Source organism: Arenicella xantha (assembly GCF_003315245.1).
Classification (GTDB): domain Bacteria; phylum Pseudomonadota; class Gammaproteobacteria; order Arenicellales; family Arenicellaceae; genus Arenicella; species Arenicella xantha.
On the sequence record NZ_QNRT01000003.1, the window covers coordinates 113,375 to 171,045 of the forward strand.

The 57,671-nt window shown below is 47.4% G+C and carries 49 protein-coding genes (1 of these 49 cut by a window edge); 31 read left to right on the forward strand and 18 right to left on the reverse strand.

The annotated features are described in order from the left end of the window. Positions 1 to 108: 108 nt before the first annotated feature. The 7 genes from argB (at position 109) to DFR28_RS12475 (ending at position 5,735) form a co-directional block, all read left to right on the forward strand. Positions 109 to 969 carry an acetylglutamate kinase gene (argB, locus tag DFR28_RS12445; protein WP_113954699.1) on the forward strand — a complete coding sequence of 287 codons (861 nt, stop codon included), beginning with the start codon at positions 109 to 111 and terminating at the stop codon, positions 967 to 969. 125 nt (positions 970 to 1,094) lie between these two features. Further along, positions 1,095 to 1,847, forward strand: coding sequence for a molybdate ABC transporter substrate-binding protein (modA, locus tag DFR28_RS12450; RefSeq protein WP_170132085.1), 753 nt, complete (start codon positions 1,095 to 1,097; stop codon positions 1,845 to 1,847). Continuing rightward, positions 1,847 to 2,524, forward strand: coding sequence for a molybdate ABC transporter permease subunit (modB, locus tag DFR28_RS12455; RefSeq protein WP_113954701.1), 678 nt, complete (start codon positions 1,847 to 1,849; stop codon positions 2,522 to 2,524). The genes modA and modB overlap by 1 nt, the downstream gene beginning before the upstream one ends. Further along, positions 2,521 to 3,600 carry a molybdenum ABC transporter ATP-binding protein gene (gene modC / locus DFR28_RS12460; protein ID WP_113954702.1) on the forward strand — a complete coding sequence of 360 codons (1,080 nt, stop codon included), beginning with the start codon at positions 2,521 to 2,523 and terminating at the stop codon, positions 3,598 to 3,600. The genes modB and modC overlap by 4 nt, the downstream gene beginning before the upstream one ends. Positions 3,601 to 3,610: 10 nt before the next feature. Beyond that, positions 3,611 to 4,519, forward strand: a complete 909-nt coding sequence (locus tag DFR28_RS12465; protein WP_113954703.1) for a DMT family transporter — start codon at positions 3,611 to 3,613, stop codon at positions 4,517 to 4,519. Further along, complete coding sequence (locus DFR28_RS12470; RefSeq protein ID WP_211316988.1) at positions 4,516 to 5,364, forward strand: DMT family transporter; 849 nt, start codon at positions 4,516 to 4,518, stop codon at positions 5,362 to 5,364. The genes DFR28_RS12465 and DFR28_RS12470 overlap by 4 nt, the downstream gene beginning before the upstream one ends. A gap of 2 nt (positions 5,365 to 5,366) precedes the next feature. After that, positions 5,367 to 5,735 (forward strand): cupin domain-containing protein, encoded by a 369-nt coding sequence (locus DFR28_RS12475; RefSeq protein WP_113954704.1) that lies wholly within the window; start codon positions 5,367 to 5,369, stop codon positions 5,733 to 5,735. A gap of 23 nt (positions 5,736 to 5,758) precedes the next feature. On the opposite strand, the gene DFR28_RS12480 is transcribed toward DFR28_RS12475, so the two are convergent. Further along, positions 5,759 to 6,910, reverse strand: coding sequence for a serine hydrolase domain-containing protein (locus tag DFR28_RS12480; protein ID WP_113954705.1), 1,152 nt, complete (start codon positions 6,908 to 6,910; stop codon positions 5,759 to 5,761). A gap of 50 nt (positions 6,911 to 6,960) precedes the next feature. Next, complete coding sequence (locus DFR28_RS12485) at positions 6,961 to 7,425, reverse strand: Lrp/AsnC family transcriptional regulator (RefSeq protein ID WP_113954706.1); 465 nt, start codon at positions 7,423 to 7,425, stop codon at positions 6,961 to 6,963. A gap of 137 nt (positions 7,426 to 7,562) precedes the next feature. Here DFR28_RS12485 and leuA point away from each other — a divergent pair, with 137 nt between their 5' ends. Then, positions 7,563 to 9,242 (forward strand): 2-isopropylmalate synthase, encoded by a 1,680-nt coding sequence (gene leuA / locus DFR28_RS12490; RefSeq protein WP_113954707.1) that lies wholly within the window; start codon positions 7,563 to 7,565, stop codon positions 9,240 to 9,242. Between the two features lie 119 nt (positions 9,243 to 9,361). Beyond that, positions 9,362 to 9,829, forward strand: coding sequence for an RT0821/Lpp0805 family surface protein (locus DFR28_RS12495; protein ID WP_113954708.1), 468 nt, complete (start codon positions 9,362 to 9,364; stop codon positions 9,827 to 9,829). A 70-nt stretch (positions 9,830 to 9,899) separates the two neighbouring features. Here the strand turns inward: DFR28_RS12495 and DFR28_RS12500 are convergent, their stop codons facing one another. The 5 genes from DFR28_RS12500 to DFR28_RS12520 all read right to left on the reverse strand — a co-directional run bounded on the left by DFR28_RS12500 (position 9,900) and on the right by DFR28_RS12520 (position 15,034). After that, positions 9,900 to 10,424: a gamma carbonic anhydrase family protein gene (locus tag DFR28_RS12500; RefSeq protein ID WP_113954709.1), complete on the reverse strand. Its 525-nt coding sequence runs from the start codon at positions 10,422 to 10,424 to the stop codon at positions 9,900 to 9,902. 2 nt (positions 10,425 to 10,426) lie between these two features. Then, on the reverse strand, positions 10,427 to 11,599 hold the full coding sequence (locus DFR28_RS12505) for a sodium ion-translocating decarboxylase subunit beta (RefSeq protein WP_113954710.1): 1,173 nt from the start codon (positions 11,597 to 11,599) through the stop codon (positions 10,427 to 10,429). Positions 11,600 to 11,610: 11 nt separating this feature from the next. Then, positions 11,611 to 13,395, reverse strand: coding sequence for a sodium-extruding oxaloacetate decarboxylase subunit alpha (gene oadA / locus DFR28_RS12510; protein ID WP_113954711.1), 1,785 nt, complete (start codon positions 13,393 to 13,395; stop codon positions 11,611 to 11,613). Between the two features lie 29 nt (positions 13,396 to 13,424). Next, positions 13,425 to 13,679, reverse strand: a complete 255-nt coding sequence (locus DFR28_RS12515) for an OadG family protein (RefSeq protein WP_113954712.1) — start codon at positions 13,677 to 13,679, stop codon at positions 13,425 to 13,427. Positions 13,680 to 13,783: 104 nt separating this feature from the next. After that, positions 13,784 to 15,034, reverse strand: coding sequence for a M18 family aminopeptidase (locus DFR28_RS12520; RefSeq protein ID WP_113954713.1), 1,251 nt, complete (start codon positions 15,032 to 15,034; stop codon positions 13,784 to 13,786). Positions 15,035 to 15,103: 69 nt separating this feature from the next. Between DFR28_RS12520 and DFR28_RS12525 the strand changes: the two genes are divergently transcribed. From DFR28_RS12525 to DFR28_RS12535, 3 genes are all read left to right on the forward strand, one after another. Next, on the forward strand, positions 15,104 to 15,589 hold the full coding sequence (locus DFR28_RS12525) for a J domain-containing protein (RefSeq protein WP_113954714.1): 486 nt from the start codon (positions 15,104 to 15,106) through the stop codon (positions 15,587 to 15,589). A gap of 89 nt (positions 15,590 to 15,678) precedes the next feature. Beyond that, positions 15,679 to 16,140 (forward strand): hypothetical protein, encoded by a 462-nt coding sequence (locus DFR28_RS12530; protein ID WP_113954715.1) that lies wholly within the window; start codon positions 15,679 to 15,681, stop codon positions 16,138 to 16,140. A 329-nt stretch (positions 16,141 to 16,469) separates the two neighbouring features. Further along, positions 16,470 to 17,816 (forward strand): MATE family efflux transporter, encoded by a 1,347-nt coding sequence (locus DFR28_RS12535; protein WP_281268384.1) that lies wholly within the window; start codon positions 16,470 to 16,472, stop codon positions 17,814 to 17,816. A 4-nt stretch (positions 17,817 to 17,820) separates the two neighbouring features. On the opposite strand, the gene DFR28_RS12540 is transcribed toward DFR28_RS12535, so the two are convergent. Then, the gene (locus DFR28_RS12540; protein WP_113954716.1) at positions 17,821 to 18,828 is read right to left on the reverse strand and encodes a LacI family DNA-binding transcriptional regulator; all 1,008 of its coding nucleotides are present in this window, start codon (positions 18,826 to 18,828) and stop codon (positions 17,821 to 17,823) included. Between the two features lie 117 nt (positions 18,829 to 18,945). Between DFR28_RS12540 and manD the strand changes: the two genes are divergently transcribed. From manD to DFR28_RS12565, 5 genes are all read left to right on the forward strand, one after another. Continuing rightward, positions 18,946 to 20,163, forward strand: a complete 1,218-nt coding sequence (manD, locus tag DFR28_RS12545; protein ID WP_113954717.1) for a D-mannonate dehydratase ManD — start codon at positions 18,946 to 18,948, stop codon at positions 20,161 to 20,163. Positions 20,164 to 20,238: 75 nt separating this feature from the next. Continuing rightward, the gene (locus tag DFR28_RS12550; protein ID WP_113954718.1) at positions 20,239 to 21,396 is read left to right on the forward strand and encodes a Gfo/Idh/MocA family protein; all 1,158 of its coding nucleotides are present in this window, start codon (positions 20,239 to 20,241) and stop codon (positions 21,394 to 21,396) included. A 21-nt stretch (positions 21,397 to 21,417) separates the two neighbouring features. Further along, positions 21,418 to 23,172: a sodium:solute symporter family transporter gene (locus tag DFR28_RS12555; protein ID WP_113954719.1), complete on the forward strand. Its 1,755-nt coding sequence runs from the start codon at positions 21,418 to 21,420 to the stop codon at positions 23,170 to 23,172. Positions 23,173 to 23,249: 77 nt separating this feature from the next. After that, complete coding sequence (locus tag DFR28_RS12560; RefSeq protein ID WP_342773302.1) at positions 23,250 to 24,053, forward strand: hypothetical protein; 804 nt, start codon at positions 23,250 to 23,252, stop codon at positions 24,051 to 24,053. Positions 24,054 to 24,496: 443 nt separating this feature from the next. Then, on the forward strand, positions 24,497 to 27,484 hold the full coding sequence (locus DFR28_RS12565; protein WP_113954932.1) for a TonB-dependent receptor: 2,988 nt from the start codon (positions 24,497 to 24,499) through the stop codon (positions 27,482 to 27,484). 278 nt (positions 27,485 to 27,762) lie between these two features. On the opposite strand, the gene DFR28_RS12570 is transcribed toward DFR28_RS12565, so the two are convergent. Continuing rightward, the gene (locus tag DFR28_RS12570) at positions 27,763 to 28,524 is read right to left on the reverse strand and encodes a FadR/GntR family transcriptional regulator (RefSeq protein WP_113954721.1); all 762 of its coding nucleotides are present in this window, start codon (positions 28,522 to 28,524) and stop codon (positions 27,763 to 27,765) included. Between the two features lie 406 nt (positions 28,525 to 28,930). Here DFR28_RS12570 and DFR28_RS12575 point away from each other — a divergent pair, with 406 nt between their 5' ends. The 10 genes from DFR28_RS12575 to DFR28_RS12625 all read left to right on the forward strand — a co-directional run bounded on the left by DFR28_RS12575 (position 28,931) and on the right by DFR28_RS12625 (position 39,584). Further along, on the forward strand, positions 28,931 to 31,249 hold the full coding sequence (locus DFR28_RS12575; RefSeq protein ID WP_113954722.1) for a polysaccharide lyase 6 family protein: 2,319 nt from the start codon (positions 28,931 to 28,933) through the stop codon (positions 31,247 to 31,249). Positions 31,250 to 31,252: 3 nt separating this feature from the next. Then, a complete protein-coding gene (locus tag DFR28_RS12580; RefSeq protein WP_113954723.1) occupies positions 31,253 to 33,499 on the forward strand; it encodes an alginate lyase family protein in 2,247 nt (748 codons plus the stop codon). Positions 33,500 to 33,514: 15 nt separating this feature from the next. Then, entirely contained in the window at positions 33,515 to 33,862 is a 348-nt protein-coding gene (locus DFR28_RS12585; protein WP_113954724.1) for a cupin domain-containing protein, read from the forward strand. A 52-nt stretch (positions 33,863 to 33,914) separates the two neighbouring features. Continuing rightward, positions 33,915 to 35,207, forward strand: coding sequence for an MFS transporter (locus DFR28_RS12590; RefSeq protein ID WP_113954933.1), 1,293 nt, complete (start codon positions 33,915 to 33,917; stop codon positions 35,205 to 35,207). Between the two features lie 164 nt (positions 35,208 to 35,371). Then, complete coding sequence (locus DFR28_RS12595) at positions 35,372 to 36,121, forward strand: SDR family NAD(P)-dependent oxidoreductase (protein ID WP_113954725.1); 750 nt, start codon at positions 35,372 to 35,374, stop codon at positions 36,119 to 36,121. A gap of 86 nt (positions 36,122 to 36,207) precedes the next feature. Next, complete coding sequence (locus tag DFR28_RS12600; RefSeq protein ID WP_113954726.1) at positions 36,208 to 37,125, forward strand: sugar kinase; 918 nt, start codon at positions 36,208 to 36,210, stop codon at positions 37,123 to 37,125. A gap of 188 nt (positions 37,126 to 37,313) precedes the next feature. Further along, on the forward strand, positions 37,314 to 37,892 hold the full coding sequence (locus DFR28_RS12605) for a TetR/AcrR family transcriptional regulator (RefSeq protein ID WP_113954727.1): 579 nt from the start codon (positions 37,314 to 37,316) through the stop codon (positions 37,890 to 37,892). 6 nt (positions 37,893 to 37,898) lie between these two features. After that, positions 37,899 to 38,180 (forward strand): polyhydroxyalkanoic acid system family protein, encoded by a 282-nt coding sequence (locus tag DFR28_RS12610; RefSeq protein WP_113954728.1) that lies wholly within the window; start codon positions 37,899 to 37,901, stop codon positions 38,178 to 38,180. Positions 38,181 to 38,281: 101 nt separating this feature from the next. Continuing rightward, positions 38,282 to 39,031, forward strand: a complete 750-nt coding sequence (locus DFR28_RS12620; RefSeq protein WP_170132087.1) for a hypothetical protein — start codon at positions 38,282 to 38,284, stop codon at positions 39,029 to 39,031. Positions 39,032 to 39,161: 130 nt separating this feature from the next. Further along, the gene (locus tag DFR28_RS12625; RefSeq protein WP_113954730.1) at positions 39,162 to 39,584 is read left to right on the forward strand and encodes a MarR family winged helix-turn-helix transcriptional regulator; all 423 of its coding nucleotides are present in this window, start codon (positions 39,162 to 39,164) and stop codon (positions 39,582 to 39,584) included. A 75-nt stretch (positions 39,585 to 39,659) separates the two neighbouring features. Here DFR28_RS12625 and DFR28_RS12630 read toward each other — a convergent pair whose 3' ends face one another. The 5 genes from DFR28_RS12630 to DFR28_RS12650 all read right to left on the reverse strand — a co-directional run bounded on the left by DFR28_RS12630 (position 39,660) and on the right by DFR28_RS12650 (position 45,621). Further along, complete coding sequence (locus DFR28_RS12630) at positions 39,660 to 41,174, reverse strand: DUF3336 domain-containing protein (RefSeq protein WP_113954731.1); 1,515 nt, start codon at positions 41,172 to 41,174, stop codon at positions 39,660 to 39,662. 169 nt (positions 41,175 to 41,343) lie between these two features. Further along, positions 41,344 to 42,129: a ParA family protein gene (locus DFR28_RS12635; RefSeq protein WP_113954732.1), complete on the reverse strand. Its 786-nt coding sequence runs from the start codon at positions 42,127 to 42,129 to the stop codon at positions 41,344 to 41,346. Between the two features lie 122 nt (positions 42,130 to 42,251). After that, complete coding sequence (locus tag DFR28_RS12640; protein ID WP_113954733.1) at positions 42,252 to 43,349, reverse strand: NADH:flavin oxidoreductase; 1,098 nt, start codon at positions 43,347 to 43,349, stop codon at positions 42,252 to 42,254. 121 nt (positions 43,350 to 43,470) lie between these two features. Further along, positions 43,471 to 44,481 (reverse strand): phosphotransferase, encoded by a 1,011-nt coding sequence (locus tag DFR28_RS12645; protein ID WP_113954734.1) that lies wholly within the window; start codon positions 44,479 to 44,481, stop codon positions 43,471 to 43,473. A 108-nt stretch (positions 44,482 to 44,589) separates the two neighbouring features. Further along, positions 44,590 to 45,621, reverse strand: a complete 1,032-nt coding sequence (locus tag DFR28_RS12650) for an AraC family transcriptional regulator (RefSeq protein WP_113954735.1) — start codon at positions 45,619 to 45,621, stop codon at positions 44,590 to 44,592. Between the two features lie 119 nt (positions 45,622 to 45,740). Here DFR28_RS12650 and DFR28_RS12655 point away from each other — a divergent pair, with 119 nt between their 5' ends. After that, positions 45,741 to 46,934, forward strand: a complete 1,194-nt coding sequence (locus DFR28_RS12655) for an alkane 1-monooxygenase (protein ID WP_113954736.1) — start codon at positions 45,741 to 45,743, stop codon at positions 46,932 to 46,934. A gap of 95 nt (positions 46,935 to 47,029) precedes the next feature. On the opposite strand, the gene DFR28_RS12660 is transcribed toward DFR28_RS12655, so the two are convergent. After that, positions 47,030 to 47,737 carry a CsgG/HfaB family protein gene (locus DFR28_RS12660; RefSeq protein WP_113954737.1) on the reverse strand — a complete coding sequence of 236 codons (708 nt, stop codon included), beginning with the start codon at positions 47,735 to 47,737 and terminating at the stop codon, positions 47,030 to 47,032. Between the two features lie 216 nt (positions 47,738 to 47,953). Next, positions 47,954 to 48,670, reverse strand: coding sequence for an RNA methyltransferase (locus DFR28_RS12665; RefSeq protein WP_113954738.1), 717 nt, complete (start codon positions 48,668 to 48,670; stop codon positions 47,954 to 47,956). A gap of 386 nt (positions 48,671 to 49,056) precedes the next feature. Between DFR28_RS12665 and DFR28_RS12670 the strand changes: the two genes are divergently transcribed. Together DFR28_RS12670 and DFR28_RS12675 are read left to right on the forward strand one after the other, a co-directional pair. Beyond that, positions 49,057 to 51,849, forward strand: a complete 2,793-nt coding sequence (locus tag DFR28_RS12670) for a TonB-dependent receptor (protein ID WP_113954739.1) — start codon at positions 49,057 to 49,059, stop codon at positions 51,847 to 51,849. A 156-nt stretch (positions 51,850 to 52,005) separates the two neighbouring features. Continuing rightward, positions 52,006 to 53,508: a tryptophan halogenase family protein gene (locus tag DFR28_RS12675; protein ID WP_113954740.1), complete on the forward strand. Its 1,503-nt coding sequence runs from the start codon at positions 52,006 to 52,008 to the stop codon at positions 53,506 to 53,508. Positions 53,509 to 53,528: 20 nt separating this feature from the next. Here the strand turns inward: DFR28_RS12675 and hexR are convergent, their stop codons facing one another. Next, positions 53,529 to 54,383, reverse strand: a complete 855-nt coding sequence (hexR, locus tag DFR28_RS12680) for a transcriptional regulator HexR (protein ID WP_113954741.1) — start codon at positions 54,381 to 54,383, stop codon at positions 53,529 to 53,531. Between the two features lie 391 nt (positions 54,384 to 54,774). On the opposite strand from hexR, the gene gap reads away from it, so the two are divergent. Continuing rightward, a complete protein-coding gene (gap, locus tag DFR28_RS12685) occupies positions 54,775 to 55,806 on the forward strand; it encodes a type I glyceraldehyde-3-phosphate dehydrogenase (RefSeq protein ID WP_113954742.1) in 1,032 nt (343 codons plus the stop codon). 364 nt (positions 55,807 to 56,170) lie between these two features. On the opposite strand, the gene DFR28_RS12690 is transcribed toward gap, so the two are convergent. Continuing rightward, positions 56,171 to 57,671, reverse strand: the 3' portion of a protein-coding gene (locus tag DFR28_RS12690) for an alpha-amylase family glycosyl hydrolase (RefSeq protein ID WP_425455480.1). The gene runs 131 nt beyond the window's last position; only the last 1,501 of its 1,632 coding nucleotides appear in the window; its start codon lies off the right edge, out of view; the stop codon is at positions 56,171 to 56,173.

The following is a 57,671-nucleotide window of genomic DNA, read 5'->3' on the forward strand; positions in this document are numbered from 1 at the left end:
TAGTGACGATTAGTTAAGTCACTAACGGACTCAGATTAACGGCAATGTTATACTTGATTTGCAATACAATGCGCGACAATAACCCGCACTTTACACAATAGCAATACGATGCCAGACAGTACCCAGCATGCCGCAAAAATTTTAATTGAAGCACTGCCTTATATCCAGCGCTTTCATGGCAAGACTATCGTCATAAAATATGGCGGGAACGCGATGATTGACGACGCCCTAAAAGAAAGTTTCGCGCGCGACGTAGTTATGATGAAAGCCGTTGGTATGAATCCTGTGGTGGTTCATGGTGGCGGCCCGCAAATTAGTGGAACCTTAGCTCGCGTGGGCAAGACCACTGAATTTATCGATGGTTTACGTGTGACTGACGCAGAGACCATGGAAGTGGTGGAGATGGTGTTAGGTGGATTAGTCAATAAGGAAATTGTTAGCTTGATTAATTCGCACGGTGGTAAAGCGGTTGGCTTAAGCGGCAAAGATGGTGACATGATACGCGCACGCAAACTCAGTTCGGGAAAACCTGACGTTGATTATGGGCATGTTGGTGAGGTGGAGTCGATAAACAGTAGCTTGGTGGAGACGCTTGAAGCTGAGCGCTTTATTCCGGTGATCGCCCCGATCGGCAGTGGTAGTGATGGGGTAACCTACAATATTAATGCGGATTCCGTGGCGGGAGCTTTAGCGAGTAAGTTAACGGCTGAAAAATTGGTGTTAATGACCAATACTTCGGGTGTGCTCGATAAGCAAGGGCGACTGCTAACAGGTCTAACCGCTGAACAAATTGATCATTATAAACAGGACGGAACCATTCAAGGCGGCATGTTACCTAAGGTCGATTGCGCATTGCAGGCGGTGCAGGCTGGGGTAAAGACATCACATATTATTGATGGTCGGGTCAATCACGCGCTGTTATTGGAAGTGTTGACGGATAAAGGTGTGGGAACATTGATTCGAAGTTAAGCGATCGCTTGACTAAATAATCGACTACGTATTTTGCCTACAAGCTTATTATTTTCACTGATGGCACCTAGTCATATGAGCTGCCGCTACCGGCTCGATAGTCGGGTGAAAGTATGACTGCTTTTATGGCAAACACGACCTCCAGATGGTGGGTCAGCTTTGTGATCGGTGTCTCGTCACTTGCTATGTCACCGTCGATTAGTGCTGAGACACTACGCGTTGCGGTAGCGAGTAACTTTAGTGCGGTGGCGCATCAGTTGGCCGAACAGTTTGAGTTGGAGACTGGGCATGCTGTGGTGTTGTTATTAGGCTCCAGCGGTAAACATGTTGCGCAAATCCGGCATGGGCTGAAGGTTGATCTATTTCTGGCGGCAGACGCCATTAGACCGCAAGCGCTGGAGGAGGACGGCCTTATTGTCGCTGATAGTCGATTCACCTACGCGGTCGGTCGATTAGTTCTATGGCAACCATCGGGGCCAACTCCGACCGCCAGCAGTGTCAATGCGCTAAACCTTGGAGCAAGTAAAGTAGCAGTTGCCAACCCTAAATTAGCTCCCTATGGTGCCGCGGCGCTACACGTACTCAATGCGCTTGGCTATTTTGATGCAATTCAAGGTTCATTGGTGTATGGCGAAAATGTGACGCAAGCGTACCAGTTTGCTTACTCTGGTCATGCTAGCGTTGCGTTTGTGGCGTACTCTCAAGTGCTGGCGCGCGCAGACGAGCATTATTGGTTGGTTCCGCAGCAACTTCATCAGCCGATTACACAACAAGCAGTATTGCTTCGTGACACGCCAGTTGCGCGACAATTTCACACCTATCTGCAAAGCACAAAAGCGATGGAGCTGATTCGAAATCACGGTTACGATACGCCGTAATGTTATCGCCTGCCGACTATGCTGCTCTCTTTTTAACCCTCAAGCTTGCCGCCTTGAGTACTACTATATTGTTGTTGCTTGGAACCCCTTTGGCGTGGTGGCTGTCGGTTACACGCTGGCGCGGTAAATTTTTGATTGAAGCCTTGGTGGCGATTCCATTAGTGTTGCCTCCAACCGTGTTGGGGTTTTATCTGTTGGTAGCGTTTAGTCCAAATCAATGGCTCGGTCAGCTGTATCAATCCTTAACCGGCGCACCACTCGCATTTTCCTTTACAGGTCTGGTGCTGGGTTCTGTGTTGTACTCGTTACCGTTTGTCGTGCAGCCATTGCAGAACGCATTTAGTGCCATTAATGCCAATGTTCTTGATGCGGCAGCGACCTTGCGCGCGAGTCCGCTAGATCGGTTTTATAGTGTGGCGGTGCCGTTAGCCCGCCCTGGGTTTATTAGTGCGGCGGTATTGGGCTTTGCGCACACATTAGGCGAATTTGGTGTGGTGCTGATGATCGGTGGCAATATTCCTGGCGAGACCCAAGTCGCCTCCATCGCAATATACGAACATGTTGAAACATTGGCTTTTGCCGAGGCGCACCGCTTATCAATGGTATTGTTAGGACTATCATTGATTTTATTGATGACGGTATACGCCGGAAACAAAAGAAGAGTATTGCGGTTATGAGCATCGTTATAAACGTTGATATTCGTCGAGATGATTTTTATTTGCCGGTAGCACTAACATTGCCAGCCAGTGGTGTAACCGCTTTATTTGGTCCGTCAGGCTGCGGGAAAACCTGTTTGTTGCGTGCGTTGGCCGGCCTTGATCGTTACCCAGAAGCACATATTTCATTTCAGCAGACGGTTTGGCAGGATGGTCGGTTGTGCGTTCCAGCCCATCTACGTGACACCGCCATGGTATTCCAGCAGGCCGACCTGTTTACCCATTTGGATGTTGCTGGAAACTTGCAATATGCCGAGCGCCGAGTGCCTTCGCATCGACAAAAAGTTCCCTTGCAACAGATTATTGATAAGCTCGGTTTGGAGCCTTTATTAAAACGCTCTGTCGAGCAATTGTCAGGCGGCGAGCGGCAGCGTGTGTCAATTGCTCGCGCGCTGTGCGCGAGTCCGCGGCTGCTATTAATGGATGAGCCATTGAGTGGCTTGGACCGTGATTCGAAGCAGCGCTTGTTGCCGTATATCGAAACCGTGTGTCGAGAGTTTTCAGTGCCGATTATTTATGTTTCGCACGCACTCGATGAAGTGGCGCGCTTAGCGGATCATTTAGTCTTGTTGGAACGTGGTCAAGTGATTGCTGACGGACCAGCCTCCGGCATGCTAACTCGATTAGATTTAGCGCTTGCACACGACCACGATGCAGAGTCGATTATCGATGCCACTGTTGAGTCGCACGATGCCCAGTTTGGTTTGTCGTACTTGGCATCTTGTATCGGTAGGCTTACCGTAACGCAGGCGGCCTTGCCGGTAGGAACCAAGGTTCGTGTGGGAATTGCGGCGCGTGACGTGAGCATTACACTTACTCATCAACAGCAAACCAGTATCTTGAATATTTTTCCGGGTGTCGTTGAACAAATTGTCGAGTTCAATGAGTCGCAGGTGATTGTTCGGGTCGCGGCTGGGCCGCAATCTGAGTATGCCGTGCCGTTGCTGGCGCGCCTCACGCGACGGTCATCTGAAACGTTGCAGTTGCAGCCCGGCAAATCGGTTTTCGTGCAAGCCAAAAGTGTGGCTCTACTGTGAGTTGTGATTGATGGGCTTGGGGGAATGGTACTCGCTGATTTGTGCTCTTATGTGGGCCAGCGCTGTGATTTTGTACAAATATGTCGGCGACAGTATGAGCGCCAACACACTCAACCTAGTTAAGAATATTATCGGCTTGAGTTTGCTGTTGCCAACTGCGGTGCTGCTTGAAGGCTTGGTGCTCCCGAGTTTGACGGTTGGTGCATGGGCAATCTTAGTTATCAGCGGCTACGCAGGTATTGCCATTGCCGATACCTTGTACCTGCAAGCGTTACGCTTGTTAGGTGCCGGACGAACCGCGATAGTCGCCAGCTTATATAGCCCGTTCGTGGTGATATTGTCGATGCTATTTCTTGGCGAGCGTTTACAGCTTTGGCAATGGTGCGGATTTGCTTTGGTGTTGATGGGGATCTTGGTCGCGGTATATCAACGCCACTACAAATCGCTAGATGGATCGACGCTATTTAAAGGCATGATATTCGCTGCTGGGTCGGTCTTACTGACAGCGGCCGGGGTTGTCGCCATGAAGCCTTTATTACAGAGTAGTGGTTTTTTCTGGATGGTTAGCCTGCGCTTATTAGCCGGTGTTATCGGCATGTTGATTTATTTGAGTTTGCGTGGCCAAGTGCTCAGCACCTACCGGGTGATTGTGGGCGGGCAACATCGCTGGAAAAGTATTTTCGTGGCGTCTGTGGTAGGTACCTATTTCGCGATGGTGTTTTGGTTAGCCGGCTTTAAATATGCTGACGCATCTGTTGCGTCGGTGCTGAATGAGACCGCCAATATCTTTATTATTTTAATGGCATGGTTGTTTTTGCATGAGTCATTGACTCGTCGAAAACTTCTGGGTGTGTGTTTAACCTTTACCGGAGTGGTGGTGTTTTTGGGTTTACTTGATATTAGTAAGTGGCTAGCGTGAAGACTGGATTTTTGTCGCTTATTGCGTTGCTGGCGTTTGCTGGGAATTCGGTGTTATGTCGATTAGCTTTGTTGCAGGGAGCCATTGACCCCACCGGATTTACGGTTATTCGGTTGCTGTCAGGGATGGTCGTCTTGATGTTGATACTGGCAATTAACAGGGGGCAGGCAGCGGAGTCATCGGCATCTACTGGCAGTTGGTTGGCGGCTCTCTCGCTATTTGTTTATGCTGCCGGTTTTTCATTTGCGTATCAGTCTCTCGACACTGCAACGGGCGCACTAATTTTGTTTGGGGTTGTGCAAATAGCCATGGTCGGAAGCTCAGTCCTTAGCGGGCATCGACCGTCGTCGATCCAATGGCTGGGGCTGACCATAGCGATCGTTGGATTGCTTTACTTGTTGCTGCCTGATTCGAATCGGCCATCGTTGTTCGGGGCGAGTCTGATGGCTGTTGCCGGTGTGGCTTGGGCCGTGTACAGCTTGCTTGGTCAGGGTTCGGTCAACCCAGTGCGCACTACTGCGTATAATTTTTTGAAAGCATTGCCATTCGCGTTGCTGTTACTACTGCTGACATGGGATACGCTGCAGTTAAGTTCGAATGGCGTATGGCTTGCGATTGCGTCGGGGGCCTTAACGTCTGGGCTTGGCTACGCCGTTTGGTATGCCGCTTTACGTTCACTAAGCACATTAAATGCGGCGGTGGTGCAATTGTCTGTGCCGATCATTGCCGCCCTTGGCGGGCTTATGTTCAGTCATGAATCTATCAGCTTACGCTTGGCAGTGGCGACTTGCTTGGTGTTAATGGGGATTTTATTAGTCATGTTTCCACGCATGCGGAGAGTATAAAAATGCGCTATCAAGCTATTAACCTAGCCGATAAGTTTAGGCAATTTAGCGATGCCTGGTCGCCGCGCGTAGTGGCGGAGATGAATGATTACCAGTTCAAATTAGTCAAACTGGAAGGTGAGTTTGTGTTTCATTCACATGCGGATACCGATGAGACATTTTTGGTGCTGCAAGGCGAGCTACGTATTGAGTTTCGTGACGGTGCGGTTGACCTGCGTGCTGGCGAAATGTATGTCGTACCGAAAGGTGTCGAGCACAAGCCGATTGCACTGCAGCCAGTGCAAGCTATGATCATCGAGCCGCGTGGAGTGGTTAATACCGGTGATGAAAAGGGCAGTCAATTGACTGCCCAGAACGATGTGTGGATTTAAACCTTAAGTTGTTAGACCTTTGTTTATTGTATAAGCGTCAACGCGGCTTGAACGTAGTTGGGAACTGTATCGGTAATATGATCGCTGCCAGGTTTGGATCGCTCACCGAGCCTTACAATCACCATGTTGTGCTCGGGAACCACAATAATATGCTGGCCTAGATGCCCACTAAACCAGTAGTTGGCGGGGTTCTGATTGAGGCCTAGCCAAGTTGACAAGCCATAGTGTTCGACTAAGCCTGGTTTTGTCATGTTTTGAATAAAAGCCGCATTCACTAACTGCTGGCCCTGCCAGTCGCCCTGATTCAGCATAAGTTGGCCGAGTTTTGCGTAATTACGCAGATTGGTGCTCAGGCAACAGAACACTAATTCCATGCCATTGTCATCTAGGTGCCACAAGGCATCGTCATTCATTTGCAGTGGTTGCCATAGTTTTTGGCTTAAGTATTCCGACAAGTTATCTGCTGCACCGGCTTGCTTTAATGCTCGTTCGAGAAAGATACCCATTAATTCTGTGGACGCACTCGAGTAATACCAAAAGGTACCGGGTTCCGAAGTGAACTTGCGTTCTAATACAAAGCGGCGGATGTCATCGCCGTACAATAGTTCCACAGTGGGGCTGAATGGTGAATAGTATTGTTCGTCCCAGTCATATCCGGAGTTCATTGCGGAGAGTTGGCCGATGGTCGCTTTGCTCCCCAGTGGGTCGTCGTTAAACTCGGGCAGGAAATCGGTGATGGGTTGGTCTAGTCCCGTGACATGGCCTTCTTCGATAGCGATGCCAAGCAATAATGTGGTGACTGTTTTAGCCATCGAAAAGGAGTTTGTTTTGCTGCGATCGTGATAATCATTGTAGTAACTTTCGTGCAATACCTTGCCGTCTTTAAGCACTAAAAATCCGACCGAATCATATTCGATTAACTCTTCAATAAACGCGGTAGGCAGGGCCTTTGTGTTGTAGTCAGAATGATTATCTAATGGTGATGGGCTGGCTGCCTTGATTTCACGAGTCGTGAATTCAGTATAGTCGTTAATGTTGGCGGTGACATTGCCCACTAAATAGGTTCGCTGTAGGCTGGTAATGATATAGCCATTGCCGGTTGCGACTAGAGTGATTAAACCGACGACAATTAATGCAACTATGCCTAATAGGCTTCGAACTAGAATCTTCATCATGTTGAGTGTCTTTTGAATGGGTTGTTGGTTGTGCCGTTTCGTTGGTATTTTTATATCGGCAACACGTGCTTATTAATCGGTTGTCTTAATACAAAGCTGGTATGGACTCCACTAACTCCTTCCAGCTTGGTGAGTCTCCTTAATAAGAATTCTTCATAGTGTCGCATATCTCGGACCAAGACTTTAATGAGAAAGTCTGAGTCTTGCCCCGTAACCACGTAGCATTCCATTACCTCGGGTAAGGCTGTGGCATCACGCTCGAATTTTTCGAATCGATCGGCAGTATGTCGATCCATCGTCACGCTTATCATCGCGGTTAGGTTTAAGCCTAGTTTTTCGGGATCCAGCAAGGTGATGTGTTGTGCGATTATGCCGGCGTCTTCTAGATGTTTTACGCGCCGTGCGCAGGGGGTTGGCGACAGGTTGACTCGTTCGGCTAGTTCTAGATTGCTGATCTTGGCATCCTCTTGCACGATTCGAAGTATTTGCCTATCAATATTGTCTATATTGGTCATGTTATTCAATATTATGTGGTTTATTGGCTAATAAATCTATTGTAGTGCAATTTGCGTTTAGTTTTTGCATAGATTCGCTACAGCGCTGGCTCTATACTAATAGGCTAAATAAAACCGCAATTGATGATTTTTGATTTATGTCCCGTTTCGACCACACAAAATATACGCCAATTCAAACCATCGATAAGTATGACCGACGATGGCCTAGCCGGACGATTGAAGCGGCGCCGGCGTGGTGCAGCGTCGATCTACGCGACGGTAATCAGGCGTTAATTGAACCGATGACACCAGCTCAGAAGCTTGAAATGTTCGAGATGTTAGTGGCGGTTGGTTTCAAGCAAATCGAGGTCGGTTTTCCGGCTGCATCGCAAACTGATTTTGACTTTGTCCGAAAGCTCGTTACTGAGAACCGCATTCCCGACGACGTGACTATTCAAGTGTTGACCCAAGCTCGTAAGGAATTGATTGATCGTACCTATGAGTCGCTAGTGGGCGTGCCGCGTGCCATCGTGCATGTGTATAACTCCACCTCCACGGTGCAGCGTGAACAAGTTTTCAAATTATCGCGAGAGCAAATCAAGCAAATTGCGGTCGATGGAGCCACATGGGTAAAGCAAGGAGCCGCACTTCAGCCGCAAACGCAATGGCAGTTTCAGTACTCACCTGAAAGCTTTACCGGCACCGAAATCGACTATGCAATTGAGGTGTGCAATGCGGTGGTTGAAGTCTGGCAGCCATCGCCATCAAATAAAATAATTTTGAATTTGCCGGCGACGGTGGAAGTCGCTACTCCCAATGTTTACGCTGATCAAATTGAATGGTTCTGCGATCATATAAATCAACGCGATTCAGTGATCATAAGTTTACACACGCACAATGATCGGGGTTGCGGTGTCGCAGCATCTGAATTGGGTGTGTTGGCCGGCGCCGACCGTGTGGAAGGCACGCTGTTGGGGAATGGCGAACGCACGGGCAACATGGATATTGTGACAATGGGAATGAATTTATACAGCGCCGGCGTAGACCCGGAGCTGGATTTTTCGCGGATGGATCGAGTAATCAGTGTGGTCGAAAAATGCACTCAGCTGAAGGTGCATCCACGTCATCCATATGCTGGGGAGCTGGTCTTTGCGGCATTCTCTGGAAGTCATCAAGATGCGATTAATAAGTGTTTAGCGCTGTATGAGGACGGCGACGTGTGGGAGGTAGCGTACTTGCCGATCGATCCACGTGACTTGGGGCGTAATTATCAAGAGGTGATTCGCATCAATTCACAGTCTGGGAAAGGTGGCGTTGCCTACGTGCTGGAGCAGGAGCACGCAATTAAAATGCCGCGATGGTTGCAAGTTGATTTTAGCCCAGTAGTGCAAGCGCAAGCCGAATCTACTGAAGCCGAAGTCAGTGGTGAGCAAATTGTCGACTTGTTTAATCGTACCTATTTAGAGCCCGAAAATGCGATGACCCTAAAGGGGTACCAAGTGAGTCGTGATGCTGGTTTAGATGCCATGCAATCGATACTAATCGATGCGGGTAGCGAAGCGCCTATCCATGGTGAGGGAAGTGGGGTTCTTGAAGCGTTTGTGCATGGGCTGAATCAATACTTGGGCCAAGAGGTCGTCATTATTGAGTATGATGAACACACATTGGGGCACGATGATAGCTCTGAAGCGATTGCCTACGTGCAAGTTAGTGTCGATTCGCAACGAGTTTGTGGCGTTGGGCGAAGCCAAGATATTCTAGGCGCCACATTTGCGGCGATTCTAAATGCAGTTGCTCGTGTTTCGCGCCGCGAATTTGCCATAAAAAAGGCGAAATGAGCCTAATTTTAAAGACAGTTACCGAGTAATTAATTCCACGTTACTTTCAGAAGCTTGCCGGTAATATATGGAAGTCTTACGCCTTTAGACTTGTCTATAACAAACGAACAGAGGAAAGTATGAGAAAGTTAGTATTTAAGGTCTCTTTAGTTGCCGCAATTGCGAGCCTGTCGGCTTGCGCAGTGACGCCTAATGGCGGTATTGGCGCAGATCCGAACGTCTTTAATAAGGAGAATGTCATTCCACTTGGTGGTGGTATTCTTGGTGCGGTGGTCTGTAATAAACTCTTCAAAGGTCACGGTAGTCGGCAAGGTTGGACCGCGGCTTGCGGCGCAGCAGGTTACTTTGCATCAACGGCGTTTGTACAGCAACATAATCGAGCACTGGAAGACAATCCAGTGGGGCAAACGACTAGCTGGAGCGACCCCGATGGAAAGACTCACTCTGTGACACCGACCCGCACGTACTATCAAGGGAATGTGCCATGCAGAGAGTTTCGCCAAACTGTTGAAATTGACGGTAAGACCGAGATAATGCAAGGTGAGGCATGTCGCCAAGCTGATGGTACATGGAAGCTAATGGGCTAACCGAAGCGGTATTTGTGCCTTGGGAGCTTGTAAGACGTTCCCGAGGCACCATTAATGACTGATTTAAATGCTACTCCGAGATCAGTTTCAGGCTAGTTAAGTATCGTTGTCCATTTTTCACATAGTGCTCGGCGCCCATCGCCAACTTGGCTTGAGTCGCAGCATCCAACTCTCGCACTACCTTCGCAGGCGAGCCTAGTACCATTGAGCCGTCTGGGATTTCCATATTCTCAGTCACCAGTGCATTGGCACCAATTAGGCAGTTTTTGCCGATTTTTGCTCCATTCAGCACCACAGCATTCATCCCGATTAAGGTATTTTCACCGATAGTGCAGCCATGCAGCATGACTTTATGGCCTACGGTGACGTTGGCGGCAATTTCAATCGGGTAGCCGGGGTCCACATGCAGGACTGAGCCGTCTTGTACATTTGAGTTTTCGCCAATTCGGATAGGCTCGTTGTCTGCGCGCAGAACACAATTAAACCAAACACTTGCATGTTTCGCGAGTTCTACTGCTCCAATTAGGTCGGCGGAAGGCGCTACGAAGCAGTGTTCGCTAATTAATGGGCGTTTGTTATCAAGTTCAAATAGCATGTTTACATTCCGGTTACGAGGCTAATCATTACGCCAGCGGCCACCGCTGAACCGATCACGCCAGCGACGTTTGGCCCCATGGCATGCATTAGCAAAAAGTTTTGTGGGTTAGCTTCTAAGCCGACCTTATTTGCGACTCGCGCGGCCATCGGTACGGCGGACACGCCCGCGGCACCAATTAATGGGTTTATTTTGTGTTTAGAGAATCTGTTCATCAATTTTGCCATCAGGACCCCAGCGGCGGTACCGATACAAAATGCTACGGCGCCTAAACCGAGGATGCCAAGCGTTTCGAGATTTAAGAACTTATCGGCACTCATTTTTGATCCGACCCCAAGTCCCAAGAAAATTGTGACCGTGTTGATTAACGCATTCTGAGTTGTGTTGCTCAGGCGATCGACTACTCCGCACTCTTTCATTAAGTTTCCAAAACAAAACATGCCGAGCAATGGCGCCGCGTCAGGCAGAATAAAAGCTACCAGTACTAATAAGGTTAGCGGAAATATGATTTTCTCTAGCTTACCAACCGGTCGTAGTTGTTCCATCTTAATTTCGCGCTCAGCTTGAGTGGTGAGTGCGCGCATAATCGGCGGTTGAATAATGGGTACTAGCGCCATATACGAATAAGCGGCAACGGCAACGGCACCTAATAACTCCGGCGACAGTTTGGAGGTTACAAAAATTGCTGTCGGTCCATCGGCTCCGCCAATAATACCAATTGATGCGGCATCTCTGATTGAAAAATCAAGGATGCCGAAATGCCCTAAAGTTACTGCGCCAAGCACGGTGGTAAATATGCCGACCTGCGCGGCCGCACCGAGTAGCAAGGTGCGCGGGTTGGCTAATAGAGGGCCAAAATCCGTCATGGCACCGACGCCCATGAAAATCAGTAACGGAAACAGGCCGGTCTCGATGCCGACGTGATAAATGTAATAAAGCAAGCCACCGGGGCTCTCCATATGGCCGACGGCATCATATACCGGAGCTAAATCGAATCCTGCGCCGGGAATGTTGGCAAGCAAGGTGCCGAATCCAATTGGCACGAGCAGTAATGGCTCAAAGCGCTTATGAATTGCCAAATACAGCAAACCAAAGCCTACGAGTAACATAAAGAGTTGGCCGATCTGAACTTGTGCAAGACCTGAACTCAACCAAAGGTTATTTAAGTGATCCATGAATGGCCCCGCTACGCGATGGTGACGAGCGGGTCACCTACGTTCACGGTGTCTCCCTGCTTGACAGATATTTCAGTGATTTGTCCATCTTGTGGCGCTGAAATATTGGTTTCCATTTTCATGGCCTCGAGTATCAAAACGGTGTCGCCACTGGTAACTTGTTGGCCAACCTTAACCGGAATATTAATGACATTGCCTGCCAGCGGAGCATTGACTGGTGTGCCGCCCGTGGCAACAGGTGCCGGCGTGCTCGTGCTGGTTTGTGGCTGGGCACCTATCTCTACCAAGCCAGTGATGTCACCGCCATCGGTGACGGTTACGGTAAACTGCTGACCGTCTACTTCGACTGTGTAGACCCCCTCACCGCCATCGGTGGTTGGTGCTGCGGCGCTGATTTTGCCGGTTGGAACCGGTTCAAATGCCGACGGGTTGTCGCGATTCTGCAGAAATTTAAGGCCTACCTGCGGGAATAGCGCATAAGTCAGGACGTCGTCTACTAATTGCTCACCTTGCTTGGTTTTCAGCGCGTGCTGCTTAGCAAGGTCAGTGAACTCTTGTGTAAGTGAATCCATTTCAGCGTCGATTAAATCAGCTGGTCGGCAGGTAATCGGTGACTCGCCAGGTTCTAGCACTCGTGCTTGCAGTTGCTGATTAACCGGCGCTGGTGTGGCACCGTATTCGCCACGTAAAACACCAGCAGTTTCTTTTGCAATATTTTTGTAGCGTTCGCCCATCAGCACATTTATTACTGATTGCGTCCCAACAATTTGTGAGGTTGGTGTGACCAATGGAATAAATCCAAGATCTTCACGAACGCGTGGAATTTCTGCTAATACGTCATCTAGTTTGTCTTCGGCACCTTGTTGGCGTAACTGGCTTTCCATATTAGTGAGCATGCCGCCAGGTACTTGTGCTACCAAAATACGTGAGTCTACGCCTCGCAATGAGCCTTCAAATTCGGCGTATTTTTTACGTACGTCACGGAAATAAGCAGCAATAGTCTCGAGCTTGGTAATATCTAGGCCGGTCGCACGATCGCTGTCTTCAAAGATGGCCACTACCGATTCGGTTGGTGAATGACCATAGGTCATCGACATTGACGAAATCGAGGTGTCAACTGTATCAATACCGGCCTCAACGCATTTAGTGATGGTGGCGGTGCTTAAGCCAGTTGTCGCATGGGCATGCAATTGAATCGGAATGTCGACGCATTTTTTGAGCTCTGTAACCAGCTCATAGCCCACGTAGGGCTTGAGTAGGCCCGCCATATCTTTAATGCAAATCGAGTCTGCACCAGCGTCTTCGAGTTGTTTGGCTAAGTCTAGCCATAACTGAATGTTGTGCACCGGGCTGACCGTGTAACTCAGTGTACCTTGTGCATGTTTGCCGACTTTACTAACCGCCTTGAGTGCGGTCGTCATATTGCGCATGTCGTTCATAGCATCGAATACACGGAACACATCGATACCATTTATAGCGCAACGTTCAACAAATTTGGTCACTACATCGTCGGCGTAGTGTCGATAGCCCAAAATATTTTGCCCGCGGAACAGCATTTGCTGAGGGGTATTGGGCATGGCTTTTTTGATTTCACGAATGCGGTCCCAAGGATCCTCTCCAAGATAGCGAATGCAGGAGTCAAACGTGGCGCCGCCCCAAGATTCCATTGACCAGAAGCCGATCGAGTCGAGTGCTTCGGCGATCGGTAACATGTCGTCAATACGCATGCGTGTAGCGAGTAAGCTTTGATGAGCGTCGCGAAAAACGACTTCAGTAATTCCTAATTTCTTTGACATAGTGCTGAGCGAAAGTAAGTCGATGTGGTTTAGCGTTGACGATGAGCAGCAATGGCCTTTTCAATGGCTCTAAGCTGTTGCTGGGAGGGCATCGACGTTGATGCGCTGCCGGACGGCGTGCTGGGAATGTTGGTCGTAACTTTAGGTACTTCGGGGGCGGCTAGTCGCCCCACTATTTTTGACATTAGACTGGTAGCAAAAACGAGTATCGTAAGGAATACGAACACGGTCCCCATACCGAAAAGCATGAGGCTTACGCCTTGATCGATCAGTGTGTCCTGCATGGATCTAGAGGTTGTAAATCGGAGTGTGCTTACTATTCTACCGTAATTCGTTCAATCTGTGTGCTGATCTCTTTGTATGACCGAATGATCTGCGATTGCTGTGTTTAGCGCAAAAACGCACAGGCGGCTTTATATAAGTATTCACAGTCCTGTGTGCCAGCAGTTTCTCGTATCGAGTGCATTCCCCATTGCGGTGCGCCTACATCGAGAGTTTCGATGCCGATTTGACTGGAGGTGATCGGCCCAATGGTGCTGCCGCAGGCCATGTCACTGCGTGTTACAAATTTCTGCAGCGGCACTCCTGCTTCTGCGCAACGCGCTTGAAATTTAGCCGAACTAACACTGGTGCTGGCGTAACGCTGATTGCTATTAATTTTGATGACGGGTCCGGCGTTTAGGATTGGCCCATGATTTTTATCATGTTTGTCACTGTAATTTGGATGTATGCCGTGTGCGTTGTCGCAAGACAGCAACAGCGACCGGCTCAATGTTTGAGTGAGTTCGGTGGGGTTATTAGTGATGCGCTCCAATACCGATTTCAAGAACGGGCCATTTGCGCCGTAGGCTGAACTTGAGCCGACTTCTTCGTGGTCAGTCGAAATGTATAGTGCCGCTTGGTCTGACTCGGTGTCGACTAAGGCGCGAGCGCCAATGTACGAACTCAATAGGTTGTCTAGTCGCGCGGCGCTAACGAACTCGTCGTGTAGCCCGGTGAGTTGCGGAACCTGTGTGTCATAGCAAGACAGTTCGTATTCAAGAATCTTCACCACACCATGACGGCACTGTTGCAGCAGCAGTTGCTCAAAGCTAGTGTCTTCTTGTTGTGTCAATATCAATGGCAAATTGTTTTGCGGGTTGATCACGCGTGAACTGTTTGCTTCTCGGTCTAAATGAATCGCTAGGTTCGGAATAATCGCGATAGGCCGTTTGAAATCGATGAGTTCGCTAACGATTTCACCGTTATCGTTTAGCCCACTCACGCGACCTGCTATAGACAGGTCGCGATCCAGCCATGGGTGTAACAGTGCACCACCATAAACTTCAACGCCAAGTTGTAAGTAGCCGTGTGTGCGAATTTCGGGGTTAGGTTTAATCTTCAAGCAAGGGCTGTCGGTATGTGCGCCGATCATTTGTATGCCTGATGTTAGGTCCGCCCCAGTACGAAATGCGATAATTGATGAGTCGTTGCGCGTTACGGCGTATGAGCTGTGAGGCTCGATGCTCCAGTCCTGACCTTCATGCAGTACCTCAAAGCCTGCATCAGTAAACAGTTTCAGTAGGTTTTGGGTGGCGTGAAATGGGGTTGGCGACTCAGCGATGAAATCGCACAGCGACTGGGCAATAGGGTTTGACATAGAGATTGGTTTAAAAGTTGTCTGATACGCTCTATTATAGCCGATAAACCTCGAAACCCCATTGCAGCTGTGTTTACCTCTATATTACTAGTTACCATTGTCGGTGTGGCAATCTATGGCATAAAGCGTTGGCAGACGTTGCCAGAGAGTGAGCGCAACGCTTTTGCTAAAAAAGCTCTTCTTTATGGGGGCGTGGCGGTTGTGCTGGGCTTAGTATTGGCGGGGCGTGCGCATTGGTTAATGGGTGTGTTGGCGGCACTGCTCGCTTTGGCGGCTCGCGTTGCGCAGTTTGCCCACTATGCTCCGGTATTCAAAAAATTCATGGGGCAGGAAGATCCGGTTAATGCTCAGCATGGAGGTAGTGCTAGTCCAGCCTCAAGCACGTCTATGTCACGCGCGGAAGCCGCCGCGATTCTCGGTATTACAATTGATGCTAAACCTGATGCGGTACGTCAGGCGCATAAGCGCTTGATGCAGAAGTTGCATCCAGATAGAGGTGGCTCTGACCCACTTGCCAAGCAGATCAATCAAGCCAAAGATGTATTGATGGGTTAGAAACCTAATTCTAATTAGGGAGCGGATTCTAAAATCGAGTCGTATTATAAGTGCATCGAAACAAATCCACTTAATGTGTGAGGCCCAACATGCCAGCAAAAACCACAAAACAACCTAGTAAAGCCACCGTTAAAAAAGCATCTGCTAAAGCTAAAGTAGAAGTGAAAGAAGCAGTAGACGCGGTTGAAGAGGCTGTTGAAACAGCCGCAGATAGCGTATTTGCGACAGTAAACCAAAATATTGGCAAGGCGCAGAATGTCGCTAAGCAAGTATGGTTCGCCTATTTAGGCGCGGTAGGTCGCACGTATGAAGAAGTTGTGACTCGCTATGATGCTATCGGTGAAACGCTTCAAACTCGCTACACGAAGCTCAACAAAGAGCGTCAAGAACTTCTTGGTGATTTAGTTAGTCGTGGCGAGAAAGTTCAAGACCAAGCTGAGACGCGTTTAAAAGAAGGTCGTGCAACGCTTGAAGACAAGTTAGAAGCTGCAAAAGGTAAACTGGTTGGTCTTACTAAATCAGTAAGCAAAGACCTGAAAAAAGCGGCATAGCATCTGATGCCGTCACCGTTTGGCAGTTTTAGCGTCAAATCGGTATAAAATTGTGAAGCAGTGTAGAAGCTGAGTCAGTGTTAGAAAGGCCCGCCAGAATTGGTGGGCTTTTTTATGCTCTATCGCGGATTAGCTCTGCTTAGACCTAAATCGCTAATCCTAAGCAATGACGCCGATGCTCAGTTGTCAGTCTGGCTTTAATCTTGTCGACCAGTTTGATACAGTCGCCAAACCCTCAGAATTATCGATTTCACTCATCACTTTCACTGGGATTGCTTAGCTTCGTTTGCCTGCTCGCTGCACAAGCCGTTACCTTCTAAACAATTGGAATGCTGGGCTTAGATATTTTGAAATTCGTTAACACGCACCTACGAACAAATCTCGCTTTGGCTTGGCCGCTAGCTATTAATGTGTTGCTGGTTCAGTCGATGCTGATGATTGACACATTATTAGTGGCACCGCTCGGTGAAGTGCCGGTTGCGGCCATGGGCATTGCGGCAGCCATTTTGGCGTTCGCGCTTGGCATCGAGTTGGCGATTGGCAATGGTATTCAACTGTTAGTTGGCCGAGCGTATGGTGCGAATAAATCGGCCGATTTGGTCGTAGCATTTTGGGTCGGCTTATTTGTTAACTTATTCACAGCAGTGGCGTTTTTCGCGATTTTAAGCGGTTTCGATGACGATATCGTCGCAGCGCTTACTAGTAACCCTGCTGTTGAGCAGCGCGTGCTGTCATACCTAGGTATCACTAAGTACATCGTTATCATTACTGCCTTTACTCAGGTATGCACCGCTTTCTATAACGGGCGAGGTGACACTAAAGTAACCCTTAAGGGTTACTTGATAGAGATTCCGCTTAACGCTATTTTGAGCTATTTTCTCATCTACGGAGTCGGCGGGAATGCTGGCTTAGGTTTGGAAGGCGCCGCGTTGGGAAGCTTGACGGCTGTGTTTTTGCGGGCGACCTATTTTACCGGAGTCTTGCTGCTCGATAAGCGTGTGCATTTGCGGTATCCGCGTGGGCGTCCTTTGCATGCCGAAATGGGCCCTCAGCTCGCTGAAATATTGCCTATTGCCGCCAATTTTTTTGTGCTCTTTATTGGCGCTTCGGTGTATCAATTGCTATTCGCGCAGCTTGCGCTATCGTCATTTGTAGCGATCACTTTGATATTTCCGTGGCTGCGTATTGGCACGCAAGTGATTTCAGCTTGGGCCCAGGCATCCGCAATCAATATTAGCCAGGCATTGGGAAATAATACAACGCAGCATTTAGCGGCATTTGTTTCTGTCTGTATTCGAACGGCGTTGGGGCTGTCCTTGGCCGTGGCTGTGTTGTTCTTTATATTTAGTCAATTTATTCAATTTATTTACCCAAATATTGAACCCGCCACATATGCGGCGCTGTCGGTTATTGCGCCGTTGTATATCTTATTGCCGATTGTGCGTGGCTACAATTCAGTTTCGGCCAACATTTTGCGTGCGCTGGGCGAGAGTAAACGGGTGCTAAAACTGCATTTTGTCACGCAGTGGTTGATCTCGTTACCGGTGTGCGCGGTGTTGATATTGTATTGTGATGTTTCTCTATTTTGGGCATTTGCGATCATGCCAATTGAGGAATTGCTTAAAACCTTTCATTTTTATCGCTACACCAGAATGAAGCTCGACTCTGAATATTAGGTTTTTAAATGTGCTTACAGGAATCTCGTTCGACCAAAGTGCAAGGAACCATAATGCGCTGATTTGCGCTACCGGGATTTTCAAGTTGATGAATCAATAGTTTTGCCGACTCATTTCCGATTTCATAGGGCTTCTGTTTAACCACAGTGATGGGGACTTTAAGTAAATCGGCCATGGGGAGTTCATCAAACCCTAATACTGAGACGTCATCGGGTATGCATATATTGGCTTGGTTAAGCTCGGTAAGGAGCTGGCTGGTTATCGCCAAGTGTTGGGTAAACATCGCAGTCGGCGGGTTGTCCGCTGCCAGTAACTCGGCCGGTGCATTGTCAAAACCGCGATGCCGATGCCAATACTGAATAAGGCTAGAATCGAGCTCTAGCCCATGCGCGTTTAGTGCTGCAACATATCCTTGGAAGCGCTCTTTTCGAGACTTAACCTTAGAAAATTCTTGCGTTAGAAAACAAATCCGCCGATGGCCTAGGCGAATTAAATACTCCGTTGCGTCGTACGCGCCCTGCTTGTAATCCGACAGGATGATGTTGTTTGCATCGTCGTCTCGCTCCAGTTGAAATTGGACCACAGGACAACCTTTTTCAACAATTTCAGCAACTAAGAGACTGTTCATCCCGGATGGAACAATGATAATGCCATCGACACGCAACTGGGTTAACGAAGTAAGTGCGGTGGCCTCTGAGGCTGCATCGAAGTCGGTGTTATAGATAATCAGGTTGTAGCCATTTTTTTTACAATAATCGTCCATCCCCCGGATAGCGCGGCTGGTATAGGAGCCCGCAATGTCGCGTACTATCACACCGATGATTCTTGTTTTATCTGTTTTAAGACTGCGCGCTATCGAGTTTGGCACGTAGTTAAGTTGGCTAATCGCCTGTTCGATGCGTGCCTTGGTGTCCTCTGACATGTAATTAAAGCGACCGTTTAAAAACTGTGAGACAGTGCTTTTTGACACGCCCGCTGCATGCGCAACATCGACTAGCTTTATTTTGTTCACGGCTTTTTTTCTCAGATTGGATGTGGCGGTGTTGAAGTATATCTCGATTGTGCTACTCTAGAATACTAAATCGGTTTAGTAGAACGGTTTACTAAACCTCCACAACGAGTTAGAACAGTGAAGATAGAAGACATAAAAGTGATTGTGTGTAGTCCCGGGCGAAACTTTGTCACGGTGAAGATTGTTGCTGACTCGGGCGTCATCGGAGTCGGCGACGCGACGGTAAATGGTCGTGAAATGGCCGTGGTAGCGTATCTTGAGGAGCATGTTATACCGTGTCTGGTCGGGCGAGACCCGCAGGATATTGAAGATATTTGGCAGTATCTCTACAAAGGAGCGTATTGGCGTAAGGGGCCGATTACGATGGCTGCTATTGCGGGTATTGATATGGCTTTGTGGGATATTAAAGGCAAGTTAGCTAATTTGCCGGTGTATCAGTTGCTTGGTGGCAGGAGTCGAGCAGGTGTTAACCTATATGCTCATGCTGGCGGTTCGGACATTGACGACACCATCGATAAAGCGCAAACATTAGTCGATCAGGGATTTAAAGCGGTTCGCTTACAGTCTGCCGTAGCCGGGCTTAAAACCACCTACGGTGTGGTTGGTGACAAGAAGGACTACTATGAGTTGCAGGGTAATAGGCCGCTGCCTCCAGAAGAGCAATGGTGCACGCAAAAATACTTCAGCATGATCGAGGCGCTGTTTAGCGAGGCTCGACGTCGATTAGGCAGTGGCGTGCACTTACTGCATGACGTTCATAGTCGCTTAACGCCGATAGAGTCGGCTAGGTTGGGCAAGATGTTGGAGCCTTACCATCTGCTATTTTTAGAAGATGCATCGATTGCTGAAAACCAACAAAGCTATGAGCTGATTCGCCAGCATACAACCACACCGCTGGCCATTGGAGAAACGTATAACAGTATTTGGGACTGCAAGGATTTGATTCAAAGTCAGCTAGTCGACTATATACGTGCTGCGGCAACCCACGCCGGTGGTATTACCGCCATGCGTAGAATTGCCGATTTCGCCGGCCTTTATAATGTACGAACAGCACCGCATGGTGCGCCAGATTTATCTCCTATTTGTTTTTCGGCACATCTACACCTCAACACCTGGACTCCTAATTTTGGCATACAAGAATTCGTCGGTTTAGGAAATGAGCAAATCCGAAGCGTATTTCAGCAGGACGTTATGATTAAAGATGGTATGGCGGTTGTCAGCGAGAAACCGGGCTTAGGTGTCGATTTTAACGAACAGGCCGCTCAACAATACCCATACAAACGATCATATCTGCCTGTCAGTCGATTGGAAGATGGGACCGTTTGGAATTGGTAGAACACCGCGTGGTGGCTGGCGAACGGATTGGCTGCTGTGTGAAGACAAAGTAAACCTTTATATTTGGTGTGAAAAATGAACGATAAACTGAAAGTTTTAATACACGGAACCGGCTTTGCAGGGCAAGGTCACGCTGAGGCATTTAGATACGCTGGTGTTGATGTTGTGGGCATGGTCGGTAGAACCGAAGCCGTAGTCAAACAAGTGACTGAAGAAATGGGTATTCCCTATGCTGGTACAGATTGGCAGCAAGCGTTAGCCGACTGCAAACCAGACATCGTTTCGATTGCGACACCGGGCGGTGCGCATGTGGAGCCGATCAAGCTGGCGATCGCGGCCGGGTGTCACGTTTTTTGCGATAAACCTCTCACCGAAAGTGGTGAGACGTCAAAACAGTTATACCAATTAGCGCTACAAAAAGGTGTAAAAACGGCATTTGCAGCCAGCTTTCGTTATATGCCGCATGTGATGCATGCCAAACAATTGGTGTCTCAAGGCGCAATTGGCGAACCGTTAGAAGTTGAATGCATTTCGCATTTTAATCTTGAGCGTGATATTCCGTTTGGATGGTCGCATCGCAAAGAAAACGGTGGCGGGCGTTTGAATAACAATTTCACGCATATGTTGTCGATTGTGACATCGGTAGTGGGCGAAAAAATTCTGTCTATTATGGGAGAGGTGCGCGACGATCTCGGCAGAGCCCCAATCGTGGACGGTGTGCATAATTTTAAAACTCGGCGCGAACATATTCCTAAAGATTTGAATGATCCGTCATTACAATGGGGCGAATCAAATGTGGAGTGGACCTACACCGTGCTGGCGCAGCTTGAGAGTGAGTATGCCAAGAATCCTGTTTCGGTGCTGTTCAAACATGGTGGTTTGAATCCCAGGTTTAACGAAGATCACATTGTGTTCTATGGGAGCACTGGCGCCATTTACATCAAAGGCCATTACGGTAGCGGACCGCTGTATTTAAACCAGGTAGGCAACGACGGTAGTAATGCTGACTGGCGCGAGCTGACGTTGCCGGCCGAGATTGCAGCGGACGTGCCTGATGTTGATGGTGATACAGAGCGAAATTGGCGTTACTTGATTCGTGAGTTGGTTAAGGATATTAATGGTGAGCCGGTTGCGCATTATCAGTCTTTCAAAGAGGGCAGTCAGTACCAGCAGCTTATCGATATTATCCGCAAAAATAATAATTGGGTCGATGTGAGTCACCTTCAACAATGATTCATACATCGGGGCACTATTATGGTCTATGAGTATCTAGTTATTGGCGGGTACTTCTTGCTGGTGTTAAGTATTGGCTTCACGTTCAAGAAAATGGCCAAACAGTCGACTAGTGACTACTTTCGTGGCGGTGGTCGTATGTTGTGGTGGATGGTCGGTTCGACTGCCTTCATGATGCAGTTCTCGGCATGGACCTTCACCGGCGCAGCAGGCAAAGCATTCACAGATGGCTTCGCTGTTTGCTTGGTGTTTTTTGCCAATACCTTTGCCTATTTCTGCGGCTGGGCATATTTCGCGCATCGATTCCGCCAGATGCGCGTCGATACTCCAACCGAAGCAATTAAGCGTCGTTTTGGTCATCAAAACGAGTTGTTTTTCTCATGGGCGTTAATAATTTTTAGTTTGATTAACGCTGGTATTTGGCTGAATGCGCTAGGAGTTTTTTCCAGCGCCGTATTTGAAGCTGATATTGGTATGACCATTATTGTTACTGGGCTAACAGTTGTATTTGTCTCGGTATTAGCTGGCGCGTGGGGCGTCGTTGCGTCGGACTTCGTTCAAACATTGGTGGTCGCCGTGGTGTCTGTGGCATGTGCGATTGTGGCATTGGTAAAGGTTGGTGGCCCGATCGAACTAGTCAGTAATTTTCCGTCAGGCTTTGTTATGGGGCCAGACATGAATTACGGCTTATTGTTAGTCGGCACTTTTGTGTTTTTTCTCGCCAAGCAGATGATTACCATCATGAATCTGCATGACTCGTTCCGATTTTTGAATGCAAAAGATTCAATTAATGCTCGTAAAGCCTCGTTATTAGCAATGGGCTTGATGGGCGTAGGCAGCATTATTTGGTTTATCCCGCCATGGGCTTCGGCAATTTTGTACCCGGATGCCGCAGCGGCCTATCCTGAGCTTGGTAACAAGGCTGGTGATGCGGTGTATTTGGTCTTCACTCGAAATGCAATGCCGGTCGGCACTGTTGGCTTGTTGTTGGCGGGCTTATTTGCCGCATCGATGTCGTCGATGGACTCTGCGCTAAACAAAAATGCCGGTATTTTCGTGCGCAGTGTGTACCAGCCTTACTTGGAAAAAAGGGGTAAACCGGCTGATGATAAAAAGCTACTCAACTTAAGTATGGTGCTGAGTTTTTTTAGTGGGATCATTGTTATTACGATGGCGTTATTCTTTAAGTCTTTAACCGAACTTAGTCTGTTTGACTTAATGATGTCGGTTTCGGCGATGATTCAGGTGCCGCTATTGATTCCATTAATAGTCGGGCTATTAATTAAAAAGACACCTTCGTGGGCGCCCTGGGTTACCGTTTTACTCGGCTTATTTGTTTCCTGGTTTATGTCGGCGGTACTCACACCGCACGTTGTTGCTGAATGGATTGGAATCGAGCCATTTACCAATCGGGAAGCCGGCGATATGAACTTAATCATGACGTTGGCGGCCCATGTTTTTGTAACCGCTGGTTTCTTTTGTCTTACTTCGTTGTTCTATAAAGAAGATAGTGATGCGCACAAAGCGCAGCGGGAAGCGTTTTTTGTGGACTTTGAAACTCCAGTCGTCGCCGATGCCGCTCAAGGTGAGTACGATCGCCAGCAACACAACAAGCTTGGGACCATGGTGATGATAATGGGCAGCGGTGTAGCCTTGATGTCGCTGATTCCGAACCCCTGGTGGGGCCGGTTGGTGTTTATTTGCTGCGCGCTGGTGATACTGAGCATCGGGGGGCTGTTAAAGCGGAGCGCACGACTCGATCGCTGCACGACCTGATGTTAAGCGTGTGTGTCAAAAGGTAACTAAGAGAAAAAATTATGTTAAGAGCTATTCCATTAAACGTATCTATTGTCATGTTACTAATCGTATTGCTGTTTGGCATAAGTTCGGTGCATGCGATTGGCGACGTGAAGCTAACACATGGCGTGGATGAGTCTGCTGGTGGCGGGCTGTCTTATATTATTAGCTCGGCGTCGGCCACCTACTTTCTAGACAAAGAAGGCGGCGGGTTATCCAGTATGTTAGACAAAGACGGAGTCGACTGGTTAGGGTTTCATAATCAAAAAGGCTCAGGTTGGAAAGGTGAATACCGTGGCTTTCCAAACGCTGTACACAAGCAAGATGGTAATTTCTTTCATGCTATGAATGCAACAACAGAGCCATCCACCTCGGTGGTCAATGTAGCTTCTAGTGATCATGTTCAAATCGTGTTTACCTCCGCTAACGGTAAATGGCAAGGACAGTGGGATTTCTATCCAGACCGTTGCGATTTCACTATGGTCAAGGTCAGTGACGGTTATAAGTACTGGGTGCTATACGAAGGAGTTCCGGGTGGCAGCATGGACGAGACTGACTTTTGGTATGCCTCGGTGAATGATCAGAAGCACTTAATCAATGAGTCGTTGCAGGGCGATTTCACCGGACCCGAGTGGATCGCATTCGGTGACGCTAAGTCTTCCCGTATGTTGTACGTTTTGAACCAGCAAGACGATGATGCGCCCGATGAATATGTCAGTCGACCGTACATGACGGTATTAGGTTTTGGCCGTAGTAACAAAGATAAGTTTCTGACAGAACCGAAAACCTTCTCAATCGGCTTTGTCGAGTCCACTGAGTACTCTGATGTTAGGCGCGTCGTTACCGACCTCTTACAATAAAAAATACCGCGCGCCGAATTCGAGGTGTTAACTGATGGGTAATATGCTTGCTGTCAGTTGGTTAACTTTTCGCTATTAGCAAACGTCTCAACGATATCCTCTAATTACCTTTAATCCGATGCCTTTGGTTTGGGCGCGTAGTAATTACGATTGCTGTCAGAGTTTTGCAGCCAGATTTTTCAGAGCCTTGTAAAACAATTTAACTTGCAGATATTCGATCAGGTATTACCAATTATCGTTGTTACTAGTTCTAGTGCAGCGCATAAAACCTTATGCTGCGGCCTTTTTGGGCGTAAATAGTCTGTTTTTATGAATTGGTCTTACCAAAAATACTTTTATTGTGTTGCCAAAAGTATTGCAATTGGTTGACAAGTTTGTAAATATTGGTAAACATCAAAGTTGATGGTGAAGTAACGACTAAACAAACCTATGAGAAAAATAAAATGAAAAAAGTTGAGAGGAGCGAGGACGCATTGTTGCGCCGACTAAGATACCGCAAGCTTGTGTTGGCTTGTTTGGCTACAACCACACTCGGTGTCACCGGCGCCGGACAGGCACAAACGGCATCGCCAAGTGCTAATACAGGCCCGCTAGAAGAAGTTGTTGTTACCGGTATACGACGATCTCTCGAGACTGCACTCGCAGAAAAGCGGGCCTCAGACAATCTGGTGGAAGTGATTATTGCTGAAGATATCGGCAAATTACCTGATCAAAACCTTGCCGAAGTTCTTGAGAACGTAACTGGGATTCAGATTACTCGAGAGGCCGGGGTTGGTACAGGCGTACAAATCCGCGGTACCAATGCAAATCGTACCGAGATCAATGGTGTGTCTACTGTTGGCTCTGGTTCTGGACGTAGTGGCATCAACTTTGAAGATGTTTCAGCGGGTATTATTGCTGCCGTAGAAGTAACTAAAGCGCCTGAGGCGAAAACGGTTGAAGGCTCTGTCGGTGGTACTATCAATTTAAGGACTATACGTCCGCTTGACCTTAAGGAGCGTGTCGCATCAGTTCGCGTTCAAGGTGAAAACAGCAGTTTGTCGACAGATAGTAGTTTTACTCCTAGGTTGTCGGGAACTTATGGCGATAACTGGACCACTGATAGCGGCGATTTCGGCGTGGTGATAAGTGCGAGTTACGCCGAACAAGACGTTACCGCTTTTCGTCCTCGCGTCGACCGCGACAACTTTGTTGGCTCAGACAGTGGTGTCGCCAGTGCTCAAAGTTTCGACTTTTTACCAATTCAGTTTTTCGTTCAAGACTACGATAACTATGAGTATGAGACGTCCAACCTTGCTGGTTCACTAGAGTGGGCGCCGAATGATAGCGTGAAATTCTATTTTGATGCGATCATCAATGATCAAGAGCGCAGGCAAGAAAGCTCAAGGGTGCAAGCCTCGGGCGTGTCTGATCTCAGAAATACAGCGATACCTACTGAATTTGAAACGGTCAACTTCGGTTCGCTCGATGGTTCTAACGGTGTGCAAAACCTTGGCTCTATTCAAGCGGCCGTTCGAGGCCTGATCCCAGTTGAGGAAGGCGATGCCGATCCAAACCTGCGCTTCAATACCGATACAAATTCACGTTTGACCGACAGCGAAATATTTAGTTTAGGTGCCGAGTGGAATCGCGGAGCATTGTCAGGACGAGTTGAAGTGTCATCGTCAAGCTCTGATTCTAGTACTCCAAGCTTCAATACCACGCTTAACTTTATCAACCCAAATGTTGCGACTAACTCATCAAATGAGAACGGCACGCCATTTATCTATGATATTACGGGCGGTTCTCTTGCCTTTGGTGTTGCGCAAAGTGAGGCTAATGGGCCATCGACTGCACAATTGCTCGATGCTGCTAACTACATGCTGCGTGATGTGCAGCAGTCACAAAGCCGTGCTGAAAACAGTGAAGATGCCTTTGTCGCTGATTTCACTTATGACTTAGACTGGTCAGCAATTACCTCTGTTGATTTTGGTTTTCGTCGCAACGAAACGTCGAGCTTGAGAGATGAAATTACTTCGAGTGTTGGCTTGCGAAGTTTTGACGAGAGCCCAACGGGTAACCTGTTTGCGAACGTGCTTACAGTAGGTCCGGATAATTTTAATGAGGCTGATGGCCGAACGCTTTATGTTCGTGATTTCCTAACGGTTGATCCAGAGCTAGTTGCTTCTTCTCCAGAAGCGGTATTAGACGCATTGAATGCGGCGATTGTTGCAAATAACGCTATCACCGGTTCTGATCGTGAGCCAATTAGTTCGCCAACATCAAGTACTAGCGCGTTCTTTGATATTTCAGAAGAAACCAATGCCTTGTATGCGCAAGCGAATTTTGAGGCCGGTATTTTCCGCGGTAATTTTGGCTTACGCTATTTAGAGACCGACGTAACTTCACGAGCTAATTCTGAAGTTAACGGTGTAGTAACCCCGACTACGTCAACTAGTAGTTATGACTTCATGTTGCCGCGTATCAATTTGGCGGCAAGCGTAACAGATGATGTGGTTCTTCGCGCTGGTTGGGGAAAGGACATCAGGCGTCCAAACTTTGATGATCTGTCATCAGCCTATACGTTTAGCACTAGTCCGAATCCGGCTGTTGATTTAGGTAATCCTGGTTTAGAACCTGAAGAGGTTACGTCATTCGATCTTTCTGCTGAGTGGTATTTTGCACCGTCTAGTGTTGTAAGTATCGGTTACTTCAATAAGAAGCGTACCGGCCTATTTGCGCGCAATGATGAAAGCCCGTTCGAAGATCCGGTGACTGGTTTCCGCGACATTACCGACCCTTGTGAGGCAGGCGGTATCTTTAATCCGATTGCTGATATCAATGTGTTTGGTCCTGTTGGCGTGGGGGTTTGTGTTCCTTCATCGCAGACCATCAACGGCGCTGGTGAAACCACGCAAGAAGGATTTGAACTTGCGTTTCAGTACGATCTTTCAGAATTTGAAGATCAGCTAGGCTGGGCGTCAGGCTTCGGAGTTATTGCTAACTATACTAAGCAAGAGTTCAGTGGTGGTGATTCATTCCTTGACCCTACAAGCCGTGCAGCCACTGTTTTTGAGTCCAACGGAGTTGTAGATGCTAACTTGCGTGCGCAATTGTTAGACCTATCAGAAAATTCATACAACATCACAGTGTTCTATGAGAAGCATGGTCTTTCTGCTCGTATGCGTTATACATGGCGTGAAGCGTATCGTTCTGATGATTTTGGTAGCACCAGTAGTTACCCTTGGGGTTTCCCAGTGGTTCAAGAAGATCGCGGACAGCTCAATGCGAGCATTAGCTATGATGTAAGCGATAATTTGAATATCGGAATTGAGGCCGTGAACCTTACTGAAGAAGAAGTCCAACAGTCTTGTGTTAACGAGGGGGCGCTATTGTGCTTTCAAGGTCTTACTGATCGTCGTATCACCGTTGGGGCTAGCTATCGCTTCTAGCGGAGCGTGAAGGTCCAGTAAAGAGATGTTGTCGATGATGGCATCTCTGAGCGTCAACAAACCCCAGTTTATGCTGGGGTTTGTTGTGTCTGCCGCGGCCGTGACTACCTTGATGGTATGAGTGGTGTCTTGATGTTGATGCACAGGCAAGCTCAGCCAGCAGGCTGCTTTGGCTGTGTTAATGTCTAGTTAAGTGTGGAGTTAAAGAAAGAATGCCTTGCTCAGCGCGCTATTAGTCCGTTTCATTAGCGCCTCTTTAAGGCTTGAGGAATGCTCACTCACTTTGATTGGGTTGACAGTTCGCTAACTGAAAAGCGTTTTCGCATTTGTGACACTTTAAGCTTTGCGGCTTCCACTGCCTGTGATTCAGACACGTCATGCATGGCTTCGAGTAGGTCTGAGAAATGGCCTCGCATCGCAATGCGGGCCGCGTTGGTATCTCCAGCTGCGATCGCGTCGTAGATAGCAACATGGTCAGCGATTCTGGTGCTACGATCTTCGTCAGCGCAGACTGCGTGATGTGCGGTACTGATGTGGTTTAGATTTTCTTGGATGTTCCAAAGGAAATCGATTTGTTTTGCAATTACGCGATTGTGGGTTGCCTGGGCAATGATTGAATGGAACTGTCGATCCGCGCCGGATGAGGACACGTCCTTAATGTCTTCGGACTTGATTTTTTCCAGCGCTTTTTCTAATTCAATTAGCTCTTCTTGCTTGATCATTCGTGCGGCTAGCGCGGCAGCTTCACCTTCAAGTAAGACCCGTGCTTCGAGTAATTCAAAGGCACTAATTTCCCGACTGAAGTCATCGTTTATTAGGTTGTTGCCGAGCACATAAACGCCGGAACCAGCTTTGACTGACACTTCTTCTTTTGCTTCTAGGGCAATAATTGCTTCACGCACGGTCGGTCGGCTAACACCAAAGCGTTCGGCAAGTTCACGTTCGGTGGGAAGTCGACTGCCCACAGGGAAATCGCCCGCCTTTATAAGGGCTGAGATTTCATTAAAAACGGTGACGTATAACCTTTCTTTGTTTGACATTGTGCTCCCTAACCATAATCCAGTGACCCTGCCGGCCAATCTTAGACCGAAATAATTTGTATTACAATTTTAATCGATGATTGCTGGTTGGGGCACGTGAGTGCAGCAGCTGATGCGCTTGAAGCCGCTTAGCTATGCCTCACAATACATTGGATTGTTGCCAATATTCCTTATTGCTTTACTTTGATTCGCGCTGTTTCGAGGTAGCCCAAGATTAAGTCAAAAAAGCAGACAAATATTTTGGTAATACAATTATGCCAGATAATGAGGGCGTTATTTTGCATATTGGTAATACATAGTGGTTGACATTGGGGTTGGTATTTGTTTGAATTCAGTGGCCTATTGATGTCGTTGGGCTGCTACTTATTAATTTCAAGCGCTGTGATCAACCGGAGATACACTCTAAATGAAGTCAATGCCCACTAGTAAAGCCGTCGTTTCGCGGTTCCGTCTAATTGCGAGTTTGATAGGTAGTGGTCTTGCCGTGCAATGTTACCAAACCGCTTACGCTGAAGACTTTCTTGTCAAAACTCAAGCGCAATACCTTGAGGTGAGCGATTCACTAAAGCCGGGCGATAAAGTGCTTCTAGCTAATGGGGTTTGGAATGACTTTGAAATATTGTTTCACGGCAAAGGTACAGAGGAACAACCTATCTCGCTGGTAGCTCAAGAAAAAGGTAAGGTGTTTATTGCGGGTCAGTCGAACCTACGCCTGCATGGAGAACACTTATTTGTATCAGGTTTGGTATTCAAAAACGGGTACACGCCAACCAGTGCGGTCATTTCATTTCGTAGCGACAAAGATAATTTTGCTAATAATTCGCGTGTAAGTGAAATCGTTATCGATAACTTTAATAATCCTGAGCGGTTTGATGGCGACTATTGGGTAGCCATGTATGGAAAGAACAATCGGTTTGACCACAATCACCTAGAAGGTAAGCGAAATCAGGGTGTCACCATGGCTGTGCGCCTCGACAGCGAAGAGAGTCGTGAGAATAATCATCGGATCGACCACAATTATTTCGGGCCGCGTCCGATCTTGGGCTCCAATGGTGGTGAAAGTCTACGCATCGGAACCAGTCATCATTCTTTAACTAATTCACGCACCGTCGTCGAGAATAATTATTTCGACCGTTGTGACGGCGAACTTGAAATTATTTCTAATAAGGCCGGCAGCAATGTGATTCGTGGCAATGTGTTTTTTGAGTCACGCGGCACCTTAACGCTGCGTCATGGCAACGACACGTTAGTCGAAAATAATGTGTTTTTTGGGAATGGCGTAGACCACACTGGTGGTATTCGTGTAATCAATAAACGTCAGACCATTCGCAACAACTACATGGAAGGTTTGGCTGGTTATCGTTTTGGCGGTGCCTTGGTTGTGATGAACGGCGTGCCAAATTCTTCTATCAATCGCTACCACCAGGTTGAAGATTCACTGATCACTAATAATTCATTGATCAATTCCAGTCATATCCAACTGGCGGCCGGTAGCGATCAAGAGCGATCAGCCGTTCCGATACGAACAGAGTTTAGTAATAACCTAATCTTTAATGACGATAGCAAAGACGTCTTTACCGTTTACGATGACATCGCCGGAATCACTTTTTCTAATAATCTGGCAAGTGGCGTTGAGGAGCCTAAGATTAGTAAAGGTTTTTCGAATGCCGTGTTAACGGTGACTCGAGCTGATAATGGTTTAGTTTACCCTGTCACTGATGGCGCTGATGATGTTGGTGTATCACGTGATTTGATGCCGATCAAAAAGCAACAGACGGGTGTTTCGTGGTATCCGAAGCCAGAGAAAGACGCTGTTTTCGGTGGTGGGTCAACGGTAGAGGTTAAACCTGGCCAAGGTGCTTTAGGCGAGGCTATTCGATCAGCCAAGGCTGGCGACATCATTAATTTATCAGCCGGTGAATATATTGAGCCAAAGCTAATCGTGATTGATAAGCCGTTGCTTATTCGAGGTGCTGACTATGGCTCTAAAGCGTACCGGGAAGGTTCAGTTAAGCTCTATTTTGAGAAGACCGCCTTATTTGAATTGCAAGACGGCGGCAGTCTGTCGTTACAGGGATTGACGATATCTGGTGCATTGTCTCCAGATAGTGCCGGGAACTCGGTGATCAGAACTCAGCGACGGTCGATGCTAAGCAACTATCAGCTTTTAGTAGAGCAAGTCCGAGTGAGTGATCTGGATGTGAATCATTCATTCAATTTTTTGACTCCGTCGAAGGCGAGCTTTGCTGATCGAATTGAGATCATTGATTCGTCGTTTAGCAATGTAACCGGTGCAATTTTGGCGCTCGATAAAGAAACCGATGACTACGGCATCTACAACGCAGAGTATGTAACGATTAGTGGTTCTTCCTTCGATAATGTCGAAGGTGATCTGGTCGATTTTTATCGCGGAGGAACCGACGAGAGTACGTTTGGTCCGCACTTCGATCTATCCAATTCAAGTCTTAATAATGTTGGTGCAGGAAAGCGTAATAAATCCAAAAGTTCAATTTTGTTACACGGCGTTCAAGTTTCGAATGTGCATGATAATAAAATTGTTGGTAGTCCTAACATTACGGTGAAGCATACGGTCGGCGAGCCGGTAACGAAAATCGTTAATAACCGATTTATCGATACTCCAGAAATTACTGTAACTGAGCTCAATAGCGATAAGAAAAATACCGCGATTATCTCTGACAATAGCTATACCACGGAGCAAAAGTAAACCATGACGCATCTCACTTCACAGGCGGGTCTACATTCTTTATTGAAAACGGTTACCTGCAGTTTGCTGGTGTTAATTGGCGCGTCGGCTCTGCAAGTTGCTTATGCGCAAAACGTGGCACATCCAAACCTCACCGTTACTCAGGCAGATATCGAGGCAATTAGAACTCAGCTCTCTGAAGTTCCGGGTGCCCAAGCGGCACTCACTAGCTTAAGAAAAAAAATTGATGCGGTGATTGCACTGCCGATGGATGTCCCTGTCCCGCAAGATGCTGGCGGCGGCTATACTCATGAGCAGCATAAGCGGAACTATCAGGCGATGTATGAAGCCGGATTACTATTCCAAGTGACGCAAGACACAACCTACCTAAATTTTGTTCGCAAGATGTTGTTGGCTTATGCTGACTTGTATCCAACTCTGGGGATACATCCAAAGCCAAAAGAGCAGACGCCGGGAAAATTATTTTGGCAAAGTCTGAATGAGGCAATGTGGCTGGTTTACACAATTCAAGCTTACGATTCAGTCGCTTCGCAGTTGAGTGCAGAAGATCGTACGTTGATAGAGACTAATCTATTGCGTCCGGCAGCAAGCTATTTGTCGGCTGGGCAACCTCAAACGTTTAATAAAATTCATAACCATGGTACTTGGGCGGCGGCTGCGGTGGGAATGACTGGTTATGTATTGAACGATCAGACGTTAGTTAAACAAGCATTATACGGTCTCGATATGTCGGGCGACGCTGGCTTTCTCCAGCAGATCACGCAGCTGTTTTCACCGGACGGCTACTACGCCGAAGGGCCGTATTATCAGCGCTTCGCATTGATGCCATTCGTGCTATTTGCCAAAGCAATTGATGTGAATCAGCCCGAGTTGAAAATATTTGAATATCAAGACCAAGCGTTGTTGAAGGCGGTTCGTACCTCGATTCAGCTAAGTTACAACAAACTGTTCTTTGGTATCAATGATGCAATTAAAGATAAGGGCATTGATACGATCGAGTTAGTTCACGGCATTGCGATTGCTTATGACATAACCAGCGACCCGGCATTGCTTGCGATTGCGCAGCGACAAAATAATATCTTGTTGACTGGTTACGGCTTTCGAGTCGCTCAAGGGTTAGATCAAGGTCTTGCGCAACCGTTTCAATATCAGTCCATGCAGCTTCGAGACGGACAGGCCGGAGATCAAGGAGCGTTGGCAATCTTTCGCAACGGTATCGACCATGGGCATCAAGCCTTGGTTATGAAGAATACCTCGCAGGGCTTAGGTCACGGTCATTTCGATAAGCTTCACTGGCTGTATTTTGACAATGGCAATGAGATCGTTAGCGATTATGGTGCGGCAAGATTTCTTAATATAGAAGCAAAGTATGGTGGCCACTATTTGCCTGAGAACAATACATGGGCAAAACAAACGGTTGCGCATAACACCGTGGTGGTTGATGAGCAAAGTCACTTTGACGGCGACTGGCAAGTTGGTCAGAAGTCGGCTCCAGAGGTTCGTTTTTTTGCGGTAAGCGACGATATTCAAATAACCTCGGCGTCAATAGCGCAAGCATATCCTGGAACGAACTTGACCCGCACGATGGCGATGGTTAAGTCCGCCAGCTTAGAGCATCCGTTGATCGTGGATATCTTTAAAGTGACAAGCAAGTCTAAGCATCAATACGACCTGCCGCTACACTTTCAAGGGCAATTAATTTCGCACACTATTTCAGCAACAGCGCATACCAGCAAGCTGGAACCACTGGGCAAAAATAATGGCTATCAGTATCTTTGGGCGCGCGCGCAAGGTCCTATTAAACCCGGAATGTCGCAAGTTACTTGGCTTAATGAAAACCGTTTTTATACTTACAGTGTACTGGGCGGTGACGACCAGCAAATGATTTTCACTCAACTGGGAGCCAATGATCCTAATTTCAACCTTCGATCAGAGAGCGCGTTAATACGACGGGTGAAGTCAGCCAAACAGCATACCTATGTCTCAGTGTTGGAGACGCATGGAGAATATAACGGCACCTCAGAATACACCAAAAATGCGCGAAGTAGCGTGGTCGAGCTAGTCGCTAGTTCAGCTGCTGGTGTTGATGAAAATATTGACGTGGTCACCGTCACGCTGGTCAGTGGCGAATCATTCAGCTTAGCGGTTGCCGAAGACAGCAGTTCGACAGCTGAGCACACACTTGAGCTTAATGGCAAAACGTTTGTGTGGACTGGACCGTATTCGTTGCTAACAAACACTAAAAACTAAGCGAAGAGAATAATGATGAAAAACCAAAGTCCCCGTTTTGTGCTTGGCGCATCAGAGCCAATTGAGCAGGTTGCCGACGGCATCAAACGCCAGTTTTTGGGTTACGGTCCCGAACTAATGGCAGTCAAAGTTTGGTTTGAAGAAGGCGCTATTGGGTACGTTCACGATCATCCGCATACGCAGGTTAGCTATGTTGAGAGCGGAGAATTTGAGGCGACTATTGACGGGAAGACGCAACTATTAAAGGCCGGTGACTCGTTTTATGTTGCCCCTAACAAAAGCCACGGTGCGGTATGTAAGAAAGCTGGAGTGTTAATCGACATTTTCAGCCCATTGCGCGAAGACTTTTTATCAGAGCCATAGTCACCGCGATTATATAAAAAACTAAATAGAACAATAAAAGGAGACGATGGTTATGCAAGTCAAGAATTTACGGTGGTGGGTTATCGCGCTAATTGCATTGGCGACGATTATCAACTACATCGATCGACAGACTCTCAGCGTGCTATGGCCGTTTATGGGAAAAGAGATTTACCCAGAAAAAAGCGCTATAGAGCTGAAAGAGATTTACGGAATTATAAGTATCGTCTTTCTGTTCTCGTATGCATTTGGTCAAGCATTGTTTGGCAAGATCTTTGATTGGATCGGAACCCGTCTAGGCTTTGTTTTGTCTATCGGTGTGTGGTCAGTCGCCACCGCTTTGCACGCGTTAGCTCAAGGAATTTTAACGTTTAGCATCTTCCGCTCGATACTCGGGCTCTCCGAGGCCGGTAACTGGCCTGGCGCAGCAAAAGCCAACGCTGAATGGTTTCCAACCAAAGAGCGAGCTTTGGCGCAAGGAATCTTTAATTCAGGTGCGGCAATTGGTGGCATTATTTCAATTCCGTTGATCGCCTATCTAGCCGTCTTCTTTAGTTGGAAAGCAATCTTCATCATCGTTGGCCTGATGGGTTTGTTGTGGTTGATACCTTGGTTGGTGCTAGTAAAAGCTCCGCCGAAAGAGCATCCATGGATTACCCCTGAAGAACGTGAATACATTCTCACTGGGCAAAAAAATCAAGATGTGAACGCGCAAGATGACTATGTACCGACGACGCGTCAACTTCTGTCTCATAAACAAAGTTGGGGAGTCATTATTGCCACCGCGGCAATTGATCCAATTTGGTGGTTGTTTATCGTTTGGATACCGACCTATCTGGTTGAGGTTTTTAACATGGATGTCAAGAGTCTGGCGATCTATGGTTGGGTACCTTATGTGGGGGCTATGTTAGGAGCTTGGTTTGGCGGGTTGCTCGCGCAAAACCGTCTCAAAGCCGGTTGGTCTGTGAATAAAACTCGAAAATTTGTCATTACCTTGGGTTGCCTGATTATGCTGCCAACTTTGTTGGTGTTGGCTAACCCAGGCGGCCCTGTCGCAGCGGTTCTTATCATGGCCACGATCCTATTTGGTTTTCAAACTTCGATTGGCAACGTGCAGACTTTGCCAAGTGATTTTCTTGCAGGTAAGAGCGTCGGTTCGTTATCCGGTTTTGCCGGTATGGCTGCGAAGTTGGCCGCTGGTGCTTTGATTTATACGGTGCCGTGGTTTACCGCCGATGGAAACTACACCGTTGTGTTCATTATCGGTGCCACTTTGGCGCTTGTTGCGATGGGCAGCGTCTGGTTGCTTTGTCCCGATATCTCACCTTTGAAATCTAAAAGCGAGTGATGACAACAAATTTATTCATGTTGAATGACTGCGGGTTTCGCCGAAAAAGCAGTGCAGGAGGCGACACACACATACAGTTAGTAGAGTTTAGACAGTCCGCGTAATTTGGGCTTAACATAATTTTTAGATATAGGGCTTAGGCTCAAATAAAGTTAGGAAATAGTATGAAATTTGAAAATAAAGTCGCCATCGTAAGTGGTGGTACACGAGACATCGGTAAGGCTGTTGTTTTAAAACTAGCGGCTGAAGGTGCCAAAGTGGTTATTAATTATTTTAATAACGATGAGAACGCTAAAGCCACGCAAGCCGAAGTTAAGGCTCTCGGTGCCGAGTCGATCTTGGTTCGAGGTGACATGGCTAATAAGGCAGATGTTGAATCTTTAGTTGCTCAAGCTAAGGAAGCATTTGGTGGCGTGGATATTTTGGTGAATGTCGCTGGCGGAATGGTTGCTCGAAAAACTATTACGGAAATGGACGAAGATTTCTTCAACCACGTTATGCGTCTTAATCTAAACAGCACTTTCTTGCTAACCAAATACTGTGTGCCGCATATGAAAAAAGGCAGCGCAATTGTGAATCTTGCGTCGCTAGCGGGTCGTGATGGTGGTGGTCCTGGTGCGTCGGCTTATGCAACGTCGAAAGCAGCGGTTATGACTTTTACTCGTTCTATGGCCAAAGAGTTGGGCCCTCAAGGAATTCGCGTAAACGCTTTGTGTCCGGGTGTCATTAGTACCACTTTTCACGACACATTTAGTAAAGATGAAGTACGTAAAAATATCGCTAATGCTACGCCTTTACGTCGCGAAGGTAGTTCTCAAGAAATCGCCGATGCGGTTAGTTATTTAGTTAGCGAAGATGCCTCATTTATCACCGGTGCAAACCTTGATATTAACGGCGGCCTGTTCTTCTCGTAGTATTATTTTGCTTGGTCGATGCCGCGGCGGTGGTCGCGGCATCGTGCTAACAGTCATTCAATAACAGTAATAAATAGGGTCAGTCAATGTCGGTATCTGTGTCGGTGATAGGGGAGTGTATGTTGGAATTGTCGCGAGCCGACTTCGCTAGCCGAGGCAACCCACAGCCTATGATGATGAGCTATGGCGGTGACACGCTTAATACTTCGATCTATTTGGCTAGGAATGGCATTGCCACTAGTTACGTCACCGCGCTCGGTGATGACATTATGAGCGACTGGTTGTTGCAACAATGGCAAGACGAAGGCGTTGATTGTTCGTTAGTCAGGCGTATGCCGAACTCGGTTCCCGGGATGTATATGATTGACGTCGCCGAAGATGGCGAGCGTTCATTTCTTTACTGGCGTAAAAACTCTCCCGCTAGCCAGTTGTTTGATGACATTGATCAGACAACCAAACTTTTTCAAGCTCTGAACAATTCTGATTATCTCTATTTATCAGGCATCAGTCTGGGAATACTCCCTGAACAGTCACTGCATGGCTTATTTGGCTATTTGAGGGCTTTTCGCGAAGCTGGCGGCAAGATTATTTTTGATGGAAATTATCGCCCTAGTCTATGGTTGAATGTGGAAACTGCACAACAAGTTTATACGCAGATGTACGCGATTACTGATGTTGCTTTGCCGACCTTAGAGGATGAGTCGCTATTGTTTGGTTACGAGACTGCTGAACAACTCGTCGACGTGATAAGTGCGGCCGGCGTATCTGAAATCGTGGTGAAAATGGGGAGCGCGGGCTGTCTGTCTGTCTGTGATCGTGTGCATGAGTACGTTGCCGCCGTAGTGACTAAGCCTGTTGATACAACCGCCGCTGGTGACTCATTCAATGCGGGCTATTTGAGTGCTCGATTAACGGGCAGTAGTGCTGTTGATGCTTGTGCCGCGGGTCATGCTTTAGCTTCAAAAGTTATTCAGCACAAGGGTGCGATTATTCCCAAGGGCTAGTGCTACGCTAGTTTCGTTTGGTTGTTACCAGCTATACGCAAAAAAAACGTGATCAGTCTATGGATGATTGATAAGAGTCAATATGGTGGCCTCTAATGGCTCGCAAGAGGCAGTAACGTCGGGATTCGTGCGGTCTTTTTATTTCGCCTCTTATTGTGCTGATCTTAGCTTCGCCTTACACTCAAGACATGGCTAAAATGCGAACTCGCGACTTAATCTTAGATGTCGCCTTAGTTTTGTTGAACGAACGTGGTGAAAGCATCGTCACGAGCGTAGACCTCGCGCACGAAATGAATATTAGCCCCGGGAATTTGTATTACCACTTCAAAGGTAAGGAGCAAGTGGTAGAGGAGCTGTACGCACAATTTCACGCAAGAGTGTTAGTGGCTTTGCAACAAGTTACTTCACAAGCTCGAGGCAACCCAAAGGACACCATTGCGGGGTTGACGGTGGTGTCTGATATCTTGTTGCAGTTCCAGTTTATTAGCCAAGATATTCGCGGAATACACGAACGATATGCGTCGCTACGAGCTTCAATATCTAAGTTATTTAGTTTGCTGTTTCAAACATTAACCGGCTTGGTCAAGTTGGTACTAGATAAGGCTGCGGTTCCAGATGCTTCCAATGTTGCCAAAATGATGGCTGGTAACTTATTGTATACATTGGTTAATTTTGGAGGTTATGATGACTTGCTGTATGCCGATAGCTCGCCGCCATCAATTGAAGAGCATCTTTATCTTCACTTTTTACCCTTTTTGGAAGACTGAAATTTTATGAGTCATGTACAAGTATGCCGAGAGGTAGATCTTAACGCGCAGGAATGTTCTGCTTTGGCGGAGACGCTACTAGATAAGTTGGTTGATAAGTTTGGCGGGAGCTATCGACCACAAGGTGACAACTATCGATACCGACATACGGCCGGTGTCGACGCTACTGTAGAGCCCAAGCAAGGTACTCTTTTGGTCAACGTTAAGTTGGGGTTTATGACGCGCGCGCTGGCTCCTCAGTTAGAGGCCGAGATGAATAGAGTGCTGGATGAGTACCTTGATGTTTAACCTGAGCTTGATTAGAAGACTGATTCTAATTAGGGCGCGCATTCTAAACCTTGGCGCTAGAATCTGCCTCAACTAATACAATCTACTCACAGGTGAGTATCATGGCAGACGAAAAAAACCCAGTTGTTGCAGCAGCCGATAAAGCCGTTGCAGTTGAAAAAGAAGTTAACCAGACAGCTAAAAAAGCAGCTAAGAAAGTGACAAAAGTTGCTAAGAAGGCGACTAAAAAAACGGCTTCAACAGCCAAAGCAGCAGATAAAACGGCAAAAAAAGTTACCAAAAAGGTAACTAAGAAAGCGACTACTGCGAAAAAAGCAGTGACTAAAAAAGCGACGACAGCGACGAAGGCCGTGAATAAAAAAGCCACGGAAGCAAAGCAAACGGTAGCTAAAAAAACGACCCGAGCTAAAAAGGTTGCTAAGACTGAAGCCGAAAAAGTAGAAGGCCGTATCGAGCAGTTACAAGCCATGCTAAAAGATAACTTGTCCGGTTTGAGCGGCGATAAAGCTGAAGTAATGGCTAAAAATATTTGGCTGGCAGGTCTTGGTGCCTATTCTCGAGCGTTTGAAGAGTTGTCAGAGCGCTATGAAGATGTGCAAGGTAAGTACGAAGAAATTAATGCCGAAGGTCAAAAGGTGTTTGCTGACTTAGTTCAGCGTGGCCAGTCGATGCAAGGTGAGCTAGAAGATAACGTGAGTAAAGGGCGAGAGTCTTTAGAGGATCGCGTTGAAGAGTTTAAACAGCGATTCGGTGGCGGCTTGTCATCATTTGTTGATATTCCAGAGCGTCTGCGTGAAGCGGCTGAAAAGGTTGAAGAAATCAGTAAGCGTTTACGTGGCAAGAAGAAATAGTCTAAGCTTGTACGCCGAGGCGGCTTAAGTCTAGACCAAAGTGACTCACTTGGCTGTGAGTCACTTTTTTATTGCTTAAGATTTATGGTTGATATATCATTGACCAGTCAAATATATAGCAGGTAATAAAATGTCTAGCCAATCAGATAATATGTTGTTCCTCATGGAGCTTTCGGTATTGCAGTCAAAACTCGATAAGCGGCTAAGCTTGGCGTTGTCCATTCATGGTGTCAGTCTTAGTGAGTTCATGGTTTTGCACCAACTAGCTAATGCTCCTGACCACTGTCTGAGCCGGGTTGTACTCGCAAGTGCTGTGCATTTGACTGCGTCTGGAGTGACTCGATTACTTAACCCGTTAGAAAAGCTGCATATCGTCGAAAAGCAAAAGAATAGCCGAGATGCACGTGTAAGCTTAGTCCACCTTACGGAGGTTGGCTTGGAGACTTATGTGAACGCTAAGCAAACTTACAGCGAAACGGCCGATGCGCTGTTAGACAAAGTTGATACTAACGAGCTCAGTGAGATGTTGAATTCAATGCGAGTCGCGATCTAGCGTTTAAATAGTGGCCAGAGTTGTATGCGGCTAAAATTGAACCAAACGCAAATTACTGAGTTAGGAAAACCGCTATTAGTTAGCGGTTTTTTTGTCAGCGACTAACTCCAATTTTTTCTTGGCGCTAGTGATCTTGCGACGTGGATGAGCGGCCCGTCTGCCGCCATTGATCACGCGTTCGTCAAGTCCTTCGATAAGTCGGTTTAACGTGCGGCTGATATGCGTTTGAATTCGAATCCGTTCCATATTCGGCCATGTGGCACGTTGGCCTTCGTTCATTAGCTCGATAACTTCTTCTGATGACCGAGCAGCCATTACTTGGGTCGGGCTGAGGAATCGCTTCGATGGTAATAGATTGATGTCGCCAGTATAGGTTTGTGATACCACTGAAATATAGCCGTTAATCAGCTTGCTCAAATAGGAATCGGCTTTAAGTGGTCGTTGCACCAAGTGTGATGCCGCTAAGCCCCAATCTTTCATGGTTTTGAGTGCAGTCTCGCTAACGGTTGATAAGATTCCTTTGTCGCTTTTTTCGGCACTCAAAAATGGTAATGCTAGCGGGTTAGTCTGGCTGACAATAAAGTGATTTACTCCATACAGCCTCGATAACCGCTTCATTGGTAAGTCGTCACTCAATGAGCCGTCAACCCACTTTCTAGAAGGTAGGTAAGGTACCCGATTACCTTTGACGTCGCGTGCTGCCAGTGACACTGGTGGGAAGACGCCCGGTATACAGCAGGAGGCTAGAACGGCTTCTCTGAGCATAACATTCGGTGATGTTATGGCATTCATTAGACGCGATTTCTGATGGTGCTCGTAGGGGGCAACCGAGATATTTATCTTAAGCCCCGAAATTTGATACGCCTCTTCAAAGGTGACGTCGGGAATGATTCGTTCAATAATATTGACCAAATCATTTTTTCTTAGATTGCGTTTTTTTCCAGGTGCTAAGTTTCGCAGAATAGATTTAATATCTTCCTCGAACTCCAAAAATTCTGGCTCAAAGATGCCACCTAGCTCTTCGGGTGTACGAGTGCCTGCTACCGCAGCGATCAAGGCACCACCACTGGAGCCTGAAATGACGTCAGGAATTAGGTTCTGTTCCCATAGCGATTTTAGAACGCCGACATGGAAAAACAGGAATGTGCCTGAGCCACTAAACATCAACGCCGACTGTCCAAAACATAAGTGGGCGCGGTGAAAAAAGTCAATTTTTTCGCGCAGGCTAACGCCTTTAACGGATGGCTGGGCAAGATGCTGCAGCGCTGAAGAAACCTCTTCTGTGTAGTCGACGATCAGTTGCTTGGTTCCGAACTTGGCTTTTTTATAAAGACTAGATCGGCCCATTCCGCCTAAGTTGCCGTGGATGCCTTCATTAAGGGTGAATAGTAGGCCGTGATTGTCATTAGCACGCCGCATGATTTGCAGGGCATCGAGCCGTCGGCGAATAGATGCGTAGTCGTAGCGGCGACTTTTTTCAGTTTCTTTCCATCTCTGGAGACCGCTTCGTTCGTCGAACGCAATGGCTGCTTCTTGCCATTCTTCGTAGGTTTCGGCTTCCGCCATTTTTCGCTCAAGCGCTTTTGACATAGTAATAATCACGTTGTTTTCCTCGTCTTTGGTGCTTTTCTATTTGCCTCTTAATGGGCTGCATCAATAATAATGAATAGTCTAGACGATAGTTTTTTATGGTTGACCCAATTTCACCAGAATAGTGAAGGTTTGACCCGCTCGCATCGCTAATCTGATGAACTCATTGCTAAGTTTTCTTAGCGCGCGGTTTGCGACTAATCGCTTTGTATAATTCGACAAATTCCTGAGTTACTTTATGGCTCGGGTCTAAGTAAATTAACGGTGTGTGTAGCGCGTGCGACTCTTTGACTTTGACTGATGATGAGATATACGGCTTCAAGAGTTTGAAGTCCTCTTTTTCTAGCTCATCTACGGCTTGTTGAGGCAACCTCGCACGCGACTGAAATTGATTAACCACTACGCCCTCGATCTGCAATTGAGGATTATGATCCTCAATAATTTCTTCTAGTTCCTCCATTAGGTCAATCATGGCATCGCGAGCGAACACATCGCAGTCGTAGGGAAGAATGCATCGATCCGCACTTATTAATGCTGACAGAGTGAAGAAGTTTAGGGCTGGTGGTGTGTCGATGTAGATTTCATCGTAATCCTCGTGCAGATTGTTTAGAAAGTCACGAAGTTTATAAATCTTATGTTTGGCTTCAAGTTTGGCTTCCAAATCAACCAAGGTATAGCTGGCTGAAATGAGCGACAAATTCTCAAATTGAGTTTTTCGAATGTAGTCTTCCGAAGTGAAGTCGCGATAATTGCGACTTATGGTCGACTCCATGAATTCGGCGATACCAACTACATTGTCCTTGCCGTCATGGCCGAGGTAACTAGTGGTATTCGCCTGCGGATCCAAATCAACGACCAATACCTTCTTGCCTTGACTAGCCGCGATGGCTGCCAAGTTACAGGTGATTGTTGATTTACCGACCCCACCTTTGCGATTAAAGACGACTCTTTTCATAAAATCATTCTATATCAATCTGCGGTTAGGTTTGTTGCGGAGTCGGTAAATTTAGAATCCAATTTCAAATAGAGTTGGTTGTTTGTCGTTTGTCTATCTGCCGATAAAGCTGTTTGTTTGACCTATAGTGCAGCCAACATCTTCTTATTGAATGGCGTCATTTCAGCAAGCGCATTATCGCGAACCTTGTGAGCCCAGTCTGGGTTCGCAATCAGCGCTCGACCAACAGCAACTAAATCAAATTCTTGCGCGTCGAGTCGCTGAATCAAGTTATCTAAGCTTGCAATTTCGCCATCTTTGAATGCTTGATCGCCGGGTTCCGGTAAAAAGTCAGCATTTAGGCTAACACTTCCGACCGTGATTGTCGGTTTGCCGGTCAGTTGCTTGGTCCAGCCAGCTAAGTTCAAATCGCTGCCTTCAAATTCAGGTTCCCAAAAGCGTCGAGTTGAGCAGTGAAAAATGTCGACGCCAGCATCCACTAAAGGTTGTAGAAAGGCTTTTAATTCGTCAGGTGACTCGGCCAGCTTTGCTGTGTAATCTTGCTGTTTCCATTGCGAGAAGCGAAAAATAATCGGAAAGTCTGCGGCGACTTTGGCGCGAATGCCTCGCACAATTTCGCAGGCAAAGCGACTACGGTTTTCTAAGCTGCCACCGTATTCATCATCACGATGATTGGTGCCAGGCCAAAAGAATTGATCGAGCAAATACCCGTGTGCGCCGTGAATTTCAATTGCATCAAAGCCGATTCGTTCGGCGTCAACCGCGGCTTGAACAAATGATTCAACTACTTCGTCGATATCTTGTTTAGTCATGGCGTGGCCGGTCACTTTGCCAGGAAATGCCATTCCGGATGGGCTGTACCCAGGGGTGTCGCCACCAGGCTCAACGCCGGGTCGACGAATGCCGCCAACATGCCATAGTTGCGGTGCTATTTTTCCACCTTCAGCGTGCACAGCGTCGACTACTTTCTTCCAGCCTGCAAGCGCTTCTTCGCCTGCGATTAGAGGTACATCGGGGTAGCCGCTTGCCGATTTATGGCCAACGCAAGTGCCTTCGGTGATGATCAGACCAACGCCGCCTGCCGCACGTTGTCGGTAATACTCCACCACATTATCTGTGGGTACGTTACCGGGGGACATATTGCGCGTCATGGGAGCCATAAGTACGCGATTGGATAGCTCTAAGCTGCCGATAGAGAACGGTGCAAGTATTGAATTCATGGTTGTCCTAATTTTGTATTCTGAGTTTTTAATTCTTGTTTTAGACTTCGAATTTAAGTATCGATTTAATTTTTTCAACTGTAGCGGTTTATCACGTGTTGCTACGCCACTGAATTGGAGCTTATTGCGTTAGATCAAGAGCAATACTTGCCAGTGGCTCGACTAGTTCGCCGTAGTTTGCAGCATTGTTGCTGGAGGCGTTACCTTGTTGAGCTCGCTTTGCTACACCTTGGCAAATCGCGGCCAATCGAAATAGGCTGAAAGCCAAGTAGAAGTTCCAATTAGGGATCGACGTGACCCCCGTGCGTTCACAGTACATGGCGATATATTCTTGTTCAGTGGGAATGCCGAGCTGCTCAAGGTCTGCGCCGCGTAAGCCGGGAAGACCTTTACCGTGCGGAATATGGTACTGCATGCACTGATATGCTAAATCAGCATAAGGATGCCCAATGGTTGAGAGTTCCCAGTCGAGAACTGCGATAGCCTGTGGTTCGCTGCGATGAAACATTAAATTATCCAGCCGGTAATCGCCGTGAACGATCGATACAAGGCCATCGTCTGCAGGCATATTTGCCGGTAACCATTCGATCAAAGAGTCTACCGCTGGGATCGGATCCATTTCTGAGGCTCGGTATTGCTTGGTCCAGGTATGCGTTTGTCGGGCAAAGTAATCGCTATGTTTGCCAAAGTCGCTTAGTCCGACCGCATCAATGTTAACCATGTGCAAGGCACTCAGCACGCGGTTCATTTCCGTGTAAATGGCGCGTCGTTCTTGTGCGTCAGAATCCGGCAACACTGGGTCCCATAGAATCCGACCGTCAAGATATTCCATTACATAAAACATACTGCCGATCACTGCGTCGTCTTCGCACAGTGCAATAGGCGTGGCTACTGGTACCGCGCTGGACTGTAGTGCGGTGAGCATTCTGAACTCGCGGTCTACCGCATGCGCCCCTTTGAGCAACTGGCCGGGCGGTTTGCGTCGCAATACGTATTGCGCATTCGGGGTCGATAGCTTGAAAGTGGGGTTGGATTGGCCACCAGGGAATTTTTCGACCTCTAAAGGAAGTTCAAAACCATCGACATATTGCTTCAGATAGTTTGAGAGGTTGTCGATGTTTAGATCGTGCATAGTATTTCGGCGCTAATATTGTAAGTGCATGTCTAGTTAGAAGACAAAGTGTACATCATAAATTACCGTTGAGGCGTGGCGGAGCCTAATTTGATTGCAGTGGGCAACCTACTTGGACTCTGATTGGCCTCGCCGCCAACTTGTTGGGCTCATATTAAACCACGATTTGAACGCTCGAATGAAATTGGCGGGTTCTTGGTAGTTTAGAACAGCGGCGATATCAGCGATGGTAAGGTGAGTGTTCTGCAGCATATTGATCGCGTGTTGTTGTCGTACTTCGCACAATAATTTTTTATAGCTTTGCTGACGTTCATTGAGTTTGCGTGCCAAGGTTCGCTTAGATACATGGTGGTTATTTGATAGTTGTGCTAAATCGGGTAGCTCTGACGTATGGCAAGACCCATTTGCTCTGGCGCTAAAGTGCTGATCAAGCGATAAGCGAATGGACTCGGCTATATCTTGGTCGCCTAAATGTTTTAGTTTGATTTCTTGGCATTTTGCAAGGTTACTCTTAAACGTGTCAGGGTCTGATAGTGGCGAGACAATTTGCGCCCAGGAGGCTGGGATGCTTAGCCGATTGTGCGGAGCATCGAATTCACAACGGACGCGATAAAACGTCTCGAGTTGTTTCGCATAGGCGGGTTTAGGGTATGCAAAGGAGATCACCGCATTGTTGCCGAGCGGATGTGCCATGATCGTTTCAATTAGGCGTTGTGCTACGCTAAAGCAGGTCTCGATAAGCCATCGGCCAACTAAGGGATCTTCGGTCTGGTCAATGGATATGAAGTCAAGTCGATTATCATGCCGCCTCAGCTCACTTCGGTAGGTTGAGGTCCGAGTAATGGCGAAGTCAGTCAAGACGCGCAAGGCAACGTTAAGGTTGGGTGCGCTGAGTACGGCGAATCCTAACGGACCGTGGCTTCCAACCGAGATGTGGTCGCCATAGCGCAATACCCACGAGTCCAAACCATGCGCAGCGCACATCTCGAAGACCAACTTGATATCGTCTAATGTAACGTATTCAGAACTCAGTAGGGACGATGCCCGCTCGCCGAAGATGGTGTTGAGAACCCCCATTAAGTGGCTGTCGGCATGGAGTACACGCAAATAAGTTGAAGCCAGATAGGGAGGGGCGGACATTCGACTAAGATATCATCTCGCGCACATGCTTGGCAATTAATGACAATAAGATTGTCACTTAGTGAAATTCCGGTGATTCTGCAAGCGAGGTATAGTGATTCAACACATTTGGAGGAGCTATGACCGTTTATACAATTGATCACCCTGAAAAAGGTCGCATTGAGTTTCGTGATAAAAAGCGCTGGTTGTGGACTAGTGCAATTTTGTTCACATTGATGCCATTGCCGATTATTGCGGCTTACGTATGGACTGAGAATCCATGGGTTCTAGTACTACCGTTGGCCGTTTCGTTCGGCCTTATTCCCTTGGTGGACTTTTTGATGGGAACCGACCGCACTAACCCTCCTGAAGAGATTGTGCCGCAATTGGATGCCGATCCTTATTACCGCTATCTGTTGATCGCCTCGGTGCCAGCACATTTCATTGCGGTCATCGCTGGCGCTTGGTTAGTTGGAACGTATACGCTACCGCTTGGGTTCTTTATTGCGTTCTCGATTGTTATGGGTATGTACAGCGGAATGAGCATCAATACCGCACACGAGATCGGACACAAAAACACCAAATTAGAGCGTTTGTTATCTCGAATTACTTTAGCGGTGACAGGCTACGGTCATTTTTGCATCGAACACAATTTGGGGCATCATCGTGACGTGTCTACCCCCGAGGATCCTGCGAGTTCAAGAATGGGTGAATCGATCTATCGATTCATGCTGCGTGAAATCCCTGGTGCGGCTAAGCGTGGTTGGAGAGCCGAAGCCGCGCGTTTAGAACGTCGCGGTAAGCGCGTTTGGAGCTTGGATAATCACATTTTACAGTCGTACGCGTTGACGTTGGTTTATCAAGGCGCTTTGATACTTTTGTTCGGGCCGTTGTTAATCATCTTTTTTGTGTTACACAACGCCACTGCTTGGTTTCAATTAACCAGCGCTAACTATATTGAACATTACGGACTGCTTCGGGAGAAAAAGCCCAACGGTCGTTATGAGAGGTGCCAACCGCATCATTCTTGGAATGCCAATCACATTTTCAGTAATTTACTCTTGTTCCAACTGGAGCGTCATTCCGATCATCATGCGAATCCAAGTCGCAGCTACCAAAGTCTCCGCAGTTTTGAAAACTTACCAGAACTCCCATCTGGCTACTCAGGCATGTATGCATTAGCTTACTGGCCGCCACTTTGGTATCGCGTGATGGATAAACGCTTGATGGCTATTGCGCATATCAATGGCGATTTGAGTAAGGTCAATATCGACCCTAAGAACGAAGCAAAGATACGAGCCCGATGGGCTAGCGCGGGTCCGACGACGGCGTAGTGCGATCGGACTCATTGCCAAATAAAAAAAGCCCCGATTGATATCGGGGCTTTCTTTTTTTGCCTTCTTAATTCTATTCTTAGCCTTAGATGCTACTAATCTAAGTCGATTCCTTTGCTCAAACCTTCTCTACGCTTGCGTTCTTTGGCTTCGTATTTTTTAAGGCATTTGCCTTTGGTGACCATTGAGCATTCAAGGTATCCAGATATTTCTGCAATTACAGCTCGAATTGCTTTGCCTGCCGGAGTTTTCTTCTCGTTGGCCAGTGCGCCACCAAAACCGCCGCGGCTAAGGCCGATGCTCATGCCAAGACCGCCAGAGCGCGCCTCAACGGTACGTGTGTCGACAATCTCACCGGTGGTCGAATCTACGACGCGCAGATCCACCGCAATATATGCTTTTTTACTTTTTCCGCCGAGTGACACACCTTTAAAGGATATGCCGCCACCTGTTGAATTCACATTGGACTCAAATGAACTGACTGTGGCAGTAACTAAGTATTGTGCGCCAACCATTTTGCCCATTTTAGCGGCTTGACCACCGCTAACTCGTCCCGAAGCAGCAAGGTCCTGTTCGCCTAATACAGATGCTAATTTTTGGCGCTCGATCATGCGGAATTTCTTGCCGCTAGCGAGTTCGTTGGTGAGCATGCCGCCTAACTCTCGGCCAACACTGCTGCCCCACCAGCCGGCGTTAGTGTTATTACGAAAGTCTAATACGGCCATGGTTGGCTTGTCGGCGTGAGCGGCGTTGGTGAACAAGGTGGTGACCAGCAGCAACGCTAGTATCTTGATAAATTTCATGGTTTGGTACTCCCCACTTTTTGTTTAGTGTTGATGGTGGATGCGGACCCGCTGCTATTGCTCGGGTGCGAGTCCGATGTGATTCTATACTAGCAGCAGTTCTGTGCCTGCGATATCCCCTAGATAGATGATAGCGCTGCCAGTGATGAATGATCATTTCACCTAACGCTCCTGACTACAACGGGCCAAATGGCCGTGTGTAATAGCTTAAGGGTGCTACTTAATATTCTTCTCCATGGCGGTTAGGATTCCGCGCAGAATGTTCAGTTCCAGAGCGTCAGGTTCCGCTCGTGTAACAAGGTGGCGAATGCGTTGCATGGTTTCGCCTTGATGCGGACGTAAGAACTGTATTTTTCGCAAAACTTGTTCAGTATGCTCAAAGAGCATCTCTACTTCAGCCGAAGTCGGCAGAGATTTCGCTGGCGTCTCCGGTGTGATTGACTGCTCGGTATGATGACGTTTATATATTTCGTAGCTAAGAGTTTGTACCGCAGCAGCCATATTTAGTGAGCTGTATTCGGGGTTGGCTGGGATCGTGACCCGGTATTTTGCGTGACGGATATCATCATTATGTAAACCCATCCGCTCCGGTCCAAAGATTAATGCCACTGGGCTCTGCTGAGCCGCACTGGTTAGCATCTCAGCGGCGGCTTCAGGGTCAAGTTCAGGCAAGTCATAGCCACGTGGGCGGGCAGTGCTGGCAATCACGACAGTGCAATCAGCGACGGCTTCGGTAAGGCTATCCTTAATCGTTGCTGACGCCAATAAGTCGGTCGCACCAGCGGCCATTTTTTCAGCCTCTTGAGCTGGAAAATCCCGTGGGTTAACCAGGCATAAATCGCTCAAACCCATGGTTTTCATGGAGCGAGCGGCTGACCCAATATTGCCCGGGTGAAATGTTCTTACCAATATGATTCTTACGTTTTTAAGCATGTTGTGCGGAGGTTCATTGGCTAAGTTGAAAGGGCGCTTCAGTGGTGATGATTCGCTAGTCGTGGTTGGATATTCACAGTCCACGTAGCGTATTATGCCGCCGTAAACGGGGATAGAGTATCAAATGTGTTCGCACAATACGCAATGCACTTCCTTTGACTCGCATCCTATATGCACGGTTATTGGCCTCTTTTAAGTCGATTTCTGCGTCGCTTTAGCGCTGTTTGTGTTGACTTGATGACACTCCATATTCCTGAATACGTATGCAGAATATTCCTTTGAGTCATGAATACGTATGCAGCTGCTTCCTTGGATTAGGGCATTCAAATACGATTGTTAAGCGATTATTACAAAATCATTAAATTGAATTATAAAAGAGGAAGATCATGAAAGTGACAAACCGGCTAAAAACAGCATTAGACAAGCAGCAAGCGTCTAGTGCTGGGGTGTTCTACCGAACCACCTTATCTGCGTGCATTGCGGCGGCGATCGCTGGGGTATCTGCACCTCAGGCATTCGCGCAAAGTGATGCGAGCAGTGATGCAGTTGATAATGTGTTGGAAGAGGTGGTTGTGACCGGCTTCCGTGCGAGCATCCGTGATTCGATCGATCAGAAGCGTTTTTCAAACGTCGTGGTTGAGTCTATTAGTGCTGAAGATATCGGTAAATTGCCAGACTCGAGCATTGCCGAATCAATTGCGCGCTTGCCCGGCCTCGCTGCGCAACGACTTGATGGTCGAGCTAGTTCGATCTCCGTGCGTGGTTTTAATGAAGACTTTTCAACTACTACGTTTAACGGTCGTGAACAAGTTTCAATCGACGACAATCGTGGCGTGCAGTTTGACTTATATCCATCCGAAATTATGTCGGCTGTTACGGTTTACAAAACGCCAACAGCATCGTTGGTAAATCAGGGCATAGCCGGAACTATTGACCTACAAACCGTACGTCCGCTTGATCGAACTGAAAGTGTTGCGGCAATAAATATTTCAGCGGAACAGAATAGCCTCAAGAACTTAAATGCTGATGGTGAAGACACAGGCTATCGTGGCACCTTCTCCTATATTGATCAATTCGCCGACAACACCGTTGGTGTAGCATTGGCATTGTCGACATTCGAATCACCTAATAATGAAGAGCGTTGGAACGCTTGGGGTTACCCGACTGATGATGCTGGTAACAGTGTGTTGGGCGGTGCTAAGCCATTTGTTCGGTCATCAAATTTGCAGCGCGACACCTTCATGGGTGTGGTGCAATTTCAACCTAATGAAGCATTGTCGATCACCGCAGATGCGTTGTACATCGATTTCTTAGACGAAAAAATTCTGCGTGGTATCGAAATTCCTGGTGCAATTTGGGGCGGTGGATTCGGCACTGTTTACACGCCGGGCACGATTGATAATGGCTTTGTTACAAGTGGAACGTTGTCGAATGTGATGGGCGTTGTGCGAAATGATTTCGAGCAACGTGACGCTACCTTGAAGAACTTTGGTGTCAACATCGAATATGCTCTGAGTGACTCGCTAACCCTTGAAGTGGATGCCAGTTCATCGCAGACGGAACGAACGGTTTGGAGCCTTGAAAGCTACTCTGGAACCGGTCGAGGAACCGGCGTTGGCGCAACCGATACGCTTGGCTTCACCATGGACGGGCAAGAAGGTGTCACGTTCACCAATCAGTTGAACTACGCGGACCCAGCGTTGATCCAATTGGGCGGCCCACTTAGCTGGGGTAATGGCAATACGGTTCCTGCTGATGGGCAAGATGGTTTTATTAATATTCCCGAAGTAGACGACGAGCTAAGTGCATTTCGTATTGATTTGTCGAAGGACTTTGATCAAGGATTTTTAACTCAAGTTTCGGTTGGCCTTAATTACACAGACCGTACCAAAGAGAAGCGCGATGCTGGCTTCTTTTTGACCTTGCGTGACTACCCAAATCGTTCTGGTGTTCCAAGTGGATATGAAGTTGCTCCAACGTCGCTTGAATTTCTTGGGCTTGGCAGCATGCTGTCCTATGACTCTTTCGGTTTATACAACGACGGCTTTTATGTCGAAACGGATGAGAGTTTAACGTCAAACAATCGCTTGATTAATAGTTGGAGCGTCACCGAGAAGATTACTACGGCATTTATTCAAGCTGACTTTGCGACTGAACTAGCTGGCATGCCGTTGACCGGTAATCTCGGTCTTCAATACGTTGATACTGACCAAAGTTCGCGCGGTAATGCAGTGACAAGTGAGAATGGTTTTGCAGTAGCAACTCCACGTGAAGCGGGGGCGAATTACGACCACACTTTGCCAAGCTTAAACATGTCTCTTGAGCTATCCGACAATCAGAAATTACGTCTAGGTTTGGCGCGTACGATTTCACGCTCACGAATGGATCGAATGAATTCAGGTTTCGGTTATAACTTTAATTCAGCATTGAATGCCGTCGGACTACCTCCGTTCTCGGCTGAAGGCGGAAACCCAGAGTTACGCCCAAATGAGGCCGATCAATTTGACTTGAGCTACGAATGGTATTTCAGCGATGAAGGTTATGTGGCTGTTGCCTATTTCTATAAGGACTTGAAAACGTGGCAAGAGCAGACTGAAATTCTAGAAGATTTCAGTGGCATTATTCCTCCCGGTGCTGACGGCGTAGTTAACAACACGGGCGGTGTGGTTAAAGCTTGGGTTGATACTACAACTGGCAGCATAGATGGTTTTGAGTTGACTGGTGTCTTGCCTGGTAATGTGATTTCTGAAGCGCTAGATGGCTTTGGCGTCAGTGTCAGTGCGTCTTTTCTTGATAGCTCGTTAGACTCAGCCATTGATGGTGGTCCAATCGTGGTGCCAGGCTTGTCTGAGGAAATTATCAACGCCACGGTTTTCTATGAGAAAAATGGTTTCAGTGCGCGTGCTAGTGTTCGAGATCGTCAAGACTTCCTTGGTGAGCGCTTCGGTATTTCGTTTAGCCGAGAGTTCACTACGGTCGAGGGCGCGACGATTTGGGACGCTCAAGTTGGTTACGATTTTGGGGAGGCTGGCATAGAGGCGCTTGAAGGATTGGCGCTCTCGTTCCAGGCTCAAAATTTGACGGATGAACCTTATTCAACCATTAACGGTGATGGGTTTGTCACTGACTTCCAACGCTATGGTCGTACTTACTTGATTAATGCTCGTTATAAGTTTTAACCTATGATGATGCTGATGTTTGGTCGGTAGCTAGAGGCTTTGATGCGCTCGCGCAACCGCCAACTTTAATCAATAGATAACCCCTGTGGACTTTGTTTGCAGGGGTTTTTTTACTTCGTTATGCTGCCTTAAAAACAGCGGCGATTGGGCAGATACATGACAGATAAAATCATTAACAATGTTGTAATTGTGGGCGGTGGAACAGCTGGCTGGATAAGCGCTGCGCTGCTAGTACGCATGCTCGGTAAAACGCTGAATGTTACTCTAGTTGAGTCAGATCAAATTGGCACTGTCGGGGTCGGAGAGGCAACTATTCCGCCGATTCTCACTTTGAATCAAGCGCTAGGTATTGATCAGGCGGATTTTATGGCTAAGACAAATGCCACAATCAAGCTTGGTATAGAGTTTGAAAATTGGCGCAAACCGGGGCATAAATATATGCACGCGTTTGGAAAGCTTGGCAAAGACTTCCCATTTTGTGGTTTTGAGCAGCTTTGGTTGCGGGGTTTGAAGGCTGGCTACAGTAGTGACTTCTGGGACTATTCATTAAATTACCAAGCGGCCAAGCAGGGAAAATTTGCGCTATTGGACAATATTCCCAAGACTGATATGCAAGGCTTGGTTTACGCCTTTCATTTTGATGCCGGCCTCTATGCTAACTATCTGCGAGAATTGAGTGAGCGAGCCGGTGTGACTCGTATAGAGGGCAAGGTTAAGCAAGTTGATCGGCATACCGCGAGTGGCGACATTACCAGCCTAGTGCTTGATGATGGGCGCACTGTAGACGGCGATTTATTCATTGACTGTAGTGGTTTTCGAGCGTTGTTGATCGGTGAGACACTAGGTGTGGAGTACGAGGATTGGCGTCATTGGTTACCGTGTGATTCAGCGCTGGCAGTGCAATCTGAGGCAAGCTTGCCAGTGCCGCCATATACGCAATCTATTGCGCATAGCGCTGGTTGGCGATGGCGTATTCCATTAACCAAGCGCACCGGTAATGGCATTGTGTTCAGTAGCCAACATATGCACGAAGAAGAGGCTCGACAATACCTACTGGATAGTTTGGACGGAGCGGCTATTACTGAGCCGCGACTGCTTAGATTTACCGCCGGTAGGCGCGCGTCACAGTGGCATAAGAACTGTGTCGCCATCGGCTTGTCGTCAGGGTTCTTAGAGCCGTTAGAGTCAACCAGTATCCACCTTATACAGACGGCGGTGATTCGGTTGTTAAAACTATTTCCACACGCTGGGATTAAAGCTACTGAAGTTGCCGAATACAACCGACAAGCCGCTGAAGAGATAGAGCACGTTCGAGATTTTATCATTTTGCACTATCACGCGACCGAGCGGGAGGACAGTGAGTTTTGGCGTGCGTGCCGGAGTATGGATATTCCCGACGGCCTACGACACAAGATCGAGTTGTTTCGCCAATCGGGCAAGGTTTACAACCCGACCGAAGCGTTGTTTTCGGACGTGGCGTGGCAGCAGGTAATGCTGGGGCAGGGGATTGTGCCTAATGACTATCATCCATTGGCGGATGCGATGTCGGAGGCTCAATTAGCGGAGTATCACCGCAATGTAAAGTCGATCATCAAGCAAGTTGTTGAAAAGCTTCCGCTGCATCAAGATTTTCTGGATGTAGTTCATCGCAAATCTTGACAAACTAGCGCTTTATTTTGTTAACGATCGGTTCGTGTTGCCGCCAAATTTTTCTTGATTGCTTTGATATTCCGTTCTACTCGGTCGCCGAGTTTGAGCGCGACGCTGGTTGCCAGCATGTCGATGACCGCGAGATGGATGATTCTCGAGGTCATCGGCGTAAACAGGTCGGTGTCTTCAGCGGTAACGGCATTCAGGACATATTGGCATTGAGCTGCCAATACCGAAGTTTGAGCGGTTATGCCAATTACCACCGCGCCACATTGTTTGGCTAGTTCCGCGTTGATGATCATCGCATCGGTGCGACCGGTGTATGAAATAAACACCGCGACATCATTGCTGTCCATCATCGAGCAAGCCATGCGTTGATTGATATAGTCGGTGTGTGCAATGACCGGCATACCGAAGCGAAAGAATTTATGCTGGGCATCTAAGGCCACTGAACTGGACGCGCCCATTCCAAAAAAGTGGACACTCTTACATTGAGCAATTGCCTCGGCCGATGCGTCTAAAACAGTCGGATCGATGGTATTCGCTAACGATTGAATGCTGCCTTGAATTGAGCTCATGATCTTCTTGATCACCATTGAGCTATCATCATCACGACTCAAATTATCGACAAAAAGTTGGCCGTTGGATGATATTTCTTGGGCTAACCTCAGTTTAAAGTCAGGGTAGCCGTCGCAGCCAAGCTTATGGCAAAAGCGGTTGACGGTTGGTTCGCTAACATCGGCTGCTGTGGCCAGCACGGCGATCGATTGGTGAATAACCACTGCAGGGTCTGCTTGAATAATGGCGGCGAGTTTTTTATCCGATTTGCTTAACCGAATGGTGCTGCTATTCATTAGCTGCAATAGAGATGCTTTTGCTTGCATGCTGCTTCCCCTTTGAGTGCCTGTCTGCAATAGTTTGTTTTTGTAATTTAATTTCAATAATAACGGAAAAGTCGACCTAACGCGTCAAAATTGAAAGTTTGCTCCCGTTCGAGCGCGCTTCAGCTGATTCAATTTATTTTGATGAGAACTGCATGGATTGTAGTTAGATTACAAAAAATAAGGATTTATCACTTTAAATTGTAATTATATTACAGGATGTGCTACTATTTTCAGGTAATTAGAATGTTGGTAATCGATTGCTTTAGGTCGGTCTCTGACAAACGTTAAATTTAGCTGAGTGTCCGGTTAACAACGAAGTTCGACCCAACAGTCAAACTTTCTCTCGTTAATCTGAATGCCCAGCACTGATTGATTAAAAGTAGGAAGACGGATGTACAAAATCGCTATTAATGGTTTCGGAAGAATTGGACGCAATGTGTTGCGTGCGATGTATGAATACCAAAAAAATGATCAGATAAAGGTTGTTGCGATCAATGATCTCGGTGAAGCGGCGATCAATGCGCATCTACTTAAATATGACACAGTACATGGTGAGTTTGCGCAAGACGTCAGCGTTGACGGTGATCACCTTGTCGTTGCCGGTGATCGTATTAAAGTTCTTGCTGAGCGTGACCCAGCTAACTTGCCATGGGCGGAGCTTGGTGTCGATCTAGTATTGGAGTGCACCGGCTTTTTTACTGCACGCGATGACGCTAGCGCGCATTTAACCGCTGGCGCTAGTAAGGTGCTGGTTTCGGCTCCGGGCAAAAACATGGATGCAACGGTCGTTTACGGCGTAAATGATGACGTTCTAACATCCGAGCACCAAATTGTATCCAATGCGTCATGCACCACTAACTGCCTGGCCCCTATCGCGAAGGCATTGCATGATGCTATTGGCATTGAGAAAGGTTTGGCCAATACGGTTCATTCATATACTAATGATCAACGTTTGAATGACGTGTACCACACCGATTTGCGTCGTGCTCGTGCAGCAGCGCATTCGATGATTCCATCTAAAACTGGCGCCGCTGCGGCGATCGGTTTGGTAGTTCCAGCGTTAGCGGGCAAGCTCGATGGCTTATCAATTCGAGTACCTACGCTGAATGTGAGTTTACTCGACCTTACTGTGACACTTTCGCGTGATACCACAGTAGAAGAGGTCAACGAGATTCTGACAAATGCGGCTGAAGCATCTAAAGGCGGAATCTTCCGAGTTAACACTTTGCCATTGGTTTCAAGTGATTTTAATCACAACCCTGCCTCTAGCATTGCTGACGTAACTCAAACTCGCGTGTTTGGCGACATGGTTAAAGTGCTGGCGTGGTACGACAATGAATGGGGTTTTTCAAACCGCATGATTGATACGGCCGCGCGGATGCTCGAATTAGGTTCGGGTGTCGCTTTGTCAAAAGCGAGTTAGCGACAAGTCAAGTTAGCGACTTAATGTGGCTCGCTTGCAATCGGTGCAACCTTGCAATCGGTGCAACATTGATCTGATGCATCGTAGAAAAGTTATTGAATAGTTTCGTGGAATGGACGTGTTGTTAGCAAGGATGCTGTTTTTCTTTCCGTTCAGAATAAAAATTTCACTTAGTTTTATAAGAGTTTTATAAGAGTTTTACAAGCTCTGAGGGATGCCCCGTTCAGTGCGTGGTTGAATCCGCTTAGCCCGTTGATCTTATTCCTGTGGTTGCCTCGAGATAGAGTTGCCTCGAGATAGCGCCGGCTCCAGATAGCGTCGACTTGAGGCTAAGATTTGTGACACCATCCGAACAACAACATCGCTAAGCAAAATATGCAAATCCGTATGGTGCAAACTGCACTATGTTGTTTTCGAGTGACGTCTTTTCACCAAATTTGTATGTTCCTAATACGAGCTCTTGATCTAGTTTTTGCGGCTGCCAAATGATTGGCTGATCAGATAGATTAAAGCAGGCAATCGTAGTTTGCTGGTCGTGGCTACGTTTAATAACTAATAAGTTATCGGGCGCATCAATAAAACAGATGTCGCCTTTAATTAAAGTTGTTTGCTCACTTCGCCAGCTCAGAAACGATTTATAAAAATTCAGCACCGAGCCCGGGTCATCAATTTGTACACTCACATTATTTTGCGCATGGTCAGGTGCCACAGGTAGCCATGCCGAACCTTGAGAGAAGCCAGCATTGGGTTCGGATTCATCCCAAGCGATAGGCGTGCGACATCCGTCGCGACCCTTAAATTCTGGCCAGAACTCAATGCCGAAGGGGTCTTTCAATTGATCTCGTTGTATTGGTGCTTCGGTAAAACCGAGTTCTTCGCCTTGATATACGCACAGAGTGCCACGAAGGCTCGCAGCTAAAGCCAGAGTCATTTTGGCGAACTCTTGATTCAGTTTGCCGTTGCCCCAGCGTGTAACCACACGTGTCACATCATGATTGCTAACCGCCCAACAGGGCCAGCCTTCGCCGATCACCGCCTCTAACGAGTTGACGGTTGTCTTTATATGGTCGACTGAAAACTCATCGGCGAGTAATTCAAAGTTATAACCCATATGCAGTCGTTTGCCGCCCTCGGTATACTCGGACAATGTTTTCAATGAATCCTCGGAGTTGATCTCACCGAGCGCAACGGTACCAGGATATTGATTTAGCAGGTCACGAACCGATTCTAAGAAGCTCAAGTTTTCTATTTGAGTATTGTCAAAGTGGTGATACTGCGCCGCATAAGGGTTGTCTGGTGAGAAGCCGCGACCGGTTCGCTGTTCGCGTGGCTTAAATGGGTTATCGCGTAGTGATTGATCGTGATAACAAAAATTGATCGCATCAAGTCTAAATCCATCCACACCGCGCTTCAGCCAAAATTCGAGCTCTTGAAGAATTTGTTGGCGTAATTCTGCGCAATGAAAGTTGAGATCGGGTTGTGATTTTAAGAAATTGTGCAGATAGTATTGTCCGCGCCCAGCATGCCATTCCCACGCAGAACCGCCGAATATCGAAATCCAGTTATTTGGCGCTGAGCCGTCCGCTTTTGGGTCAGCCCAAACGTACCAGTCGGCTTTAGCGTTGCTGCGCGATTCGCTGCTTTCGACAAACCAGTCATGTTGATCCGACGTGTGGCTAAGCACTTGGTCGATCATGACCTTGAGATTGCGTTGTTTCGCTTGATCAATGAGTTCATCAAAATCGCTGAGTGATCCGAATATCGGATCAACGTCACGATAATCGCTAATGTCGTAGCCGAAGTCTTTCATCGGTGATTTGAAAAATGGTGATACCCATACAGCATCAACGCCTAACTCGACGATG

Excerpts from the sequence above, each read along its gene's own strand:
- leuA (WP_113954707.1), top strand. The coding sequence starts at position 7,563 with ATGTCCCGTTTCGACCACACAAAATATACGCCAATTCAAACCATCGAT.
- DFR28_RS12640 (WP_113954733.1), bottom strand. The coding sequence starts at position 43,349 with ATGAATTCAATACTTGCACCGTTCTCTATCGGCAGCTTAGAGCTATCC.
- DFR28_RS12675 (WP_113954740.1), top strand. The coding sequence starts at position 52,006 with ATGACAGATAAAATCATTAACAATGTTGTAATTGTGGGCGGTGGAACA.
- DFR28_RS12550 (WP_113954718.1), top strand. The coding sequence starts at position 20,239 with ATGAACGATAAACTGAAAGTTTTAATACACGGAACCGGCTTTGCAGGG.
- DFR28_RS12625 (WP_113954730.1), top strand. The coding sequence starts at position 39,162 with ATGTCTAGCCAATCAGATAATATGTTGTTCCTCATGGAGCTTTCGGTA.
- gap (WP_113954742.1), top strand. The coding sequence starts at position 54,775 with ATGTACAAAATCGCTATTAATGGTTTCGGAAGAATTGGACGCAATGTG.
- DFR28_RS12485 (WP_113954706.1), bottom strand. The coding sequence starts at position 7,425 with ATGACCAATATAGACAATATTGATAGGCAAATACTTCGAATCGTGCAA.
- DFR28_RS12495 (WP_113954708.1), top strand. The coding sequence starts at position 9,362 with ATGAGAAAGTTAGTATTTAAGGTCTCTTTAGTTGCCGCAATTGCGAGC.
- DFR28_RS12555 (WP_113954719.1), top strand. The coding sequence starts at position 21,418 with ATGGTCTATGAGTATCTAGTTATTGGCGGGTACTTCTTGCTGGTGTTA.
- DFR28_RS12465 (WP_113954703.1), top strand. The coding sequence starts at position 3,611 with ATGGGCTTGGGGGAATGGTACTCGCTGATTTGTGCTCTTATGTGGGCC.
- DFR28_RS12595 (WP_113954725.1), top strand. The coding sequence starts at position 35,372 with ATGAAATTTGAAAATAAAGTCGCCATCGTAAGTGGTGGTACACGAGAC.
- DFR28_RS12630 (WP_113954731.1), bottom strand. The coding sequence starts at position 41,174 with ATGTCAAAAGCGCTTGAGCGAAAAATGGCGGAAGCCGAAACCTACGAA.
- DFR28_RS12635 (WP_113954732.1), bottom strand. The coding sequence starts at position 42,129 with ATGAAAAGAGTCGTCTTTAATCGCAAAGGTGGGGTCGGTAAATCAACA.
- DFR28_RS12505 (WP_113954710.1), bottom strand. The coding sequence starts at position 11,599 with ATGGATCACTTAAATAACCTTTGGTTGAGTTCAGGTCTTGCACAAGTT.
- DFR28_RS12585 (WP_113954724.1), top strand. The coding sequence starts at position 33,515 with ATGAAAAACCAAAGTCCCCGTTTTGTGCTTGGCGCATCAGAGCCAATT.
- DFR28_RS12600 (WP_113954726.1), top strand. The coding sequence starts at position 36,208 with ATGTCGGTATCTGTGTCGGTGATAGGGGAGTGTATGTTGGAATTGTCG.
- DFR28_RS12655 (WP_113954736.1), top strand. The coding sequence starts at position 45,741 with ATGACCGTTTATACAATTGATCACCCTGAAAAAGGTCGCATTGAGTTT.
- DFR28_RS12565 (WP_113954932.1), top strand. The coding sequence starts at position 24,497 with ATGAAAAAAGTTGAGAGGAGCGAGGACGCATTGTTGCGCCGACTAAGA.
- DFR28_RS12665 (WP_113954738.1), bottom strand. The coding sequence starts at position 48,670 with ATGCTTAAAAACGTAAGAATCATATTGGTAAGAACATTTCACCCGGGC.
- DFR28_RS12530 (WP_113954715.1), top strand. The coding sequence starts at position 15,679 with ATGCCAGCAAAAACCACAAAACAACCTAGTAAAGCCACCGTTAAAAAA.
- DFR28_RS12570 (WP_113954721.1), bottom strand. The coding sequence starts at position 28,524 with ATGTCAAACAAAGAAAGGTTATACGTCACCGTTTTTAATGAAATCTCA.
- DFR28_RS12590 (WP_113954933.1), top strand. The coding sequence starts at position 33,915 with ATGCAAGTCAAGAATTTACGGTGGTGGGTTATCGCGCTAATTGCATTG.
- DFR28_RS12610 (WP_113954728.1), top strand. The coding sequence starts at position 37,899 with ATGAGTCATGTACAAGTATGCCGAGAGGTAGATCTTAACGCGCAGGAA.
- DFR28_RS12620 (WP_170132087.1), top strand. The coding sequence starts at position 38,282 with ATGGCAGACGAAAAAAACCCAGTTGTTGCAGCAGCCGATAAAGCCGTT.
- DFR28_RS12645 (WP_113954734.1), bottom strand. The coding sequence starts at position 44,481 with ATGCACGATCTAAACATCGACAACCTCTCAAACTATCTGAAGCAATAT.
- DFR28_RS12515 (WP_113954712.1), bottom strand. The coding sequence starts at position 13,679 with ATGCAGGACACACTGATCGATCAAGGCGTAAGCCTCATGCTTTTCGGT.
- DFR28_RS12580 (WP_113954723.1), top strand. The coding sequence starts at position 31,253 with ATGACGCATCTCACTTCACAGGCGGGTCTACATTCTTTATTGAAAACG.
- DFR28_RS12560 (WP_342773302.1), top strand. The coding sequence starts at position 23,250 with ATGTTACTAATCGTATTGCTGTTTGGCATAAGTTCGGTGCATGCGATT.
- DFR28_RS12500 (WP_113954709.1), bottom strand. The coding sequence starts at position 10,424 with ATGCTATTTGAACTTGATAACAAACGCCCATTAATTAGCGAACACTGC.
- DFR28_RS12575 (WP_113954722.1), top strand. The coding sequence starts at position 28,931 with ATGAAGTCAATGCCCACTAGTAAAGCCGTCGTTTCGCGGTTCCGTCTA.
- modA (WP_170132085.1), top strand. The coding sequence starts at position 1,095 with ATGGCAAACACGACCTCCAGATGGTGGGTCAGCTTTGTGATCGGTGTC.
- DFR28_RS12660 (WP_113954737.1), bottom strand. The coding sequence starts at position 47,737 with ATGAAATTTATCAAGATACTAGCGTTGCTGCTGGTCACCACCTTGTTC.
- DFR28_RS12670 (WP_113954739.1), top strand. The coding sequence starts at position 49,057 with ATGAAAGTGACAAACCGGCTAAAAACAGCATTAGACAAGCAGCAAGCG.
- DFR28_RS12535 (WP_281268384.1), top strand. The coding sequence starts at position 16,470 with ATGCTGGGCTTAGATATTTTGAAATTCGTTAACACGCACCTACGAACA.
- DFR28_RS12475 (WP_113954704.1), top strand. The coding sequence starts at position 5,367 with ATGCGCTATCAAGCTATTAACCTAGCCGATAAGTTTAGGCAATTTAGC.
- modB (WP_113954701.1), top strand. The coding sequence starts at position 1,847 with ATGTTATCGCCTGCCGACTATGCTGCTCTCTTTTTAACCCTCAAGCTT.
- modC (WP_113954702.1), top strand. The coding sequence starts at position 2,521 with ATGAGCATCGTTATAAACGTTGATATTCGTCGAGATGATTTTTATTTG.
- DFR28_RS12605 (WP_113954727.1), top strand. The coding sequence starts at position 37,314 with ATGGCTAAAATGCGAACTCGCGACTTAATCTTAGATGTCGCCTTAGTT.
- argB (WP_113954699.1), top strand. The coding sequence starts at position 109 with ATGCCAGACAGTACCCAGCATGCCGCAAAAATTTTAATTGAAGCACTG.
- DFR28_RS12520 (WP_113954713.1), bottom strand. The coding sequence starts at position 15,034 with ATGTCAAACCCTATTGCCCAGTCGCTGTGCGATTTCATCGCTGAGTCG.
- DFR28_RS12480 (WP_113954705.1), bottom strand. The coding sequence starts at position 6,910 with ATGATGAAGATTCTAGTTCGAAGCCTATTAGGCATAGTTGCATTAATT.
- oadA (WP_113954711.1), bottom strand. The coding sequence starts at position 13,395 with ATGTCAAAGAAATTAGGAATTACTGAAGTCGTTTTTCGCGACGCTCAT.
- hexR (WP_113954741.1), bottom strand. The coding sequence starts at position 54,383 with ATGCAAGCAAAAGCATCTCTATTGCAGCTAATGAATAGCAGCACCATT.
- DFR28_RS12650 (WP_113954735.1), bottom strand. The coding sequence starts at position 45,621 with ATGTCCGCCCCTCCCTATCTGGCTTCAACTTATTTGCGTGTACTCCAT.